Source organism: Agrobacterium sp. ST15.13.015, assembly GCF_027871645.1.
Taxonomy (GTDB): Bacteria; Pseudomonadota; Alphaproteobacteria; order Rhizobiales; family Rhizobiaceae; genus Agrobacterium; species Agrobacterium leguminum.
Map to the genome: position 1 here is coordinate 1 of NZ_JAQAHF010000020.1, position 55,522 is coordinate 55,522.

Consider the following 55,522-nt stretch of genomic DNA (forward strand, 5'->3'; position numbering starts at 1 on the left):
TACCGTCGCAACCATGCGAAAGCTTCTGACAATGCTCAACGCCATCATCAGAGACAACAAACCATGGCAAAACGCTTGACATCAAAGACAGTCGCTCATCCCGCTGCCGCGACCTTCTCCCCCTCGGGGAGAAGAAATATGCGGCGCTCGCCCGCTCCATATTCCCCCTGTGCTTCTAAGCCCGAATGGACGAACCATTTCCTCCCGTAACGACTGCAATTCTGTTTGATCGAAATCAATTCGCTTTCCAGGTGAACTGCTAATCTCCCTCGCATCGGGAATTGCCGGTCGAAGGATAATGCGATGAGCTCTTTTCAGATAGGCGTGCGGGAACACGAACATCCCCGGTTTCGTCTCGCTTCGGACAGCCCGGCAAAAGGTATGAGCGGGAGCCGGATGGACGTGAACAAGACCGTGAAGCTGAGCAACAGGGACAGGAACATTCTGCTGCGTGCACCCTTGATCGGGATAGCGGATGATGCGGCGGCATTGAAGCTGATGGAGGCGGCGACCATCACCAATGTGAACGCCCGCCATGTGCTCTTCAAGGAAGGCGAAGCGGCGCAGCATTTCTACTGCGTGCTCTCGGGTTACGTCAGGCTTTACCGGCTGGACCGGCACGGGCGCGAGGCGGATGTGCGCGTCAGCGGCCCCGGCGATACCTTCAACGAATGCCTGATTTTCGGCAGCGATACCTATCGCTACAGCGCGCAGGCGGCGGAAAGCTGCACCGTGGCGCGGTTCGAACTTGCGAGAATCCGCAGTCTGATCGATCAGGAGCCGGCCATCGCCAAGGCCGTCATGCGCTGCCTGTCCAACAGCCTGCTGGCCACGATGGATTGCATCGCGAACGACCGGCTGCAGACGGCGCCGCAACGTGTCGCCCATTACCTCATCAATCAGGGCCCGCGCGACGCGACATCCTTTTCGCTGCGGCTGCCATTCCAGAAAAGCCTGCTCGCCGGCAAGCTCGGCCTCGCGCCGGAAGCACTGTCGCGCGCCTTTTCGGCACTGAAAAAGGCTGGCGTCACCGTGCGCGGACGCATCGTGCAGGTCAATGACGTCGCCGCATTGAAGCAGATATGAAAATACCGGGAGAGGATGAAGGGCGGGATGCCATCAGGCATTCCGCCCTTCTGCATGTCCGAAATCGGAAAATCAGTCCGGCTGCGGCACAAAACGGAAGCTGTCGCCCTGCCGCTCGACACGGAAAAATCCGCCGAGATGACCGCCGGAAACCAGCCAGCCATGATCGGCTGCCTCGGCCAGCGCCTTGAGGCGTGTTTCATAAGCAAGCGCGGAATCGATATCGTAGACGAAACCGACGCCGGGATCTTTCACCTGCAACGCGCTCACATGCAGCACGTCGCCCCATAATAACAGCCGCTCATCGCCATTGCCGATCAGATAACCGGTTTGCCCCGGCGTATGGCCGGGCATGGCGACTGCCTCGATACCCTCGGCAACCACGCCCATGGGGATCGGCCGCAGCATCGGGCCACAAATGTCGAGCAGCCGCGCGGCAAGGTCGAACCCGCCCTGCCGGGCCGGCGGCAGGCTCTTGCGCGCCTCCGCGCTGCTGAAAAAGCCGAGATCGGCCTCGGGAACCCATATGTCAGCATCGGGAAAATAAGGCTGGTCACCGTCGATGAGGCCAAGCGCATGGTCGCCATGAATATGAGTGAGGATGATACGCGTCACATCGGCCGGCTGAATCCCGGCGGCAATCATCGCCGCGCGGGCATGGCCATAGGCCTCACCCCAGGCCGTGCCGCAACCGGCATCGATCAGCCAGACGCCCTCAGGCCCGGACAGCGCAAAGCAGTTGACGTCCATATCCACAGTTTCGCCCTGATGGCCGGCAAGAGCTGCAGCCAGCGCTTCGGCGCCCTGACGATGGATGAGATGGCCGACCGGCGCCTTGTAGACACCGTCGACAAAACGGGAAACCTCGTAAGCACCGAAACGGCGGGCGATAGCCATATTTCAGAGACCGCCCTGCTCTTTCAGAAAACCGACGATGCGATCCACGCCGTCGCCGCGTTTCATATCGGTGAAAACGAAGGGCATGGCGTTGCGCATGCGCGTCGCATCGCTGTCCATGACGGTGAGGTCAGCACCGACATAGGGCGCAAGGTCCTTCTTGTTGATGACCAGCAGGTCAGAGCGGGTGATGCCCGGCCCGCCCTTGCGCGGAATTTCCTCACCCTGGCAGACGGAGATCACATAGATGGTAATGTCGGCGAGGTCAGGCGAAAAGGTCGCGGCGAGATTGTCGCCGCCGGATTCGATGAAGACCACATCGAGATCGGGAAACCGCGCATTGAGCCCGGCAATCGCCTGCAGATTGATCGTCGCATCCTCACGAATGGCCGTATGCGGGCAACCGCCCGTCTCGACCCCGACGATACGCTCGGACGGCAGCGCCTGCATGCGCACCAGCGCCTCGGCATCTTCCTTGGTGTAGATATCGTTGGTGACGACCGCGACCGAATAATCGGCGCTCATCGCCTTGCAGAGCTTTTCCGTCAGCGCCGTCTTGCCAGAACCGACCGGCCCGCCAATGCCGACGCGCAGCGGCCCATTACCCGATTTCATCATTCTGTTCCCTTCGATATGCTTTGGTCTTGTTTCACCATAGTCCCTCAACGGGACGCTTCAATATATGCAAGGATCGTGCCGCCCTTTCAGGACCGGAAAAGCCGGGTGCCCTGCGTTTCATGGCGCATGGCTGCCGTATCGGCGATGATCGTCGCGCTGCCGAGATCGTCGAGCGTGGATTGCATCGCCCGCGCCGCCATCTCTGCGATGATCGCTTCGCTTGCGGCCAGAATGGCAACGCCATCCTTCTGTCCCGCGACCCCGAGGCGGATGCCCGCTGAAACGATCTGCGAGGCGCCGGCATGCAAAAAGGCGGCAACCGTTTCCCTGAGCGGCACCGCATGGCCGGCGGCGACCGCGCCGACGGCGATGGGATAAGGAACGTCTTTCGGCAACAACTCAAGAACCGCATGCGGCCATGCGCCGGCGGCGGCAACGAAGGCATCGCCCAGAAGCACCGTCTCGCGGTATCGCTCCGCCGAACCGGCCAGCGCCCGCGCCAGATCGGCCGTTTCGCTCAAGATGGCCGCATCCCTGGCGCTGCGCCAGGCATGCGCCAGAAACACCGCATCGTTCCACAGGCTGCCGTGGCGCAGCAGCGTTTCGAGCCAGTCGCGCAAGGCCGCCGCATCGCCGATGCGACGATCCTCCACCGCCTTTTCAAGCCCGCCGGAATAGGAAAAACCGCCGACGGGAAAGGCAGGCGACATCCAGGCCATGAGCCGCAGCAACGCGGCAACGCCGTGATCTTCACTCACGGCTCAGCCGTGATCGTGATGGTGGTGCCCGTGGTCATGCCCATGGGAATGGCCGCCATGGGCGTGGTAAGCGCCGCGCGCCGGCTGGAAGGGCTCTTCCACCTCACGCACGGTGGCGCCCAGACCTTCCAGCATGGCGCGAATGACATGGTCGCGCAGGATGAGAATACGCTCTTCCTCAATCTGCGCGGAAAGATGCCGGTTGCCCAGATGCCAGGCGAGCTCGATCAGGTGAAGGCGGTCCTTCGCCTTGATTTCGAACAGCTTTTCATCCGCCGCCCGGACCTCGATCAGGTCGCCGTTCTCCACCACCAGAAGATCGCCATGGGCAAACAGCACGGCTTCCTTCAGGTCCAGCATCACCATCTCATCATTTTGCAGATGCAGAAGCTTGCGGCGCAGATGCCGCTGGTCATGCGCCAGGGTGACATAACCGGAAGCTTCGTCGGCAGGGGTTCCGGCCGGATGATAGGAGGTGACGCGCAGCATGGGATGATCCGTTTCAGAAACAGTCTTGGGAGTCTGATTTTTGCCGGATAGGCGGGGTGATTTCAAGGTGGATACAATGCAAGGCGTGAAAAAGGCCGGCATTGCAGACAGAAAGACTTGAGGCGTCCGGCAACTTCTCCTCCGTCATGCCGGACTGGATCCGGCATCCAGCCACGGCGCGTCTGCGCCGTGAGAGGAGTCTTTCGCGATCAAGGACTTGATCGCGCTGGACCCCGGATCTAATCCGGGGTGACGGTGTGCGGATGATGCGGCACCGCGAAAGACAATCACGTCCCAGAAAACGAAAAAAGCCCGGCATTGCGGCCGGGCCTTCGCAAAAATCTTAAAACCGAAATCAGGCCGCAGCGCGTGCCTTGAGGTTTTCCAGAATGTTCTGCGGCGCGGAAACGCCGTAAGGGTCAGATTCGCAATTGTCCGAATAGCCCTCTTCCTCGAACCACTGCTCGACGACGCCATCGTTGACGACGGCGGCGTAACGCCAGGAGCGCATGCCGAAACCGAGATTGTCCTTGGCGACCAGCATGCCCATCTTGCGGGTGAACTCACCCGAACCATCCGGAATGACCTTGACGTTTTCGAGGTTCTGGCCCTTTGCCCAGGCATTCATGACAAAGGCGTCATTGACCGACAGGCAATAGATATCATCGACGCCGAGCGCGCGGAACTCGGGTGCCAGCTTTTCGAAATCGGGCAGCTGGTAGGTCGAGCATGTCGGCGTGAAGGCGCCGGGCAGCGAGAAGAGGACAACCTTCTTGCCCTTGAAATAGTCGTCGGAGGTCATGTCCTGCCAACGGAAAGGATTCGGGCCGCCGACGGCCTCATCGCGAACGCGCGTGCGGAAGGTTACGGCGGGCACTTTTTTGCCGAGCATGTCTTGTCTCCTGTTCTGGCGTTTTACGGGGATCACTTGGGATCGATCCGCGCGGAATTCTTTTGCCGTTTCCATAGCGCAAGACGCGCTGCGGTGCAGCATAAAAATCCCGATTTCAAAGGAGATTCAAACAGGCCCGATACTACCTGATACAACTATAAGGAACAGTTTACATAAATACACTTTTAAGTAATATTCCGCCACCCAACGGGAGACACTGAAATTGATTTTGAAAGATCGCGTACTCAATCATCTCGACAGTACCCTCAGAGCCTATTTCGACTATAGCGACGGCCCGCAATGCTCCAATTTGCGTGGCTTCGTCGCAGGGCTGGTCACGGATGTCTGCGAAAAGATGGATGGAGACTTGCTGCGGAAGGTCGCGGAAAAGGTAGACGGCAAGAGTTTCGCCGAATGGCGGTCATGGTACATCGATGAAGTCGTCACTCTGCAGGCCAGTGCGGTGGGCGCATTCGCCCATCGCATCATTGACGTGGAAACGCTCAGCGCCTCGGCGCGCAGCGGAAAAGTGCCCTGCGAGCTTGGCTACAGACACGCGGATGAATTCATCGCCTGCTGGGAGGAGACCTATGCAAAGCGGCAAGCGGAGAAGGAAAAGCTGCCTTCATCGAAAAAATTTCAGGACAAGCGCAACAGCCACACCGAGCCGCCGTACCTGATGAAAGATATCCTGGGGCTGTCCTGGTGGCGCAAGCGGTCCAAATGAACGACGGCAACAAGGAATCGACCAAGGAAATGCTGGCGGTTTTCCGCATCATCGCCAGCGCCGGGCTTTCGCTGATCCTCCTTCTGGCCACTTTCAAGAACAGGACGCCGGACCTTTCCAATTGGCTGGTTTACCCAGCCGCCCTGTTTTTCAGCGCCTCTTTGCTGTTCTGCCTCTACCTGTTTCTGCAAGCCATAACCCTGCTTGCGGGCGAAGCGGACGCAATCATCGATCAGCCGAGGATAAAGGTCCCCGCAATGGCGGCCATGGGGCTGTTCATGGCCGGCGTTGCAAGCCTGCTGACCGCGCTCATGTGCATCTGAGCGCGGAGCAGCCGTTCCTCAAAACAGGAAATAACGCTGCGCCATCGGCAGCACGGTTGCCGGTTCGCAGGTCAAAAGCTCGCCATCCGCCCGCACTTCGTAGGTTTCCGGATCGACCTCGATATGGGGGGTGAGCGAATTGTGGATCATCGACGCCTTGGAAATACCACCGCGCACATTCTTCACCGGCAACAGCTTCTTGGCGACCCCGAGGCGCCCCGCAAGCCCCGCATCCAGCGACGCCTGCGACACGAAAGTGACCGAGGAATTGGTGCGCAGCTTGCCATAGGCGGCGAACATCGGCCGGTAATGCATCGGCTGCGGTGTGGGAATGGAGGCGTTCGGATCGCCCATCGGGGCGGCGGCAATCGAGCCGCCAAGCAGCACCATCTCCGGCTTCACGCCGAAAAAGGCCGGGTTCCACAACACCAGATCGGCGCGCTTGCCGACTTCGATGGAGCCGATCTCGTGGCTGACACCCTGGGCGATGGCGGGATTGATGGTATATTTGGCGATGTAACGGCGGACACGGAAATTGTCGTTTTCGCCGGTCTCTTCCTTCAGGCGGCCGCGCTGGCGCTTCATCTTGTCGGCCGTCTGCCAGGTGCGGATCGCCACTTCGCCGACGCGGCCCATGGCCTGGCTGTCGGAAGAGATGATCGAAAACGCGCCGATATCATGGAGAATATCCTCCGCCGCGATGGTTTCCTTGCGGATGCGGCTTTCGGCAAAAGCGATATCTTCAGGGATCGACGGCGACAAATGGTGGCACACCATCAGCATGTCCAGATGTTCGGCGAGCGTATTGACGGTATAGGGCCGTGTCGGGTTGGTGGAAGACGGAATGACGTTGGGATTGCCGCAGACCTTGATGATATCAGGCGCGTGCCCGCCGCCCGCCCCTTCGGTGTGGAAGGCGTGGATGGTACGGCCACGGATGGCGGCGACCGTATCTTCCACGAAACCGCTTTCGTTCAGCGTGTCGGTGTGGATCATCACCTGCACATCGTATTGATCGGCCACCGTCAGGCAATTGTCAATGGCGGCCGGTGTCGTGCCCCAGTCCTCATGCAGCTTCAGCGACGACGCGCCGGCAAGGATCATCTCTTCCAGAGGGGCAGGCAGCGAGGCATTGCCCTTGCCGGCCAGCGCCAAATTCATCGGGAAGGCATCGAAGCTCTCGATCATCCGCTCGATATGCCATGCGCCGGTGCAGGTGGTGGCGAGCGTGCCATGCGCCGGACCGGAGCCGCCGCCCAACATGCAGGTCACACCGCTCATCAGCGCTTCTTCGATCTGCTGCGGGCAGATGTAGTGGATATGCGCGTCCATGCCGCCAGCCGTCAGAATTTTGCCTTCGCCGGCAATCGCCTCGGTCGACGGGCCGACGATGATCGTCACGCCGGGCTGCGTATCGGGATTGCCCGCCTTGCCGATAGCGTGGATGCGGCCGTTCTTCAGGCCCACATCCGCCTTGTAGATGCCGCTATGGTCAACGATCACCACATTGGTGATGACGGTATCAACCGCGCCTTCGGCCCGCGTCGCCTGGCTCTGGCCCATGCCGTCGCGAATGACCTTGCCGCCGCCGAATTTCACTTCCTCGCCATAGATCGTGTGGTCCTTCTCGATCTCGATGAAGAGTTCAGTATCGGCAAGACGCACCTTGTCGCCAACGGTCGGGCCGAACATGCCGGCATAGGCGGCGCGGGAAATCTTGTAGGGCATGGGCTCAGGCTCCTTCGGACGCGGAGAAAATCGATGTGGGAGAAATTCGTGTCAGCCGGCCCTCGCCCGCAAGGGCTTCGACCAGCTGTTGTTCGGCAGCAAAGGGATGGCCGCTCCAGCCCTGATGGCCGAAACCGGCAATCGCCACCTCGTCGCCATCGTCGCTCACGCTCTCAAGAACATGGGCGATGGCAAAAAGACCGGTGCTGGGGCAGACATAGGGCATGGGCGCATAGGCTTCGAGCGCGGCATCGAGCCTTTCATGCACACCGCGCGGAATGACGATATGACCCTTGCCGGTTTCCCGGGCGATGGCGGCAAAGCCTTCGGTGTAATCGGCGCAGAAATCGGTCAGTTCCGGCCAGCATGCGCGTATGTCCGGTTCCATTTCGGAAAATTTCGCGGGATCACGCACGGACCAGATGACGGCGGCCTGCCGCACACCGTCACTCTCGCGCCATTCGGTTCCCTCGGTCATCTCGAGACCCGGCCGCCCGGTGTTACACACCGCCACAACATCGGTGCGCGTGCCGCCCAGCCCCAGCGACCGGCAATCGTTGAAGCGGATGACGATGTCCGAACGGTCGATGAGCCGGGCTGCGCCCGGCGGCAGTTCCCCGTTTCCAACGATCGTGATGCGCCGCCCCATGCGTTCAGAAACCTTCCGACAACTGACGCAATTCTTCCGCCCGCTTGCCGCTCATCTCGGCGAGGCAGGAGGAAATCAGCATCGGTTCCATCGAGCCGCCACGGGCCTGAAAGCCTGAAAGCGCGCAATTGGCGTCACGAAACGCCACCCAGGCACGCTGGGCGGTCACCAGCGTGTCGGTCGCACCCTTGCCGTCTGCATCCGCCGTTTTATCGCGCTCGGTGAGCAGCTTGCGCAGCTTCTGATATTCGGCGTTCAACTGCTTGTCGGCCTTTTCGTAATCCTTGCCGGCGCAGATGGTCATGTCCGCCTGCGTCTGCGGGGCCTTGCAATCCGGATCGCCCTGTGCGGCGGCCGACATGGACAGGCCGGCGGTCGCGCAGAGAAGCACGGTCGCCAGAAGGACGTTTTTTCGGCTCATCTCCATCGCTCAGGCCGCCGCGCCATCGAAAGCCTGCGGCTTCAACGCCCGGGGATCGACACCATCGAGACAATTGGCATTGACCGCCACCATCGGCGTGCCATCCGGCCCATCGGCATAAGCAAAGCTCTCGATGCCGCAGGTGGAGCAGAAAAGGTGATGAATCTTGTGTTTGTTGAAGAGATATTCCGCCAGCTTGTCCTCGCCGGAAAGCAGCGTGAATTTCTCACGCGGCGCGAAGGCGAGCGTGGAACCGAGACGCTTGCAGCGCGAACAATTGCAGATGATGGTATGATCGAGATCGGCGTCGACCTCGAAGCTCACATCGCCGCACTGGCAGCTTCCATGATAATGCGCCGTCGCCATTTCATAACCTCCCCATGACCTGTTGACGGAAACCGTAAACCTCGCGCTTGCCGGAAAGCGGCACCAGCGTCACTTCCCGCTTCTGGCCGGGTTCGAAACGAACCGCCGTGCCGGCGGGAATATCAAGGCGCATGCCGCGCGCCTTGTCGCGGTCAAAGAGAAGACCCGCATTGGTCTCGAAGAAATGATAGTGGCTGCCCACCTGCACCGGCCGGTCGCCCGAATTGGCGACTTCGATGGTCACGGTCGGCTGGCCGGCATTGAGTTCGATGCTGCCCTCTGCGGCAATGATTTCGCCGGGTTTCATGGTATTTCCCCTTTTGTCTCAAGCAACTTTGGCCGCCGTGCAGCCTTCGGCCTTCAGGACGCGCCGTGTCGACGCGGGATTATTGACGAGTTTCGCCGCCGGGCGAACGGGCCTGCGAACCAGCTCACCGCCGCAATTCGGGCAGGCGCCGTGAAGCACATCCGTCACGCAATCGACGCAGAAGGTGCATTCGAACGAGCAGATCATCGCATCCCGGCTGTCGGGAGCAAGATCGCGGTCGCAGCATTCGCAATTGGGCCGAAGCTCCAGCGCCATATTCGCTCCCCTTACCGTATCGGTTCGTGAACGGTCACCAGCTTGGTGCCATCGGGAAACGTCGCTTCCACCTGCACATCGTGAATCATCTCGGCAATGCCATCCATCACCTGATCACGGGAGATGACATGCGCGCCCGCTTCCATAAGCTCCGCCACGGCACGGCCGTCGCGAGCGCCCTCGACCACGAAATCGGTAATCAGCGCAATCGCTTCGGGATAGTTCAGCTTCACGCCGCGTTCCAGCCGGCGGCGCGCCACCATGGCGGCCATGGAAATCAGCAGCTTGTCTTTTTCTCTTGGGCTAAGGTTCATCGTGGTCCCGCAGCTTGGAACCTGTTCCGCAAGCATGGTTGCGGCAAGCAGATCCGACATGTTGACAGACCCCGAAGGCCGCCGGTTGCCGACGATCCGAAGGGTTTACAGATTCCAGACTTTCGGCACTGGCGCGCCGTTTCGCAAGAGCGAAATGATCGGAAAAAGCAATTTTCTCAAGGAGAAACCATCGGCGGCAGAGACGCGAACGACAAGCTTGCCCTGCCATTCGCTGGCGCCGCCGCTTTCCCCGGCAATAGCCCGGATTTTAGGCAGAAGCGCCTCGGAGAGAGGCCCGATATAAAGCAGCGTCGCAAAGGCGACCTGACCGGCCAGAACCGCCGGTTTCGCGGTCAGCGCCGCTACCTCGCCTTGCAGCAGAAGCTCTTCGGCATGCACCAGCTTGCCGCCGTGGCGAATGCGCCAGCGGTCGCGGAAAAGACCATGCGCCATCGCCTCGCCCATGGCCTGGCGGCCGAGCAGCACGGCTTCGACAGCGATGAATTCGGAAGTTTGGTCGAGATCGGCTTCCAGCCGGCGGCTCAGCGACGCCCGGTCGAAAAGGATTGTTTCCTGCGGCAGCCAGTGCAATCTGGCGCCCGGCCCGGCGGAAACCCGGGCGGTAACGGTGGCTGTGCCGGAGGATGCCTTATAGACCTTCTCGCAGGCCTGCGTGGTTACCACCAGCGAGGTGCCGGCGCCGGCGACTGCCTGCCATTCAAGTTCGTCTCCGCCGGTCAGGCCGCCAGAAGAATTGATGAGAATGGCTTCGGCTTCGTTCGAAAACGTATCCGGCAGGCGGATTTTGGCGCAGCCTTCCTGGAACAGTTCCTCCAGCCGGCTGCGCCCTTCAACCGCTTTGGTTACAATGCGTCCTCTGCCACGGGCGCGCTGCTGCCGGACAGGTTGAGCGTCTTGGCGACCGGAAGGGCCGATGGCTTGCTGTTCTGGCTGCACGCGGTCTCCGAAGCGGTTGCGGAAGTGGACGAGGCCTTTGCGCCGCAATCCTTCTTGACGACGGCATCCACGACCAGCTGCCCTTCCGTATTGCGGAAGAAATCCCACATTCTTTCCGCCGCATCAACCGTGCGCGTCACTTCGCCTGTGGGCATCTTGCGCTCCAGGGCCGGTTCCGCCTTCGGCGTCTGTTCGCCGCCCGGCTTGCGGGTAACGACGGCGCTTGCGGCCAGCACTTCCGCCTTCATGGTGGCGCGCGGCCAGGCGTGGTCCCAGTCGTTGATGACATAGGACTGAATGCGTGCGCCGGCCTTGCAGACATCATAGGAATTGACGGTGAAACTTTCGCCCACCTTGCTTTTGGCAGCACCTTTGCAGCCGTCCATCTCGGCCCAGCGCTTCAGCGCCGTCTCGCCGCCATATTGCCAATAGGACTTGCCGCCGCCCTGATAGGGGTTGGCGGGATCCTTCAAGCCGGCAAAGGCGATGATGGACATCGGCCGCGCCGGCGTGCAGCTTGCCGCATCCGGTCCCCATTTGCCGTCGGTCTCCAGCGGATAACCCGCGCGCAGCGAGGCGACGAAACCGGCAGCGGTGAAATCCGCGCTGCCATTGCAGATGAATTGCGAGAGCATGCGCCCGCCGCCGGAATAACCGGAACCGTAAAAACGCTCCTCATCCACGCAGAACTTGCCCTTCACCATGGTGATGGCATCGCGGATGAAACCGACCTCGTCCAGCCCGCCCGGACGCTTGGTAACACCGGGAACATTCCAGGCATGGGTGCCGGGCAATTCGCCATTCAGGCTGCCGGCCAGCGCCACCACCACCAGACCGTCACGTTCGGCCAGCTTGTCCCAGCCGCTGCGGTTCAGCTGGCCATGGGGATTGCTGTTGGAGCCATGGAAATCGAACACCACGGGCAGCGGCTTTTTTCCGTCATAGGCCGAGGGAACAAAATAGACGCCGTCGCGTTTTTCACCGTTGGAGAGAATGGAAAAATCATGCCTGCCCGGCTCCATGCCGGGTCCGGGCAACTGACCGCAGGTCGATGCCGACGCTGCGACACCGGCGCTCGCGCACATCGCAACACCCAGAAAAAGGGTGCGGGCGGAGCGGAACAGCCGGGCGGCCCGGCCAATGGCAAAGTCTTGATTCATTGACACGCCTTTATTGGGCACGGTTTTCCCGACGATACGTCGGACGTGCGTGGAATGTAAGGGATCAACTGTCGCGGCGTGCGAATAGACTTTTCCTGTGTCTCGCATGCAGCATTTTCGCTGCCAATATCACAGGCTTTTATTCAATGAAATGCTAAAATTGCGCATGAAAGCCATGTCGAGACGCATAGGCTTTCAAAATATTAATCGGCCGTTTGCACGCCGTGATCGGCGTGCGGCATTTTTAGTCTCGATTTATACTGTCAGGTGACGCCGCGCTTCCGGCGTATCCAGCGTTTCGGCCAGCCCCTGATGCACGATTTCACCGCGGTCCATGATATAGACGTAATCGGCAAGCTCGCGGCAGAAATCCAGATATTGCTCGACCAGCAGGATCGCCATGCCGGTGGAATCGCGCAGATATTTGATCGCCCGGCCGATATCCTTGATGATCGACGGCTGAATACCCTCGGTCGGCTCGTCGAGCACGAGGATTTTTGGCCGCGTCACCAAAGCCCGGCCGATGGCGAGCTGCTGCTGCTGGCCGCCGGAGAGATCGCCGCCGCGTCTTCCCAGCATGGATTGCAGTACCGGAAACAGGCTGAAAATATCATCCGGGATAAACCGTTCCTTACGCGGCAGCGGCGCATAGCCGCTTTCGAGATTCTCCTGCACGCTGAGCAGCGGAAAAATCTCGCGCCCCTGCGGCACGTAGCCGACGCCGCGCTTGGCCCGGTGGTAAGGCGCCAGCCCATCAAGCGCCGTCCCTTCAAAGCTGATCGTCCCGGCACTGATGGCGTGCTGGCCGGTAACGGCCCGAAGCAGCGAGCTTTTGCCCACCCCGTTGCGGCCGAGGACACAGGTGATCTTGCCCATCTCCGCCGTCAGCGAAACGCCGCGGAGCGCTTGGGCTGCGCCGTAATGGAGGTTGATGTTTTCGACGTTCAGCATGATGAAACTCCATTGGCGGTATGGTGGGCGGCGTTACCCCCCTCTGCCCTGCCGGGCATCTCCCCCTCAAGGGGGGAGATCAGATGCCGCACCCGCCCGTTCCATGGGCAGAGTTTTCGCCGCTTGCCGATCTCCCCCCTTGAGGGGGAGATGCCCGGCAGGGCAGAGGGGGGTATGGCCAACGCAGACGCTTCCATCACCGCCCCAGATAATTCTCGATCACCTTCGGATCGCTGGACACAAAATCGATCGACCCTTCAGCCAGCACCGAGCCTTCGGCAAGGCACGTCACCTTCACCCCCAGCTCGCGGATGAAACCCATGTCGTGCTCCACCACCACAACCGAACGGGTCTTGGCGATTTCCTTCAAAAGCACGGCGGTTTCGGCCGTTTCCGCATCCGTCATGCCGGCCACCGGCTCATCCACCAGCAGCAGCTTCGGCTCCTGCGCCAGGAGCATGCCGATTTCCAGCCATTGTTTCTGGCCGTGCGAGAGGTTGGCGGCAAGATCGCCGCGGCGGTGGCTAAGGCGCACGGTGGCGAGGATTTCCTCGATGCGGGCTTTGTCTTGCTCCGTCAGCCGGTAAAACAGCGTCGCGAACACCCCGCGCTTGCGGTTGAGCGCCAGTTCCAGATTGTCCCAGACGGTATGGCTTTCAAACACCGTCGGCTTCTGGAACTTCCGCCCGATGCCGAGCTGGGCGATATCCGCCTCGTCCTTTTTGGTGAGGTCGATACTGTCTTCGAACAGCACCGTGCCCGTATCCGGCCTTGTCTTGCCGGTGATGATATCCATCATCGTCGTCTTGCCAGCCCCATTCGGGCCGATAATGGCGCGCAGCTCACCGGGTTCCACCACGAAGGAGAGGGAATTGAGCGCCCTGAAACCATCGAAGGACACCGAGACGCCGTCAAGATAAAGCAGGCTTTTGGTTCTGTTTTCGGAAATCGTGTTCATGTCCGCCTCACTCCGCCGCCTGTTGCGCCACTGTCGAGCCGCTGTCATTGCCCGGCTGGGCGTCGGCTGCCGCAAGCGCGACCCGCTTTTCGCGCCGCCGGGCCAGATAGTGTTGCAGCGTGCCGACGATGCCCTTGGGGAAGAACAGCGTCACCGCGATGAACAGCCCACCCAGCGCAAACAGCCAGAATTCCGGGAAAGCGCCGGTGAAATAGCTTTTCCCGCCGTTGACCAGCAGCGCCCCGATGATCGGCCCGATCAGCGTGCCGCGCCCGCCCACCGCCGTCCACACCACCACTTCGATGGAGTTGGCGGGCGAAAATTCGCCGGGATTGATGATGCCCACCTGCGGTACGAACAGCGCCCCGGCAATGCCCGCCATCATGGCCGACACGACGAAGGTGAAAAGCTTGATGTTTTCCACCCGGAAACCGAGGAAGCGCACCCGGCTTTCGGCATCCCGCACGCCCACCAGCACCTTGCCGAACTTGGAATTGACGATGCCGGACGCGATCAAAAGCGAGATCGCAAGCATTACCGCCGTCATGGCGAACAGCACGGCCCGCGTGCCATCCGCCTGCACGGAAAAGCCGAGAATATCCTTGAAATCGGTCAGGCCATTATTGCCGCCGAAACCCATGTCGTTGCGGAAGAAGGCGAGCAGCAGGGCGTAGGTCATGGCCTGGGTGATGATGGAGAGATATACGCCGTTGACGCGCGAGCGGAAGGCGAACCAGCCGAACACGAAGGCGAGCAGCCCCGGCACGACAAGCACCATGAGCGCCGCAAACCAGAACATGTCGAAGCCCTGCCAGAACCACGGCAGTTCCTTCCAGTTGAGGAACACCATGAAATCGGGCAGCACCGGATGGCCATAAACCCCGCGCGTGCCGATCTGCCGCATCAGATACATGCCCATGGCATAACCTCCGAGCGCGAAGAAGGCGGCGTGGCCAAGTGAGAGAATGCCGCAATAACCCCAGACGAGATCGAGCGCGAGCGCCAGCAGCGCATAGGCCAGATATTTGCCAAGCATCGACATGATATAGGTCGGAATGCGGAACGCGCTGTCGGCCGGCAGCAGCAGGTTGGAGGCTGGCACCAGCACGGCGATGGCCAGAATGATGCCGATGGCGATGGAAATGCGGCGGTCGAGCGCGCGCAGGAGGAAGCCGGTAATCATGCTTCGATCGCCCTTCCCTTGAGTGCGAAGAGACCGCGCGGCCGCTTCTGGATGAACAGGATGATGAGAACGAGCACGAGGATCTTGCCGAGCACGGCGCCCACCGTTGGCTCGAGGAACTTGTTGAGCACGCCGAGAGACAGGGCGCCAACCAGCGTTCCCCAGAGATTGCCGACACCGCCGAACACCACCACCATGAAACTGTCGATGATGTAGCTCTGGCCGAGATTGGGCGAGACGTTGTCGATCTGCGACAACGCCACGCCGGCGAGACCGGCAACGCCCGAACCAAGCGCGAAGGTAAAGGCATCCACCCAGGGGGTTCGGATGCCCATGGAAGAGGCCATGCGGCGGTTCTGCGTCACGGCGCGCATCTGCAACCCGAAGGCGGAGCGCTTCAGGAGAACCAGCAGCGCGAAGAATACCGACAGCGAGAAGCAGACGATCCACACCCGGTTCCAGGTGAAATTGAGATAACCGACGCTGAAGGAGCCGGACATCCAGCTCGGGCTGCCGACTTCCCGATTGGTGGGGCCGAAGATGGAGCGCACGCCCTGTTGCAGGATGAGCGAGATGCCCCAGGTGGCGAGAAGCGTTTCCAGCGGCCGCCCGTAAAGAAAGCGGATGACACCGCGCTCCATCACGAGGCCGACCAAGGCCGTCACCAGAAAGGCGGCGGGCAGAGCAATCGCCAGCGACCAGTCGAAAAGGCCGGGGAAATGCGTGCGGATCACCTCCTGCACCATGAAGGTGGAATAGGCGCCGATCATCACCATCTCGCCATGCGCCATGTTGATGATGCCCATGACGCCGAAGGTGATGGCAAGGCCGATGGCGGCGAGCAAAAGCACGGAACCGAGCGACAGGCCGTACCAGACATTCTGCGCATAGTCCCAGAAGGCAAGGGAGCTTTCGATGCTCGATATGGCGCTGTCGATATCCGGTTTCAGGCTCTGATCCACCGACGAGGAGGCCGCCATCAGAATGCCGATCGCATCGCGCCCGCCAAGGCTCTTGATGGTGGCGATTGCCTCTTTCTTCTGTTCGAGCGAACGTTCGGAGGAGAGCAGCGAGACAGCCCGCGCCTCCTCCATCCGGGTCCGCACCTCAGTATCGGCCTCCTTGGCGATGGCCGCTTCCAGCAATTCGAGATTTTCGGCGCTCGGCGCTTTCAGAACGGCGTCTGCCGCGGAAAGCCGCACGGATTTTTCCGGGCTGAGCAGGGTCAGGCCGCCAAGAGCGGCGCGGATGACGCGGCGCAGATTATTGTTGACCTTGATCTTGCTGACAGCCGCCTTCGGCGCTTCACCCGCACTTTCGCCCGTCAGCGGGTCGATCAGCGTAAAATTGGAACCTGCCGGCTTTGCCATGAACACCAGATTGTCGGCCTTGCGCACGTAAAGATCGCCCGCCGCAAAAGCCTCGAGCGCCGGCACGACACGCGCATCGCCCGTGGCGGCAATCTGCCCGATCAGCACTTCGGCCTGCTTGAAATCCGCCGTGCCGAGCTGGTCGATCAGCGCCTTGGGTTCGCTTTGCGCGACGGATTGGGCTGCGATCCCCAGGGTGAGCCAGAGGAAGATGGCTCCGAGAAAAGATCGGATCGTCATGTCGGGTTCCTTGGGCGGTTTGCGACGGGGCGTTTGAATTTGGCGCGACCTGAATATGCGGCTTCACCCCCCTCTGCCCTGCCGGGCATCTCCCCCTCAAGGGGGGAGATCGGCAAGACGCTTTCTCGCCACTTCATTCTCAAACATAGAGATGGGCGGGACCTCGCCGCAGGTCGATCTCCCCCCTTGAGGGGGAGATGCCCGGCAGGGCAGAGGGGGGTAATTCTTGTTCAGTTTCCAATGAGAAAACCGCCCCCCAACAAAGGGAGCGGCACCCACCTCGCTAATCAGCTACCCTTGCCGCCGCACTTGCCACTGGCCACATTGAAGTTGCCGCAGGACATCGGCTTCCTCCAATCCGAGATCAGATCCTTCGAGTCCGGCAGATAATCCGACCACTCGTCACCCACGACCTGCGGCGTCTGCTGCACGATTTCGAACTGGCCATCGGCCTGGATTTCGCCGATCAGCACCGGCTTGGTGATGTGGTGGTTCGGCATGACGGTGGAGTAACCGCCCGAAAGGTTCGGCACGGAAACGCCGATAATCGAGTCGAGAACCTTGTCCGTATCCGTCGTGCCGGCGGATTCGACGGCCTTTACCCAGGCGTTGAAGCCGATATAGGCGGCTTCCATCGGGTCGTTGGTCACGCGCTTGTCGTTCTTGGTAAAGGCATGCCAGGTCTTGATGAATTCGGCATTGACCGGCGCATCGACGGACTGGAAGTAGTTCCAGGCGGCAAGGTGGCCGACCAGCGGTGCGGTATCGAGACCGGCCAATTCTTCTTCGCCCACGGAGAAGGCAACGACGGGAATGTCTTCAGCCTTGATGCCCTGGTTCGCCAGTTCCTTGTAGAAGGGCACGTTGGCGTCACCATTGATGGTGGAGACAACGGCGGTCTTCTTGCCGGCCGAGCCGAATTTCTTGATGTCGGACACGATCGTCTGCCAGTCGGAATGACCGAACGGCGTGTAGTTGATCATGATGTCCTCTTCCTTGACGCCCTTCGACATCAGGTAGGCCTTCAGGATCTTGTTGGTGGTCTGCGGATAGACATAGTCCGTGCCGGCCAGAACCCAGCGCTCGACGCCTTCTGTATTGGCAAGGTAGTCTACGGCCGGAATGGCCTGCTGGTTGGGTGCTGCACCCGTATAGAAGATGTTGCGCGAGGATTCTTCACCCTCGTACTGAACCGGATAGAACAGGATCGAGTTCAGCTCTTCAAAGACCGGCAGAACCGACTTGCGCGAGGAAGACGTCCAGCAGCCGAAAACGGCGGCGACCTTGTCCTGCGAAATCAGCTGACGAGCTTTTTCGGCGAACAGTGGCCAGTCGGAGGCCGGATCGACCACCACGGCTTCAAGTTTCTTGCCGAGCACGCCGCCCTTCTTGTTCTGCTCGTCGATGAGCATCAGCATGGCGTCCTTCAGCGTGGTCTCTGAAATGGCCATGGTGCCGGACAGCGAATGCAGCACGCCGACCTTGATGGTGTCGTCAGCGGCAAAAGCGCCATGGAAGGCGGTGGTGGACAGGATCGCGCCAAGCAGCGCGGCACTAAGCGTCTTGCGGAATATCATCGGAAGAACCCCTCTCCTTGTTTGGCCTCTCGTGGAGGCTCAGCGGCATCTGCGGCCGCTGCTGGGAGGGACTATCGATCTCGTGAGAGCGAAACCGTATACGTCAATTGACGTAGGCGGGGTGGCGAAAGATGCACGAGGGGTTGAAGAGAGCTAAACCGCCAGGGCGCTCCTATGTGAAGCAGGAGGCTCCAACCTGTTTCTTCTCCCCGAGGGGAAGGCCCGCGGCAGCGGGATGAGGGGGCGAGCGCCGCGATATACGGAGGGGTTGCCCCTCATCCGACCCTTCGAGCCACCTTCTCCCCGGCGGGGAGAAGAAATGCACGGCACGGTCTCACATTAGGAATGCGGCTTGTCGTTCCGCTCTTCGTCGCGGATCGCCTCGTCGTGGTACCACGAGCCGAAATCCACATGCGGCTCGCGCGCCTCGCGCTCGAGGTCACTCAGCCCGCTGTTGCGGAATTTGGACACGCCCGCGCGCCCGCCAATCGGGAATTGATAGATCGTTGCCGTCTCACGATGAAAGCCAGTCGCCATTTCGGTCATCTCACTCTGTTTGCATCGAAGCACTTTGGTATCAGGAGCAAACCCGCAAAGGCCAGATTCGCTCCGTTTGATTAAAAAAAAATCACCTTGCGAAAAATATAGGCATTATTCGTCTCATCTACAAGAAAAACCATTCCGAAAGCGCCGGTTTTTGGGGCAAATGCCAATCCCTCGCGCGCAACCGAAATCATTGCACCGCAGCAGGGCATTCCTCCGGGAGACGCCGGCTATCTATCAGGATTCAATGATGAAACATGAGGGGTGAATTTGCCTTCCGCAGTGCAACAGAACCATCCGCGCGTGATTTCCAGGCTCCTGGGCGACAGGGCCCCTGAAAGATTTTTCGAAAAAATCGCCCGATATCGCCAATCTGGCACGCGGCATGCATCTAAGGGGTCAGCCCTTGAACGCGAATGCGCTTCGGTGGCCAAAGCCACGGGAGGCCTCAAGGCTTCGCATTGTTACCTATGAGAGGTTCGTAATGACTAAGTTCAAACTCGAGTACATCTGGCTGGACGGATACAAGCCGGTCCCCAACCTGCGCGGCAAGACCCAGATCAAGGAATTCGACGAATTCCCCACACTCGAGCAGCTGCCGCTTTGGGGCTTTGATGGCTCGTCCACGCAGCAGGCCGAAGGCCACTCGTCGGATTGCGTGCTGAAGCCCGTCGCGATCTATCCCGACCCGGCCCGCTCCAACGGTGCGCTCGTCATGTGCGAAGTCATGATGCCCGATGGCGTCACCCCGCATCCGTCGAACAGCCGCGCAACCATCCTCGACGACGAAGATGCATGGTTCGGTTTCGAGCAGGAATACTTCTTCTACCAGGACGGCCGCCCGCTCGGCTTCCCGGAACAGGGTTACCCGGCTCCGCAGGGTCCTTATTACACCGGCGTCGGCTTCAAGAATGTCGGTTCGGTTGCCCGCGAAATCGTTGAAGAGCACCTCGATCTCTGCCTCGAAGCCGGCATCAACCACGAAGGCATCAATGCCGAAGTGGCCAAGGGCCAGTGGGAATTCCAGGTATTCGGCAAGGGCTCCAAGCGCGCCGCCGACCAGATCTGGATCGCCCGTTACCTGCTGCTGCGCCTTTGCGAACAGTACGGCATCGACGTCGAATTCCATTGCAAGCCGCTCGGCGACACCGACTGGAACGGTTCGGGCATGCATTGCAACTTCTCCACCAAGTTCATGCGCGAAGTTGGCGGCAAGGAATATTTCGAAGCCCTCATGGCCGCTTTTGCCAAGAACTGGAAAGAGCACATCGACGTTTACGGCCCGGACAACCACCTGCGTCTGACCGGCAAGCACGAAACCGCTCCGTGGAACAAGTTCTCCTACGGCGTTGCCGACCGTGGCGCGTCGATCCGCGTTCCGCATTCCTTCGTCAACAACGGTTACAAGGGTTACCTCGAAGACCGTCGTCCGAACTCTCAAGGCTGCCCTTACCAGATCGCTTCCATCGTTCTGAAGACGATCGCAGAAGTGCCGCTCGCAAAGTCGGCTGCTGCCTGATATCGAACTGATGGCGTCGCCCAAACCGGGCGACGCCATTTTTCTGTCCACCGAACAGCCGGGCCGGACGGGCGACCTTTCGCTCTCTTCCCCACGCGGCATATTCTTCCTTCGCGAACTCCAAGTTTCGGCACGTCAAGCAAGAAGGTGAGCGATGGGCATTCTCCAGAAATTCTCTCTCGAAAACCGCACCGCCGTCATCACCGGCAGCGGCCGCGGCCTTGGCTTCGAAATCGCCAGCGCCTTCGCCGAAGCGGGCGCTCATGTGTGGCTGACCGGCCGCAATACCGAAACGCTGGAACAGGCGGTCGAAACGTTGCGCAAGGCCGGCGGCAAAGCCGATTACGCCGCTTTCGATATCGCCGATACCGCAGCTGGCAGCGCCCTTGTTCGCCATATCATGGACGAGTTCGGCCACCTCGATATCCTCGTCAACAATGTCGGCGCGCGCGACCGCCGCCCGCTTGCTGAATTCAGCGACGAGGACGTGCTGGAACTGATCCGCACCGATCTCACTTCCTCCATCTCGCTATCGCGCGATGCGGCGGAGGCCATGAACGCCAATGGTTACGGCCGTATCATCACCATCACCTCGATTCTCGGCCATATCGTCCGGCCGGGGGATGCCATCTATCCCGTCGCCAAACAGGGGCTGACCGGCCTGATGCGGGCGATTGCCGTGGAATATGGCGCACGCGGCATTACCAGCAACGCCATCGCACCCGGCATGTTCGCCACCGAAACCAATGCCGCCCTTGCCGAAAATCCTGAGATGGTGGCCTTCGCCAAACTGCGGGTGCCGCTGGAGCGCTGGGGCCGGCCGGATGAGATTGCCGGCGCGGCGCTGTTTCTGGCGAGCGACGCGGCCTCCTTCGTCAACGGCCATGTGCTGACGGTGGATGGCGGCATGTCGGTGCGGCTGTGAGAGGCCCGTTGCGGAAAGGCGCTCAATAGGTATGGCGGCACGGCAACGCATCATCCCCGTCAGGCGCGAATATAACCGCTGGGTCGCCAACCAGACGCTGGAAGATTATGCGCTGCGTTTTACCGCCAAAAGCGCCCGGCAATTTTCCTCCAACCGCATTTCCCACACCGCCATCGGCGCGATTTCCTTTCTGGCGCTGGAAGCCATCGGTGGCGCGATCACGCTCTCCTACGGCACCACCAACGCCTTTTACGCCATTCTCGTCGCCGCCATCGCCATGCTGGCCGTCGGCCTGCCGATCAGCCGTTACGCCATCCGCCACGGCGTCGATATCGATCTGCTGACACGCGGCGCAAGCTTCGGTTACATCGGCTCCACCATAACCTCGCTGATCTACGCCGCCTTCACTTTCATGCTCTTCGCCATCGAGGCGTCGATCATGTCAGGCGCGCTGGAACTGGCGCTCGGCATACCCTTGTGGATCGGCTACATCATCTCGGCCGTCATGGTCATTCCGCTCGTCACCCATGGCGTGCGGCTCATCAGCCGTTTCCAGATCATCACCCAGCCCTTCTGGATCGTGCTGAATATTCTGCCCTTCGTCTTCATTGCCCTGATGGACTGGGAAAAATACGATCTGTGGCGGGCCTTTGCCGGCATACACCACGCCTCGGGGCCGCCCGGCACGGTGGCAGATTTCAATCTGGTGGAATTCGGCGCGGCCTCCGCCGTCATCCTGGCGCTGATGTCGCAGATCGGCGAACAGGTGGACTTCCTGCGCTTCCTGCCGGCCGAGGGGCAAAGCCGCCTGCGTCACCGCATTGCGGTTTTCCTGGCGGGCTCGGGCTGGGTCGTCGTCGGCGTGCCGAAGCTGCTCGCCGGTTCCTTCCTCGTGGTGCTCACCTTCAGTTCCGGCGTCTCGGTGGATCGCGCCGCCGATCCGGCGCAAATGTATCTCACCGCCTTCGGTTACATGATCCCCAACGAGACGGCGGCCATGCTGCTGATGGTCGCCTTCGTGGTCGTCTCGCAGCTGAAGATCAACGTCATGAACGCCTATGCGGGTTCGCTCGCCTGGTCGAACTTCTTCTCGCGGCTCACCCACAGCCACCCCGGCCGCGTCGTCTGGCTGGTCTTCAACGTGGCGATCGCGCTGCTTCTAATGGAACTCGGCATTTACCGGCTGCTGGAAGAAACGCTCGGCATCTTTTCCATCATCGCCATGGCGTGGCTCTGCACCATTTCCGCCGATCTCTTCATCAACAAGCCGCTCGGCCTTGCTCCGCCCGGCATCGAATTCAAGCGCGCCCATCTCTACGACATCAATCCCGTCGGTGTCGGCTCCATGGCGCTTTCAGCCACCATTGCGCTGATGGCGCATTTCGGGGCCTTCGGACCGCTCGCCGCATCGCTCGCGCCCTATCTGACACTGATCGTCGCTTTCATCGCCTCGCCGCTGATTGCCTGGGGCACGAAGGGCAAATTTTATCTCGCCCGCAAACCGCGCCAGAAATGGCGTGAGGAAAGCAGCATCACCTGCTCGATCTGCGAGCACCCTTTCGAGCCGGAAGACATGGCCTGGTGCCCGGCCTATGCCGCACCGATCTGTTCGCTCTGCTGCTCGCTGGACAGCCGCTGCCATGACATGTGCAAGCCGAAGGCGAAGCTGAACTATCAGGTCGCCACCGTCGCGAAATCATTCCTGCCGGATCAGCTGGTGGCCAAACTCGCCACCCGGCTCGGACGCTACGGCATGGCCGCGGCGATTGCCGTCACCGCCATTGGCGGCATATTGGCGATGATCGCCCATCAGGTCGGCACCGCCTCGCCGGAAACGGCCGATGTGGTGAACCGCACCATCCTCATCGTGTTTTTCGTCTTCGCCGTCATTGCCGGCATCGTCTGCTGGTTCCTCGTGCTTGCCCATGACAGCCGGGTGGTGGCGGAAGAAGAATCCTCGCGCCAGAACACATTGCTGCTGAAGGAAATCGCCGCCCACAAGAAGACCGATGCCGCCCTTCAGGACGCCAAGGAAACGGCTGAGGCCGCCAACCGCGCCAAGAGCCGTTACGTGGTGGGCCTCAGCCATGAACTCCGCACCCCGCTCAACGCCGTCCTGGGTTATGCCCAGATTCTCGAGCGCGACGACACCATCCCCCCGCCCCGGCAATCGGCAATCAAGGTCATCCGCCGCTCGGCCGATCACCTGTCCGGCCTGATCGACGGGCTTCTCGATATTTCCAAGATCGAGGCGGGGCGCCTGCAGGTCTATTCCAACGAGATCAATATTCAGGATTTCCTCGACCAGATCGTCGATATGTTCCGCCCGCAGGCGCAGGCCAAGGGGCTGGAGTTCCGCCACGACCGGTCGCGGGCCCTGCCGCAATATGTCCGCACCGACGAAAAGCGGCTGCGCCAGATCCTCGTCAACCTCATCTCCAACGCCATCAAATTCACCGATGAGGGCGCCGTCACCTTCGATGTCGGTTATCGCAGCCAGGTGGCGAGTTTCACCGTTTCCGATACCGGCCGCGGCATTGCCGAAAAAGACCTCGCCCGCATCTACGAGCCCTTCCAGCGGGGCGAGGCAGACAGCGTGCGCCCCATGCCGGGCCTCGGCCTCGGCCTGACCATCACAAGGCTCCTCACCAATACGCTTGGCGGCGAAATTTCCGTTTCCAGCACAAAGGATGAGGGTTCCACCTTCCGCGTGCGCCTCATGCTCTCTGCCGTGCACCGGCCAAGCACGGCGCCGGCGGCGGAAAAGACCATCCGCTCCTATTCCGGGCCGCGCCGCACCATCGTCGTGGTCGATGACAATGAGGATCATCGCGAGCTGATGCGGCAGGTGCTGGTGCCGCTCGATTTCGTGGTGCTGACCGCCCAGAGCGGGCCGGAATGCCTGACGCTCATCGAAGGCGTGAAGCCCGATCTCTTCCTCATCGATATTTCCATGCCCGGCATGACCGGCTGGCAGCTTGTGACGAAACTGCGTGAAGCCGGGCAGACCGCCCCGCTCATCATGCTCTCGGCCAATATCGGCGACGGAACCGTGGCGGGCGCGGGCGAGGACAACCACAATGACGCCATCGCCAAGCCCGTCGATATCCGTCATCTCTGCGACAGGCTTGCCGTGCATCTCGGCCTGAAATGGATCTACGAGGCGGATATGCCGCCCCCGCCATCGCCGCCGCCCGTAGCGCAGATCGTCCATCCCGGCGCAATTCACATTCAGGATTTGCAGCGGCTCGGCGAAATAGGCTACATACGCGGCATCGAGGCGAAACTCGCCGATCTTGCCCGCAATACGGAAAACCTGCCCTTCACGCAGGAGCTCGGCACCTATGTGCAGGCCTTCGATCTGGCCGGTTACGCGCATTTTCTCAAACGGTTTGCGGATAGTGACACGGGAGACGGCAAGGCATGAGCGGTCAGGCGGCGGCAGCCCCGAGAGACATCGTATTGCTGGTGGATGACAGCCCGGAAGCACTCGGGTTCCTCACCGATGCGCTGGAACAATCAGGCTTTTCCGCCCTCATCGCCACCTCCGGCCAGGCCGCGCTCAACATCGCCGAACGCATCACGCCCGATATCATCCTGCTCGACGCCGTCATGCCGGCCATGGACGGTTTCGAGACCTGCCGCCGCCTGAAGGCCAATGCGGCGGTGGCGCAGGTGCCCGTCATCTTCATGACCGGGCTGACGGAGACCGAACATGTGGTGCGGGCGCTCGAATCCGGCGGCGTCGATTATCTGACCAAGCCGATCAACATCGACGAGCTGCGCGCCCGCATCCGCGTGCACCTTTCCAATGCCCGCTCGGCGCAAAGCGCCCGCGTCGCGCTCGATGCCGCCGGCCGCCACCTGCTTGCCGTGCGCGCCAATGGCGCCATCCACTGGTCAACGCCGCAGGCGACGCGGCTCGTCAACGCCGCCACGGGCCGCGACGACGGCATGGAAATCGTCACCAGCCATATCGGCCGCTGGCTCGCAGAACGGGCGGCGGCGGAAACCGGCCGCGACGTGCCTTTGACGATCACCGAGGCCGGGCGGCCCGCCCTGCAACTGTCCTTCCTCGGCGCCATGGGGCCGGATGAATTCCTTTTCCGCCTCACCGCCGCCAATGAGAAATCCGGCGACCACCTGCTGCGCGAGCATTTTTCCCTCACTGCCCGGGAATCGGAAGTGCTGCTGTGGATCGCGAAGGGCAAATCCAATCGCGATATCGGCGATATCCTCGGCCTTTCCGCGAGAACCGTGAACAAGCATCTGGAGCAGATCTATGTGAAGCTCGGGGTGGAAAACCGGGCATCGGCGGCCGTGAAGGCGGCGCATATATTGCATCAGGGGTGACGATTGCCGTTAATATGCTAAGGTTCGTCCAGCATATATTGTCCGCTTGAGTACACACCACCCGCTTATTGGCCGGGCGGTTGCGGCTTGTTTCTTCTCCCCGAGTGGGAGAAGTCCGCGGCAGCGGGATGAGGGGGCAAGCTCTCCGAAATCCGGCAACGTTGCCCCCTTATCCGACCCTCCGGGCCACCTTCTCCCCCTTCGGGGAGAAGAAACAAGTGGCAACCCCCCACCCAAAAATCACCGCTCGAACCACCTGAACCCTGTCACACGATAGAAATCCAATGGACCGTTTCATCATCCTTTCCGGCTGCTCCGGCGGCGGAAAATCGACGCTTCTTGCCGAGCTTGCCCGGCGCGGTTTCGCCACCGTGGAAGAGCCAGGCCGCCGCATCGTCATCGAAGAAACCCGCAATGGCGGCGCGGCCCTGCCGTGGATCGACATCGAAGCCTTTGCCCGCCGCGCCATCGCCATGGCGCTCGAAGACCGGCAAAAGGCCCCGCCGGAAGGCCCGGTCTTCTTCGATCGCGGCCTGATCGACGCCGCCTCGGCGCTTCGTCATATAAATGGCGATGCCTTCATCGAGACGCTGGGGGTTGCACACCGCTATAACCGTCTGGTCTTCCTCACCCCGCCATGGCCGGAAATCTACAGGGGCGACAGCGAGCGCAAGCATGGCTTCGATGCGGCGGTCGCGGAATATGAGCGTTTGCTCCGCGACTATGACGAGCTTGGTTACGATATTTCCGTGCTTCCGAAATCCGGCATAGGGGAACGCGCGGACTTTATTCTGACGCGGATCGACTGAGGCGCTCTGGCAAGAGAATGAGCTTCAGCGGTTTTCGAGCAGTTGCGAGACGGTGACAAACTCAAACCCGCGTCGAGACCGCAAACAAAAAGCCCGGCATCGCTGCCGGGCTTCGATAGGGTGTCGCAGAAGGGCTTAGCTGCCCTGCTGGATGTAGGTGAACTTGCCGTCCGGACCCTTCTTCCATTCGTACATGACGTAGCCGGGAAGCTTCGGGTCGCCCTTCTCGTCGAAGGAGATGTCGCCGAGCGCGGTCGGGAAGGTGCCGGACTTCAGGGCCTCGGCAACCTTTTCCGGCTCCACGGAACCGGCGGCCTTCGCCGCACCGGCAATCGCCTGCATCGCGGCATAGGAGTAGAGCGTGTAGGCTTCCGGGTTGAAGCCGGCGGCCTTGAACTTCTCTACCAGTTCCTTGTTTTCCGGGCGCAGCGTCGGATCGGGGCCGAAGGTGTTGAGCGTGCCTTCGACGGCGTCGCCGGCGATGGAAGCAAGTTCGTTCGAGACGATACCGTCGCCCGAAACGAGCTTGGCCTTCAGGCCCTGGTCAGCCGCCTGGCGGATGATGAGGCCGGCTTCGGTGTGCAGGCCGCCCCAGTAAATGATGGAAACGCCGGCTTCCTTCATCTTGGAGATCAGCGCGGAGAAGTCCTTGTCGCCGACGTTGACGCCTTCATACATGACTTCCGTCACGCCGGCCGCATTGGCAGCCTTCTTGGTTTCATCGGCAAGGCCCTGACCGTAAGGCGTCTTGTCGTGAATGATGGCGACCTTGGCGTCCTTGAAATGATCGGCCAGGTACTTGCCGGCAATGCCGCCCTGCTGGTCGTCACGGCCGCAGGTACGGAACGTGTTCCACAGGCCGCGCTCGGTAAAGACCGGGTTGGTTGCGGCGGGTGTGATTTCGAGAATGCCGTTTTCGGCGTAAACTTCAGAAGCCGGAATGGAAACGCCGGAGTTGAAGTGACCGACAACGAATTTCACGCCGTCAGCGACGAACTTGTTGGCAACCGAAATACCCTGCTTGGGGTCGGATACGTCGTCGCCCAGCACGATCTTGATCTGCTCGCCATTGATACCGCCGGCGGCATTGATGTCTTTCGCGGCCTGTTCGGCACCCTTCTGGATCTGAGCGCCGAAAGCAGCGTTCGGGCCGGTCAGCGGTGCGCCGACAGCGATCACGACATCGGCCCAGGCCGAACCGCCAAACGCGACCATGGCGGTCAGCGCAACAGCGGAAAGAAGAGACTTCTTCATTACTTTACTCCCAGTTCCTTTGGATGGGTTGATTGCAAGGACCTGTTCAGTACCCACCTTCACTGAACAGGAAACTGTTCCACTCTGACGAGCATTGTGCAGCCGGAAAAATCCGCCTGTCAATCTTTCTTCTTGTAGGAAAATGCCGATGTCCGGTCGTAAAGCCAATAGTAGTTATTGACCATCTGGCTTGTCCGGCGCGTGCGGAAACCGACGCTGGAAAAAACCAGAAGAAGAACGACGTCAAACACGTAATAGAAGCCGTTGATGAACGGCCCGTTGAACAGCGCGTGATGCAGAAACCGCATCACCACACCCAGAGCGAGCGTATAGATAACCACCCGCGTATAACCGCCCCAGCCATCGGCCACGGACTTGCCCGTGCGCCATGCCGTCCAGAAACCCAGAAGAACAACCAGCGCGCGCAGAACATACCGCACGCCGTTATCCGTTTCGAAAAAAAGGCCCTGCATCTCTTTCCCCATCAGTGCCGGGCAGAAACGCCCTGACCCTGCCTTGTCTGTCGTCCCGTCGTTTTCCCGCCGGGCATTTTATTGTTTGCACCCCGCCATGGATCCTTAAGGTTTTGCCGAAAGGACGACAGGCCGCCGTTTGCAGTCTTGCGCCGCAAAATTTCCGGCGCAAGTAAAATCTTTCAGTGTCGTCCGCCTTCGAGATAGGCGGCGCGCACCTGCGGATCGGCGAGCAGTTCCCTGCCCGAACCGCTCATCGTCACCTTGCCGTTGACCATCACATAAGCGCGGTCGGAAAGCTTGAGCGCGGCAAAGGCGTTCTGCTCCACGAGGAACACGGTCAGCCCCTCTTCCTGGTTGAGTTTCTTGATTGCCTCGAAAATGCCCTTGACGATCAAGGGTGCGAGACCGAGCGACGGCTCGTCCAGCAGCAGGAGCTTCGGCCGTGCCATCAGCGCGCGGCCGATGGATAGCATCTGCTGCTCACCGCCGGAAAGCGTGCCGCCCCGCTGGCTCTGGCGCTCCTTCAGGCGCGGGAACATCACGAAGATCTTCTCGACGTCTTCCTTGAAATATTTCAGGTTATCGAGATTGGCGCCCATCTGCAGGTTTTCCAGCACCGTCATGCGCGGGAAAATCCGGCGGCCTTCGGGCGACTGGGCAATGCGTTTGCGGGCGATCAGATGGGTCGGCAGCTGGGTAATATCCTCGCCGTCGAAGATCACCTGGCCGGCGCGCGCCTGCGGGCTGCCGCAGATGGTCATCATCAGCGTTGACTTGCCGGCGCCGTTGGCGCCGATCAGGCTGACGATCTCACCCTTTTTGACCTCGACATCGACACCGGCCAGAGCACGGATATTGCCATAATAGGTTTCGACACCCTGGACTTTCAGAAGCGGTTCACCGGACATCAGGCCGCTCCTCCGTCGAGTTCTTCCGCAATCACGTCTTCCACTTCATCATCCTCGACACCCAGATAGGCGGCGATGACCTTCGGGTCGTTCTTCACATGGTCCGGCGTGCCGTCGGAAATCTTCTGGCCATATTCCAGAACCACCACATGGTCGGAAATCTGCATCACCACGGACATGTCGTGCTCGATGAGGAGCAGCGACGTGCCCTCGTCGCGAATGCCGCGCAGGAGCGCGTTGAGCGCCAGCGATTCCTTCGGGTTAAGGCCGGCGGCCGGCTCGTCGAGGCACAGAAGCTCCGGCCCCGTGCACATGGCGCGGGCGATTTCCAGACGGCGCTGCGCACCATAGGGAAGGTCGCCGGCCGGATCGTCGGCGCGGTCGATCAGATCGGCCTTTTCAAGCCAGTATTTGGCCTTTTCGATAGAGGCATCCACCGCCCGGCGGTAAGCGGGCAGGCCGAGAAGACCGAGGATCGTGTAACCCGAGGCCTTCATCAGCGCATTGTGCTGCGCCACCAGCAGGTTTTCCAGAACCGTCAGCCCCGAAAACAGGCGGATGTTCTGGAAGGTGCGCGCCACCTTGGCCTTCTTGGTGATTTCGAAATCCGGCAGGCGCTCGAGAAGATGCGCCTCGCCGCTTTGCTGGCGCATGGTGATCATGCCCATGGTCGGCTTGTAGAAGCCGGTGATGCAGTTGAAGACCGTGGTCTTGCCCGCACCGTTGGGGCCGATCAGCGCCGTGATCTCGCCGCGCTTCGCCTCGAAGGAGAAGTCGTTGATGGCCATCAGGCCGCCGAAGCGCATCGAGAGATGTTCGACCTTGAGGATCGTATCGCCAGTCGTATTGGGTGTCATTGTTGCCGTTCCGGAAGCCATCAACCGTGACCTTCCTTGGTAAAGCTGCCGGAGACGGCCTTGCGTTCCTTTAGGAAGGCCGTGGGTTCGCGCGAGCCGACGAAGCCGCGCGGCTTGAACAGCATGACGATGACCATGGCAAGGCCGAAGAGCAGCATACGGTAAAGTTCAGGCGTGAAGTCGGGCCCGAAGACATGCTTCAGGAACTCCATTTCACGCAGAAGCTCGGTGCCGCCGACCATGACCAGCGCCGCAATGGCGATACCCGTCAGCGAGCCCATGCCGCCGAGAACGACGATGGCGAGAATGACGGCGGATTCGAGGAACACGAAGCTTTCCGGCGACACGAAACCCTGACGCGCGGCGAAGAAGGAGCCGGCAAAACCGCCGAACATCGCGCCCGTCGCAAAGGCGGTGAGCTTGGTGATGACGGTATCGATGCCGAGCGAACGGCAGGCGATCTCGTCCTCGCGCAGCGCTTCCCAGGCACGGCCGATCGGCATGCGGCGCAGGCGGATGGTCACATAGGCCGTCAGCATGCAAAGCAGCAGGATCACGTAGAACAGGAAGATCTTGTAATAGGCCGACGACATCGACAGGCCGAAGGCCTTGGCGAAATTATTCGACGCGCCGACATCGAAGGACCAGATGCCGAAGACGGACGCCTTGGCGATGCCCGAAATACCGAAGGTGCCCTTGGTCACATCCGTCCAGTTCAAAAGCACGAGGCGGATGATTTCACCGAAGGCGAGCGTCACGATTGCCAGATAGTCGCCGCGAAGACGAAGAACCGGGAAACCGAGGATGATGCCCCAGAAGCCCGCGAGAATGCCGGCGACCGGCAGGAGCACCCAGAAGGACAGGCCGAAATGGCTGGAGAGCAGCGCATAGGAATAGGCGCCGACCGCATAAAAGGCCACGTAACCGAGATCGAGCAGGCCGGCCAGCCCGACGACGATGTTGAGGCCCCAGGCCAGCATCACATAGATCAGGATCTGGATGCCGAAATTGTCGACGAATTTCAGCGAACCCTGAAAGCCGAACAATTGCACGGCGATAACGGGATAAAGCAGCAGCAGGACCAGCGCCAGCTTCAGGAAGTGTTTGTGGAAAAAGCCCTTCTCTTCGGAAATCTCCAGCACGCCGCTCTTGGCCTTGGCCAGCTTGCGACGGTCCAGCGACGGCTTGATGAAGCCGACGACGAGAAAGCGGCCGACAGCGGCAATGCCGACGAAGACCGCCAGAAGCCCCCAGCGGGTGCCCCAGATCAGCTGGTTGTTGATATCCTGATAGGTGACGATGCCCACATAAAGAATGAACATGCCGAACGAGATGAGGCCCGCAATCAGGCCCTCCTTCACAGCCGCCGCCATCAGGCTCGGGCTGGAAGCAGCGTTGTCGGAAGCGATATTGGTCATGGGATCACACCTTCTCGACTTCCGGACGACCGAGAATGCCGGTCGGCTTGAAGATCAGCACGAAAGCCAGGATGCCGAATGCCGCGACATCCTTGTAGGCGATGGAGAAATAGGCCGACCACAGCGATTCGATGAGGCCGATCAGCAGACCGCCGAGAACAGCGCCCGGAAGCGAGCCGATGCCGCCGAGAACGGCCGCCGTAAACGCCTTGACGCCGGGAATGAAGCCATCGCTGAAGGAGGCAACGCCGTAATACATGAGATACATGGTGCCCGCGACAGCGGCGAGCGCCGCACCCATGATGAAGGTGATGGAGATCGTCTTGTCGACATCGACGCCAAGCAGTGCGGCCATCTTGCGATCCTGTTCGGTGGCGCGCTGCGCCCGGCCGAGCGGGGTCTTGTTGACGATATACCAGAAGGCGAAGAGCAGCACCGAGGTAACGACCATGATGATGAGCTGCTTCAGCGACACGGTAATGGCGCCGAAATGATAGCTTTCCGTCACCATCGACGGGATCGGCTTGTTGCGCGGACCCTGCGTCACCTGGATGAAGTTGGACAGCGCGATCGACATGCCGATGGCCGTGATCAGCGGTGCAAGACGGAAGGAGCCTCTGAGCGGGCGATAGGCGACGCGTTCGATCACCCAGTTCCACAGGCCGGTCATCAGCATGGCGACGACCATCATCAGAAGCAGAAGAAGCGCCACCGGAATGCCGGCGACAAAGGATGTCACGATCAGGAAAACGATCAGCGCGGCGAAGCCGCCGAGCATGAAAATATCGCCGTGGGCGAAGTTGATCATGCCGATGATGCCGTAAACCATCGTATAGCCGATAGCGATGAGGCCGTAGATCGATCCAAGAGTCAGCCCGTTGATGAGCTGCTGGATAAAATACTCCATGTCTTTCCCCCGGGCACGACCTCGAATGGGCCACGCCTCGTTATGTTAATTATAGGGGCGCCCTTGCAGGCAGACCCCCACCCTCAAAATGCATATCGTGTTCGTTAAAAATGTGAAGTCAAAAACGGGCTATCCTGCACAAAATTTGGAATTTCCACACCAGCTGCCGCTTTCCCGGTCAAAAGAGCCATGATTTTGGCAGGAAGTGCTGAAAAAATGACGGCCGGATGCTTATTTCAGCATTGTCCGACGCCATTATTTGACGGGCAGCGGGCAAAGGAGTAGCGAAGATCGGAACGGCGATATCCCGCAGACGGGATCAATTGGCAAAGAGATGATCGACATATTGACGAAAGCGGCGCTGGACGCCGGGCAGGCCATCATGGCGGTCCACCGTGCCGGCCCGCATGTGTCGTATAAGGACGACTGCTCGCCGGTGACCGAGGCCGATCAGCGCGCCGAGGCGATCATTCTTGCGGCGCTGGCCGCCCATTTTCCCGACATCCCCGTGGTTGCCGAAGAGGCGGTATCGAGCGGCATCCTGCCGGAAACCGGTGCGGAATTCTTCCTCGTCGACCCGCTGGATGGCACCAAGGAATTCATTTCGGGCAAGGACGATTTCACCGTCAACATCGCGCTCATCCGCAACGGCGTTCCGGTGGCCGGCGTGGTTTACGCCCCCTGCCGCGGACAGGCTTGGACGGGCGAGGACAATGCCGCCGAAAAGCTCGCCATTTCCGGCGAAGGCGCCATCCTGTCGCGCCACCCCATCCGCGCGCGCCAGCGCGGCGCTTCCCCCGTGGCGCTGATCAGCCGCTCGCATTGCACGGCGAAAACGGAAGCCTTCGTGGCCGAACACGGCCTGAAGGACTGCATTTCCGTCGGCTCCTCGCTGAAATTCTGCATGCTGGCCGAGGGCGCCGCCGACATCTACCCCCGCTTCAGCCGCACCATGATGTGGGACACGGCCGCCGGCGACGCCGTGCTGCGCGCTGCCGGCGGCAGGACGCTCGATTGCGAGGGCAGGCCGCTTGCATATGCGGTGAGAGGTGACGGCGAGGATGCGCTGGCCAATCCGGATTTCATTGCCGAAGGGGCGATGGCGGTGGAACGCGCGGGGTAACGCCGCTTTCCGTCTTCTGCGGCTACTGCAACGGGTGGATCGGATTTCTGCCTTGGTGAGCTTCGGCGTATGCCGCCTCACCCCCCTCTGCCCTGCCGGGCATCTCCCCCTCAAGGGGGGAGATCGGCAGGAGGCGCTACCACCGCTTCATTCGCAAACGTCGTGATAGGCGAGACCTATCCACGAGTCGATCTCCCCCCTTGAGGGGGAGATGCCCGGCAGGGCAGAGGGGGGTGAAGCGGCATACGCCAAGCCCCCCAAAAAATAATCCATCCCCGCTCATCCCCACCCCACGCCCCCGCCCCACAATGCCCCGCAACGAAACACCGCAGCGCGGAAGGCACATCATGACGGAACAGACGGCGAGACTTCGGCTTCCCTATATCCTCCCCTCGCAGGCACAGAAACACGTCACCCATAACGAAGCCCTGCAAAGGCTGGACGCAATTGTGCAACTGGTCATCAAGGCCGTCATCACCACACCGCCCGATAATGCAGCGGAAGGGGATTGTTTCCTCCTCTCCGCCGATGCTGCGGGCGACTGGGCCGGCAAGGGCGGCAGGCTCGCCTTCCGGCAGGATGGCGCCTGGCTCTCGATCACGCCGCAGCCGGGCTGGACGGCGTGGTTTGCGGACGAGAGCAGATATCGCATCCTGCGCGACGGCAACTGGCGCGACATGCCGCTGCCGGCCGCGGGTCGGCTGGAAAGGCTGGGCATCGGCACCGAGGCCGACGCCACCAATCGGCTGGCGCTCACCTCCCCCGCCAGCCTCTTCACCCACACCGAAGAAGGCGGCAGCCACCGCATGACGATCAACAAGGCGGGCAAGGGCGATACCGCCTCGTTGCTGTTCCAGTCCGGCTGGAGCGGCCGGGCGGAAATGGGACTTGCCGGCACTGACGGGTTTTCGATCAAGACCAGCAAGGATGGCGCCTCATGGCACACCGCACTTCTGTGCAGCGGCGATGGCCGGGTCTCGATGCCGAACCGCCCGCTCACTGTTGCCGGCCTGCCGGCGGGCACGACGAAACCCGCCAATGGCGCGGCGGCAGGTTTTTCCGTGCTCTCCATCGCCGAGGGCGGCTTTGCGCTCGGCGATGCGGTGAGCGGCGGCGGGCGTGAACTCGTGGTGCCGGCAAAGGGCCCTTATCTGGCGGCCCTGATGCTCGCCGTGGTCTCCTCTTCCGGCCACCGGGTAACGCTTTTCATCAATGGCGCGGCGGCCAGCTTCGGCATCGCCGGCGATGCATCGACATCAGGCACATCGCAGTCGGCAACCTCCATCCTTTCCCTCGATGCCGGCGACCGCCTGCGGCTGCAGCATGAGGGAACGGCGGAATTTACCCAGGGCAGCGGGAAAACGTGCCTTTCGCTTGCGGCACTCTGACGGAAACAACCGGTGAGAGAGAAAAATTGCGATTTTTGGAAAAATTTTTTCCCGGCAAAATAAGGCGACTCGAACAAATCAGGCGAAACCGTTCAAATTCTTAATAAATTGTCACGAGCTGCTTAGGCAATTTTTAAAGGTACCGGGATAGAGTTCCCGTCATATGGTCTTGAGTTTGTATAGAGTGTCCAATGACCGAAATGATACGCCCACGAGTTAAATATGTCATCGGCCCCGATGGCAGCCCTCTGACGATCGCGGATCTTCCGCCTGCCAATACCCGTCGCTGGGTCATTCGCAGAAAGGCGGAGGTGGTTGCAGCGGTACGCGGTGGACTGTTGAGCCTCGAGGAAGCCTGCGAGCGTTATACGCTCACCGTCGAAGAATTCCTGTCCTGGCAGTCCTCGATTGCCGATCATGGCCTTGCCGGCCTGCGCACCACGCGCATTCAGCAATATCGCCACTAAAACAGTGCGCCGGCGCGATAACGCGCCCAGACCGAGTTTACAGAACGCCCCGCCGGATTATCGACGGGGTTTTCGGTTTGATTTCGGATTTCCCCCTGAGAACTGCCCCACAAAGCCGGCGATTGTCGCCGGTTTGTGTCCGCTGCGTTCGCTATCCCGCTGTTTCAATTCGGATGCAAGCCGGTACAGTGGCGACAACCAACAGCAATGCGGAAAGCGCTCATCATGGACATCAAGACAACCGAAACCGGATCGCACGGCGAATATTCGGCGACCATCGACGGCCACAAGGCGGAGATGACCTATTCGCGCACCTCCCCTTCCCTCATCATCATCGACCATACCGGCGTGCCCGATGCGCTGCGCGGTAAAGGCGTCGGCCAAGCGCTTGCCGCCCACGCGATCGATGAAGCCCGCAAGGGCGGCTGGAAAATCATTCCGCTCTGCCCGTTCTTCAAGGCCCAGACATTGCGCCATGCCGAATGGGCGGATGTTATTCAGGGGTAAGGGCGATTTATCCTCTGTCTGAGGGCAGAATAATCGCAAGCGTCGCGGCGTATTTCTTCTCCCCGCCGGGGAGAAGGTGGCCCGAAGGGTCGGATGAGGGGGCGACGTTGGCGATAAATCGAGAACTTGCCCCCTCATCCCGCTGCCGCGACCTTCTCCCCGACGGGGAGAAGAAACAAGCGGCTTACGCTTAATCCCTCACAACCGTTCCAAATATCGCGGTATTCACACAAAAGAGCGTCGATCCGCCGCGTCACGCCACCTTCAACGGCGGCGTCCCGGCATGCATGCTTCGGCGGACTTCTTCACGGAATTCAAGCGTATCCTTTGCGCCGTGCACGGCCACGGCGTGTTGCACGGCCGCTTCCATAAGCTCCTCCGGAGAATCGGCGGAGATGGCGACGGTGCATCTGCTGTCACTGGGGAATTCGCGGCAATCGATATATTGGCGGGCCATTTTTTCCTCCCTGCAAGTGCCGCCCGCACCCGCACGGGGCGCGTGCGCGTAAAAGCCTCCGGCTCACGGTCGGAACCCCCGTAAAATACGCCTTTCCCCACCTCCGGACAATCGAAATCAGGCCTGACCGTCCCGGCGGGAAACACCGGCGACGCGGCAAAACAAAAGGCCGCCCTTAAGGAGCGGCCTTTCGAAAAAATGCATGGCGTCCCGTCATTGAAAGCCGCCTCCTGATCCACCGGCAGCCGTCAATGAGGACGATCTTCGTAATTTCCTGCGCCTATAGGGTCAGGCGCGGGCGCGGATGGCTCCGTCGCGGTTTTCCAGTGCGGCGGCCTTTTCATATTCGGCCTGCACTTCCTCCAGCGAAGCTTCGGCCGCTTCCTGCTGGGCCTTCAGCTCACGGATCGAGACCTGAAGATTATCCGCCCGCTGGCGCGCGGCCTTGGCGAAGGTCGGATAGGCGAAATGCGTCGGATCGGTAATGCCCGACTTGCTTTCTTCCAGAGATATCTGATGCACCAGTTCCTTTGCCATCCGCTCGAACTCGGACATCATCTGCTGCAGCTGGCTAAGCTGCCGGCGTTTTTCATTGACCTGAAATTCCTTCAGGCGAACCAGGCTGTCACGCGACTTCATACGCAATACTCCATGGATAGCGAGACCCGGATCAAAAAGGCACTATGCCACCCTGATCGGCCCGTTTAACCCGCCCGTTTTTCCGCAAGGGTTGCCCCCTGTCCCGGAATGATTCCCAAAAGTTACCCGACGTTAATAAAAAACCGCCGTCGTTAACCTTTCGTTTACGGGCATCGTTAATGATAACGACGATCATTTAAGGGTCGGTAAATGCCAGGTCCAAAAAAATGGACCCGACGATGTAAGAGTCGATTGAATCACTTAACGGGATTTCCTCACGTTAAGCTTCAATTTTGGCGATGGTGGATTCACGTGCAAAAACAGCGAAATGCCTACTTTGCTTAATAAATTCGATACACCTTGCCAAAGGCAATTAGAATTTGTTAACCATTTGGTGGCAGCCTGCAAATCAGGCAACGTCTGGATCCGCATCGCGCGAGGCAATGATTTACCGGTTCGCGGGCGGCAAAGGGGATAATTATGCGGGTTCTACTTATTGAAGACGACAGCGCGACAGCGCAGAGCATTGAACTGATGCTCAAGTCGGAGAGCTTTAACGTCTACACGACCGACCTCGGTGAGGAAGGCGTGGACCTCGGCAAGCTCTATGATTACGACATTATTCTTCTCGACCTCAACCTGCCCGACATGTCGGGTTACGAGGTTCTGAGAACGCTTCGCCTCTCCAAGGTCAAGACGCCGATCCTCATCCTGTCCGGCATGGCCGGCATCGAGGACAAGGTTCGCGGCCTGGGCTTCGGCGCAGACGATTACATGACCAAGCCGTTCCACAAGGACGAGCTTGTTGCCCGCATTCACGCTATCGTCCGCCGTTCCAAGGGCCATGCACAGTCGGTCATCGCCACCGGCGAGCTGATCGTCAATCTCGATGCCAAGACGGTTGAAGTGGGTGGCCAGCGCGTTCACCTGACCGGCAAGGAATATCAGATGCTCGAGCTGCTTTCGCTGCGCAAGGGCACGACGCTGACCAAGGAAATGTTCCTGAACCACCTCTATGGCGGCATGGACGAGCCGGAACTGAAGATCATCGACGTCTTCATCTGCAAGCTGCGCAAGAAGCTCGCAAACGCCGCCGGCGGCGCAAACTACATCGAAACCGTCTGGGGCCGCGGCTATGTTCTGCGCGAGCCGGATGGCGCGACGGAATTCCTCGAAACCGCCTGATCCATTCCGGAACAGGACAGTTTTTAAAAGACCCGCTGGAAACGGCGGGTTTTTTGTTGCGATTTGAAGATTTATTCTCCCTCATTTCTGTGCTTGTCACAGGAATGAGGGAAGAAAACCTGGCTACGCACCGCCAAGGGACAACGGCAGATGAACCACCCTATCCCCACCCTCAGGACCGAACGCCTGACGCTGCGCCCGCTGATGATCCCAGACTTTCCCGCCTATCGGGACTTCATGGCGTCGCCACGCTCCATCGGTGTCGGCGGTCCTTACGACCTGCCCTCGACATGGGGCGTGTTCTGCCACGATCAGGCCAACTGGTACTTTTTCGGCCATGGCGCACTGATGATCGAGCTTGGCGAAACGGGACAATGCGTCGGCCAGGTCGGCATCAATCACGGCCCGCTGTTTCCGGAAAAGGAACTGGGCTGGCTGCTTTACGAAGGCCATGAAGGGCGCGGTTATGCGGCGGAAGCCGCCTCGGCGCTGCGCGACTGGGCCTTCAAGACCCTGAACCTGCCCACGCTTGTCAGCTACGTCTCGCCGCAGAACCGCAGATCCGCGGCCGTCGCCGAACGAATCGGCGGCCGTCTCGACCCGGCGGCACCCCGTTCCGATCCCGAAGACCTCGTTTATCGGCACCATCCGGCCGCGAGGCTTCCGGAAAACCCGACCTAGCGCATCTCCGCTTTCAGAAAACCGAGGATTGCCTGCGCGATCTGCGCATGGATGGCCGCGCGGTCCCTGCCGCCGCCATCCCGGCAGACGAAACCTTCGCCCGGTGAAAGCTCCTCCACGATCTTTTCGCCGTTCGGCCTGCAAATCTGCATGAAGCTGAAATGGCTGGCATCCGGTATCTCCCGATAAACGGTCGTCGCCTTTGGCAGATGCCCGGCGATATAGTCGGAATCGGCCTTGATGGCGGCGATCTCCGGTGTTTCCACACCCGCGGCCAGAATGAGAACCGGCACGCCGACGGCTTGCAGCGTCTCCGGCAGGAAACCGGCGGCCGGCCCGAGATCCAGCGCGATGACGGCGCGGATGCGGGTATCCTTCAAATCCATCGAAAGCCGCGGATCGGCCCTGCCGTCACCGACTACCCCGACTTTGGCGAGCAGCCGCGGAGCCTTGCATTGCGGCGGACGTTTTTCTCCTTTGCAGTCCTTCAGGGCAAGATCGGCGCTGTATCGCGCGCCAACCAGCTCCATTGCGGTCCAGCCGCCAAGGGAATGGCCGATTACGGCGATGCGCGTCGCGTCGATCCTGCCGGCGAATCGGTCATTTCCGAGCAATGCGGTCAGCGTTCTGCTGATGTCGCGCGGCCGTTCCCACAATGGAACGATCTCGGTCGCATTTTCTTCGGTGAACGATTCGCCGCCGTGATCCGGGGCGGCCACGACATAACCTTCCCGAACAAGCTCACCGGCAATCCAGTTCAGATTGCGCCAGCTTCCGCCGAAACCGTGCGACAGCAATATGAGAGGACGTGAACCGTCAGGAAGGGAAGCGCCCGGTTGAACCTCAAGGCCGTAAAAGGCGGCATTTTCGCCGACGATCTCGCTTTTGCTCGACGGCGCGGCCGGGTACCACAATGAAACGGCTAGCGTTCTCGAACCGGCCTCATCCGGCAATTCGATCTGTTTAAAACCGATGCCGCTTTCCGCCGCTGAGGACTGGACAGTGGAAAAAATGACGATGACCGCCGCAAGAAGATAGCGCATGGGATGCTCCGGAGTTGATATGGACCAACTCCTGGTTCAATCCGCCGCCCGCCGAGACCTCGAACAGGTTTCAGGTCGTCCTGAAACGCGATTGGAGACAGCAACACCGTGTGCTTGAGAAAGCCGCGTTGAGAAATGCTCTAGATATCCGCGATCCGCTCGAAAAGCCGAACGGGACTGTCGCGGAACGTCGTATCGCGAAATGGCCGGAAACCGAATCGGGCGGCTATGGCCAGCGACGGGCTGTTGAGCGGATTGATCATGCAGACGGTCCGCTGGGAAATCCCGCGACCATCGAACCATCGCAGCGCCGCCTCCACCGCCTCTGTCGCGACACCCTTGCCCACCAGCGCCCCGTCGATTTTCCACATCGCCTCGGGCACGCCGTCGAAATCCTCACCGTTGCCACGGCGCATATGGGCAAAGCCCACCTCGCCCACGATGCGCCCCGTGGCAAGCTCTTCCACCACGAAAGGGCCGAAGCCGAAAGCGGACCAATGGCCCAGAAAACGCAAAAGCCGGGCGAAGGTGAGTTCCGGGTCCAGCGGCGCAATCGATACGACCCCTTCGATCTGCGGAACATCCGCGCCCCAGAAGGCGCGATAGAGCGCTTCATCCGCGATGGCATGCGGCCGCAGGACAAGGCGAGCGGTTGTCAGACGTGTCATGAACATGCTCCCCAAACGAAAAAGGCCGGCGCGTCGGCAGACGCTGTCCCGGCCCTTCACAAATTCAGATCGGCGATTGAACGGTCACTCGGCAACCGTCTTGGCGGTAAACACGATGCGGTCGTCATGCACCTTGTATTCCACCGCCATATTGGCCTCCTCGGCCAGAAGCAGCGTGTAATAGGGCTGAACGGAATGGGCGTCGACCGCCTCTTCCAGCCTGCCCTCGTAAATTTCCACGAACTTGGCCGGCACGCGCATCATCCGGCCCTTGACGGTGATTTCGAACCTGGCGTCGCCGTCGGGGCTTTCCAGCAGCACATCCACATTGCCGCCGCGCGGAATGGCGCCATAAGCCACGAGGAAGAGATTGAGCAGAAGTTTGACACGATTCTTCGCAACGATGGCGCGCGGGCCGTTCCAGCTCACCTCCGCCTTCTTTTCAGCAGCGGCGAAATCCTGGGCGGCTTTTTCGGCCTCGCCGGTGTCGATGGACGCGCCGGCGGAGCCGGAAGCGCCGAAAGCAAGGCGGGCGAACTTCAGCCGCACGGATGCGTTAAGGGCTGACGTGCGGATGAGATCGAGCGCGTCGTCATCCGTGCCGCCCTCGTCCAGGAGTTCGAGGCCGTTATTGATGGCGCCGACAGGAGAAATCACATCATGGCACACACGGCTGCACAGAAGAGCCGCCAGATCGGGACCGGACAGCGTGATATTGAGTTTGCTGGTCATAAAATTCTCTCCTGCGCAAGGGAGGCGCGGACGGTGTGGAAATTGTTAAGCCATAATGACACCATATTTGGTAAACCGATTGTTAATAGGATGGTTTCAAAATGCCAAATGCCTTAACAGGCCACACTGGAGCCCCGTGTATCCGCAAGGATGCGCGAAACATGCTGTAGAACTTTGACTCTGGGCATCGGCCCTTTCGAAAACCGATTCGGATTTTCGAACCGATGCGCTAACGAAACAGACGGACGGACATGACGATGCGCCTTACGAAAACCCGCACCATTGCACGCCTCGGACTGGGAAAGATTGTCGCGCTCCTTGCGAGCCTCCTGATATGGGTCGCACCGGCCGCGGCCCAGAACAGCGATCAATATTCTTTCCAGGAAGTCGTGGATGCAGGCCACGGATTCTTCGGTGAAACCACCGGCGGCCTTGCCAAGGTGGTGGAGCGCGCCTTCCAGCAATACGGTCTTCCAAACGGTTACATTCTGGGCCAGGAAGGCTCCGGCGCCTTCGTCGCGGGCCTCACTTATGGCGAAGGCACGCTTTACACCAAGAATGCCGGCCAGCACCCCGTCTTCTGGCAGGGCCCCTCCCTTGGCCTCGATTATGGCGGCCAGGGCACCCGCGCCATGATGCTGGTCTACAACCTGCCGTCCGTCGATGCGCTTTACCGCCGTTACGGCGGTGTGAGCGGCTCCGCCTTCATCGTCGCCGGCGTCGGCATGACCTATCTGAAGAGCAGCGACGTAACGCTTGCCCCCATCCGCACCGGCATCGGCGCGCGCCTCGGCATCAATGTCGGTTACCTGAAGCTCACCCAGCAGCCGACCTGGAACCCCTTCTGATAAGACGGGACGGTGCGGCATCTTTCTTCTCCCCGCCGGGGAGAAGGTGGCCCGAAGGGTCGGATGAGGGGGCAACGTTGCCGAATATCTCTACCCTTGCCCCCTCATCCCGCTGCCGCGGACTTCTCCCCCGCGGGGAGAAGAAACAAGTGGCGCCGACACCGCCTGTGCAATTGCCGGGAGCCCCCTCCCCACGGTTGCAATAATAGCGTAACGTGCTTTCGCGCCCCTCTTTCCGAATGCGCGCGTATCTGAGTTTCGGAGACTGTCCCGCGTGATCGAATATGCCATTCTCTTCGGATTGGGTTTTCTCACCGCAACCCTGCTGGCTCTGCTGATCGCACCCGCGATCCACCGCCGCATCGTCGCCTATACGGAAAACCGCATACGCGCGACGATGCCCATCAGCCCGCAGGAAGTGCGCGCCCAGAAGGACATGGCGCGTGCGCTCTACGCCGCCGAAAACGCCAAGGTTCGCCAGGAACTGGATACCGAACGGGAAAAGAACACCTCGCTGCGCCTCGCGAACGAAGCGGCCTCCAGCGACGCCTACCGCCTTGGCGAACAGAACCGCAGCTTCGCCCTGAAAATCGAGGAGCTGACGCTGGAGATCGGCGAATTGCGTGCAGCGCTTGATGCCGCCGAAGAACACGCCGGCATCATACAGGCAAACCTCGCACAGCAGGAGCAGGCCGCCAACGAGCGCGCCAGCCAGATGTCCGATCTCACCGCCCGCCTCACCAACCTGACGCGCGAGCTGGATGATTCGAAAATCCTCGCCGCCACCCGCGATCTGGAAGCCGAGCAGGCCAAGCAGAGCGCCACGCGTTTCCGCAAGGAAGGCGAGACCGCCACCCGCGAATTGCAGGATGTGGCCGCCCGCAACAAGGAAGCGATGACGGCGGTTGCGCGCGAAAGCCGCAAGGTCACCCGGCTGGAGGAACAGGTCGCTACGCTCATGGCGAAAAATGCCGATCTCGACACGATGCTGACGCTGCGCAACCAGGAAGTCGCCCGCCTCAAGGAACAGCTTGCCGCAACCGGCGGCCGCGCCAACGACATGATCATTCGCCTGCCGAACCCGGCCGTGCCGGTCGAGAAAACGACTAGCCCATCGCAACCGCCGGCACCTGCCCCCGCCGCCGCGCTTGAAACCGCACCCGCCGCCGAAGAAGAGGCGGCACCGGCGATGGCCGCAGCGGAGCCAGCCCCCCCGGTCGTGACGGAGCCAGCGGCGTCGCAAGGTCTGGAGCAGGAAATCGAGGATATCCGCAATCAGGGCACCGCTCTCACTGAACGCCTGCTGAACGTGCGCGGCACCGGCAATGACGAACCCATCCGCCGCGAAATCGCAAGGATCGCCGCCGAGATGATCGCGCTCACCGCCGCGCAGGAGGGCGAGAAATCGCCCATTCCGGGGCTGCTCGCCAAGGCCTCCGGCTCATCGGGGCGGGAGAGCCTTGCGAAGCGGGCGAAGGTGGTGATGGAGAAGCGGGAACATTAGGTCCGCGGTGGGTGTGGTTGTACCCCGCGTTGAGTGTGTGGCTTACCCCCCTCTGCCCTGCCGGGCATCTCCCCCTCAAGGGGGGAGATCGATATGCGGCACTCTTCAGCCCAACTCTAACGTTGCGAATGAGCGAGCGTTAGCTCCCAGCTGATCTCCCCCCTTGAGGGGGAGATGTCCGGCAGGACAGAGGGGGGTGAAGCCGCATACGCCTCGGCATCACACCCGCCCCATAACCCCCGCCATCTGATAAAGCGCCAGCCCCGAAGCCGTCCCCGCGTTCAAGCTATCCAGCTGCGGCGATTGCGCAATCCGTGCGGTATGAAACCGCGACAGCACCGATTGCGGCAGCCCCTCGCCTTCCGTGCCGATCACCAGCGCCATGCGCTCGGACCGGGGAATATCGCGTATCTCCGTCTCCCCACCCGGCGAAAGGCTCCAGATAGCAAAACCGGCCTCGGAAAGCCGCTCCAGCATCTCCACCGCCCCGCCGCCGCGATGCCAGGGAACCGAAAGCACCGAGCCAACGGAAACGCGCAGCGCCTTGCGATAAAGCGGATCGCATGAGGTCTCGTCCAGCAGCACCGCATCGGCATAAAACGCCGCCGCATTGCGAAACATCGCCCCGAGATTGTCGTGATTGGAAATACCGCAGCCAACGAGCACCAGAGACGACGCAGGAAGTGCTGCCGTCATCTTTTCCAGTCCGCGATCCTGAACCCGCCGCCCGAGCGCCAGAATGCCGCGATGCAGGTGGAACCCGACGATGCCATCCAGCACCGGCGCTTCCGCTACATAAACCGGCACATCCGGCGGGAAATCGGCAAGGATATCCGCGACGCCCGAAAGCCGGTTTCTGAGGATGAGGATGCTCTCGGCCGCAAAAGCGCCGCCCGCTTTATGCGCGGCGGCCAGCATGCGCAGCACCACCGTTCCTTCGGCAATGAAGCGGCCCTGCCGCCCGGTCAGGTCGCGCTCGCGAATATCGCGAAAGGCGGCGATGCGCGGATCGGCCGGATCTTCGACCGGGATCAGCGCCCGCCCATCCAATAGGCTATTGGCCTCACTGGCCATCGACCGTCACATCGGCGAGGAACCGGCCGGCCGCGACGTTGAAGACCAGCGCCTTGCGGGTGCCGTTCGCGAGCCGCCCGTAAAACAGCATGTCGCCGCCGGAATAACTGACATTATCGATGACGAAGCCCTGCGGCAGGCTGGCGGTGACGGCAAGCGGTCCGTTGCCGGTGGGAACGGCGAGGTTCGGCGCTTCGCTCTGCGTCTGGACGGCCTTCGACGGCCCCATCGCCTTGTAGACAACCGCACCGAAGACAGCCATAAGGCTGATAAACATCACGGAGCCCGACACGATCTGCAAACGGATCATCTTGCGGCGAACTTTTTCCATGGCCGGATCAAGCGGCTTGTCTTCCTGTTCGTCTTGCTCGATCTGCGTCATCGGGTTCCCTGAAATGCTGATGGATCGGAAAAATAAGAATGAACGACCCCTTTAAACAAGGCGGAGACGCAAGGAAAGTCCTGATTGCCGGGGAAAACGCCGAAGGCCGCCTCGATTCCTGGCTGGCAGGCGAAGTGGGCGGCGACTTCTCCCGCAGCCGCTTGAAAGCGCTGATCGAGCAGGGCGCGGTCTCCATCAACGGCCAGCCGGTGACGGAGCCGAAAAAGAAGGTGCATCCGAAGGATCGCATCGAAATCGTCATGCCCGAGCCGGAAGACCCGGAACCCAAGGGCGAGGACATTCCGCTCGACGTGGAATATGAGGATGAAGACCTGATCGTGCTCATCAAGCCCGCCGGTCTCGTCGTGCATCCGGGCGCCGGCAACTGGACCGGCACGCTGGTCAACGCCCTCATCCACCATTGCGGCGACAGCCTCTCCGGCATTGGCGGCGTCAGGCGGCCGGGCATCGTGCACCGGCTGGACAAGGAAACCTCCGGCGTCATGGTCGTTGCGAAGAACGACAATGCCCACCGCCATCTCGCCGCACAATTTGCCGACCATGGCCGCACCGGCCCGCTGGAGCGCGCCTACAAGGCCGTCGTCTGGGGCCGCCCGCGCACCCTGCGCGGCACCATCGACGCAGCACTGGGCCGCAGCGCCGACCGCACCAAACGCGCCGTCAAGCACGAGGATTCGGACGATGCCCGCGAGGCGATCACCCATTACGAGGTGATGGAGCGTTACCATGAGCGGCCGGACGCCACCTGCCTCGCCTCCATGGTGGAATGCCGGCTGGAAACCGGCCGCACCCACCAGATCCGCGTTCACATGGCCCATATCGGCCATCCGCTGATCGGCGATCCCGAATATGGCGCGGCCTTCCGCACCAAGGCGAACCTTCTCGAAGAACCGGCAAAAAGCACCGTCCGCGGCTTTCCGCGCCAGGCCCTGCATGCCTATCTGCTCGCTTTCGAACATCCGCGCACCGGCGAGGTGATGGAATTCGAAACCGACCTGCCGGATGACATGGAAGCGCTGACCGCCGCATTGCGTGGCTGAAAACCTGCATGGCGCGGTCAAAAAACTGCGCCATGCATTTCGCCGGAAGCCCCGGATAATAAAAAAAGATTAGCGGATAGCGATATTCCACAGTCGGTCCTTTTTATAGACCGCCCCAATTTCGCTTCAATCGTCACACCTCCTCGGCCCCGCAAAGCCTGAAATCGCCGCCGTTAACCGTGGCGATTTCAAGCCTGCCAAATAAAGCCGCAGGGACGCCATTCGTTCGATCCGCCCCCGAACGGAACCGGCATGATGACGGGATCTATCGCATGAATATCGAAGACCGCCGGTTTATCTTTCAGGAGTTGCGCAGCGTCGAAGGCTATATCGACCCGCCCGATGCGCTTGTTTTCAAGGCGCTGTTGCAGGCCCAGACGAAAAGCGGCCTCCATGGCGGCATGGCGGAAATCGGCGTTTATTACGGCCGCTCCTATTTCCTGCTGCGTAAATTCGCCGGGAAGCAGGAAAAGGTGCTGGGCGTCGATCTCTTCGATCTCGATCCGCCCGAAGATGGCAGCCTCGACCAATATGAACGGCTGATGGAAAACGGCCGCCGGCTGGGTTTCGCCATGGATGAAGACCTGATCATCAGGGGCGACAGCACGCGGCTGGCGCCCGCCGACATCACCTCCCGCATCGGCCCCGCCCGCTTCTTCAGCATCGATGGCGGCCACAACCTGCACCACGTTCTGGCCGATGCGAAACTGGCGATGGAGGTGATCGCGCCGCATGGCGTCATCGTCTTCGACGACACCTTCAACCCCGCCTGGCCGGAAGTGACGGTGGGCGTCGCCGATTTCCTGCGCACCCATGGCCACAGCCTCGTCTGCTTCGGCATGACGAAATACAAAACCTATGTCTGCCGCCGGGAATTTCACGCGACCTATGCGGGCGCGATTGCCGCCGATCCCGATCTGCAGGCGCTTGCCCATGTGGAGACGCAGTTCCTCGGCTCCAAGGTTGTGCGCCTGCACAATCCCATGCGCCGGCGGGTGATGTATGAGCTGATGGTGCGCTCCGGCCTTGGCGGTTTTTCGGAACGAATCTACCGTTCGAAAGTTAAACAGGTCAAAGAAGGTGTCACTGGAACATAACGCATGTGTGAACGCAGCGTTCGCTTGAAACGCGGCGGGCGCGTACATATCTGTCACATGGGTTCGTGCGGGGTCGGTAACGACCCGCAGCTTACGGTGTGCCTCCGGCGGGTCAGTCGCCGATCAAAGAGGGTGCCGTTCCAGACCATAGATAAGGGGGTGCTTTATGGCCCGCAATAGTTTGCCTACGATTACAGCCGGCGAAGCCGGTCTCAATAGATATCTCGACGAAATCCGCAAATTTCCGATGCTGGAGCCGCAGGAAGAATACATGCTTGGCAAGCGTTATGCCGAGCATGGCGACCGCGACGCCGCGCATAAACTCGTCACCAGCCACCTGCGTCTCGTCGCCAAGATCGCCATGGGTTACCGCGGTTACGGCCTGCCGATCGGCGAAGTCGTCTCCGAAGGCAATGTCGGCCTGATGCAGGCGGTGAAGAAGTTCGATCCGGAGCGCGGTTTCCGCCTGGCCACCTATGCCATGTGGTGGATCAAGGCCTCGATCCAGGAATATATCCTGCGCTCGTGGTCGCTGGTGAAGATGGGCACGACCGCCAACCAGAAGCGTCTGTTCTTCAACCTGCGCAGGCTGAAAGGCCGCATCCAGGCTATCGACGATGGCGATCTGAAGCCGGAACACGTCAAGGAAATCGCGACGAAGCTTCAGGTGTCGGAAGAAGAAGTCATCTCGATGAACCGCCGCCTGCATGGCGACGCCTCGCTGAATGCGCCGATCAAGGCGTCGGAAGGCGAGTCCGGCCAGTGGCAGGACTGGCTGGTGGACGACCACGACAGCCAGGAAGACGTGCTGATCGAACAGGACGAACTGGAAACCCGCCGCCGCATGCTGGCGAAAGCCATGGGCGTGCTGAACGACCGCGAACGCCGCATCTTCGAAGCCCGCCGGCTTGCCGAAGACCCGGTGACGCTGGAGGAACTTTCCTCCGAGTTCGACATCAGCCGTGAACGCGTGCGCCAGATCGAGGTTCGCGCCTTCGAGAAGGTGCAGGAAGCGGTGCAGAAGGAAGCGCTGGAAGCTGCGCGTGCGCTGCGCGTGGTGGATGCTTAAGGCGACACGCGCCTGACGCCAATGCGCTGACCACGAATCATCCTCGGCCTTTGGCCGGGGATTTTTTGTTTGTAAAAGGCGGGCGATGGCAAATGGCCTGTCTCTGAGACCCGCGATTGTTCTGGAGGAAAAACGTTAGGGCGAATATCCGCGCTTCGGAGTACGCCGCTTATCCCCCTCTGCCCTGCCAGGCATCTCCCCCACAAGGAGGGAGATTGGCAAGACGCTCTACCGCCGCTTCATCCTTGACCGTTGAGTTGGACGCGACCTCGCGGCATATCGATCTCCCCACCTGTGGGGGAGATGCCCGGCAGGGCAGAGGGGGGTAAGCCACACCCACCAGCACCAACTAACCCACCCATCACCCGCCAACGCAAAAACACCGCCGCAGCCATATAACGAAAAGGGCGGCCTGAGCCGCCCTTAAATCATCACTGACCGGTCGCTGGCGTTGCTGCCGCCCATTCGCTGAGCGCCTTGTCGAAGGCGGCGATGCCGTCATTGCCCTTTTGCAGGGTCAGCAGCGCACGCCGGCCGTTGCGGTAGGAAACCGGAATGTCGATCCAGTTGCGGCTCTTCAGAAGCTCCAGATTGGTCTTCATCGCATCCGGGAAGTCGTTGAGCGCGATCATGTGGAAATCGTCGGTGATCTTGGCCGGAACCGCGATCAGCGCGTTGCCGCGATCCTGCTCGGTGCTCTTCATCGCGATGCGCTGGACGCTGTCGATAGCGCCGCCTTCGAAGCCGGGCGAAACCGAGAAGACGATCTCGATCAGATGGCTGGCCGGCAGCGACGGATCGGTATTGCGCTTGAAGGTGATCAGCGCGCTGAGGCCACGGCCGGGAACGGTGATCTGGCCCTGCACGGTCGGAGAAGGCTTGCCTTCACCGTCATTTTCCTGCTGCAACGACCAGGAAACACTGCCCTGAATGGCGGTCGGCACCGTCTGGCCCAGCACTTCCTCATAAAGGAACATGCGGTCGCCGGCAGCGGCGGCAGGCTGCTGCGCCGGCGGCGTGCCAGCAGGTGTTCCAGCGGGCGCACCGGCATTGTTGGCCGGAGCCTCGCCCGCAGGCGGCGGCGCGACATTCTGCTCATAGACCGACTGGCCTTCGGCGGTGACCGGCTGGCCGTTCGCACCGGCGGCAGGTCCCTCGTCACGCTCGGTGCCGTCGGCCAGAAGCCGCTGGGTGAACTTGGTGCCGGTGACGGAGCCGTCATCGCCATGGGTCGGGGCCTGATGGTTGGTCGGGGTTGTCGGCTGCTGCCCCGTGGCGGGCGGCTGCTGGGTCGCCGGCGGTGTCGAAGTCTGCGCCTCACCCGTGCCGTTCGAAGCAGTCTGGCTGGTGCCGCCGTTCTGTGCGGAACTGACCAGCCCGCCGACCATATCGTTCAGCGCATCGCGGTTCATCCACACGGCATAACCGCCGCCGGCAAGCAGCGCCACGCCGACAACGGCCAGAACCAGCGACGCATAATTGCGGCGCGGCTTCTTCTTGACCATATAGGCGGGCGTTGCGGCGGCAGCGCCCACGCCATTCGTTTCGCCCGAAGCCTGACGGGTGGAGGACGACGCGCCGTCATAACCGATCAGCTCGTCCAGATCGTCCCAGGGCGTGCGTTCCTTGTTGTCCTTTGCCGCTGCCTGATCGCCGAAGAGATCGTTATCCGCGCGCGGCAGCGCCGGCGCGTCCTTGGCGGGAATGGCAATATCCGCATCCTGGAAATAGGACGAGAAATCCTCGACCACGGCCGCCTTTTTCGGAGCCTGCTCTTCCGGCTGGCGATGGTCGTCAAAATCGTGCCGGCCGCCAAACGCCGGAGCATGCTCCACGGCGGCGGGGCCGAAATGGTCGTCCGCCTCGCGCCGCTCATCCTTTTCGTAAGGGGCGGGCTCGAAACTTACTTCCGGCTCCTGGTAATGCTGGGCGGCATAACCGGCAACGAGCGGACGTTCGTCGGTCTCGTTGCGAACCTCTTCATATTCCTCGGCGACCGGACGCACATCGTCGTCCTGCCCTTCATCGAGCTTGCGCCAGTCATCCTCATCCACCGGCTGCGCCCAATGGGAAGGAACGGAATCATCGGCAGCGCCGAGCGCCGTTTCAGGCTCCGGCTGGTGAGCCGGCTCTTCATCCGCCCGTGTGAAATAGGTGCCGACGACTTCGTCGGAACCGTGTGCCGGGGCGGGAGCGGCATGAACCGTTTCCGGCGCATCATAAAGCTCTTCCGGCGCGCGGTCGCCGTGATGCTGCTCCTCATCGGCAGCGGTGTCAGCGTGCCGGGGCTCTTCCTCTTCGGCCGCTTCTTCGTAAGCCGGCTCCGATTGCGCGGGTTCAGCGGATGCCGGCTCTTCGTAGGCCGGCTCGTGCCGCGCCTCTTCCCGGTCGGCATCCTCTGCCGGCTCGGCGGCGCGTGCCTCGTCTTCGTCGGCAGCATCCTGCTGGTAATAGGATGCCGCCGTCTCTTCCGCGGCGGGAGAGACAGCGTCATCATCCTCCAGCGCCGGAAGCGCCTCGGCATATTCGCTGTCCACCTCGGCTATGGCGGCGTCCAGCTTGGCGATCTGCCGGCGCAACAATTCTTCCGGCGGACGTGGCTTCATATTCTCGAGTTGGCGCACAACCGCACTGCGCGCCTTGTCGTAAACCTTCGCCCGGTTTTCGGGAGTATTGTTCGCCAAGCCATCCACGGCCTTGCGAATGACTGCTACAAAATCCGCCATAAGCACTTTCTCGTCGTGACCGGCGACGTACCGGCCCGATATGGTTTATGAATCTAGATCGCCGAGGACATTAATCCTCAAACGGATCAGTCACAAGTATGGTGTCGTCACGCTCCGGACTTGTCGACAGAAGTGCGACAGGCGCCCCGATCAATTCCTCGACCTGACGGACATATTTGATTGCCTGAGCAGGCAAATCCGCCCATTTTCGGGCACCGACGGTAGATTCCTTCCAGCCTTCCAGCGTGATGTAGATCGGCTCGACGCGCGCCTGCGCGCCCTGGCTGGCCGGAAGATGATCGATTTCCTGCCCGTCAAGCTTGTAGCCGACGCAGATTTTCAGCTCGTCGAGACCATCAAGCACGTCAAGCTTGGTGAGCGCGATGCCGGTAATACCATTGGTGGCGACCGACTGGCGCACCAGTGCGGCGTCGAACCAGCCGCAGCGGCGCTTGCGGCCGGTGACGGTGCCAAATTCATGGCCCTTTTCGCCGAGGAACTGGCCGATCTCGTCGTTCAGCTCCGTCGGGAACGGACCTTCGCCGACACGGGTGGTGTAAGCCTTGGTGATGCCGAGGATATAACCCAGCGAACCCGGACCCATGCCCGAACCAGCGGCGGCCTGGCCGGCAACCGTGTTGGAAGAGGTCACATAGGGGTATGTGCCATGGTCGATATCGAGCAGCGAGCCCTGAGCGCCTTCGAACAGGATGCGCGCGCCGGCGCGGCGCTTCTTGTCGAGCAGCAGCCACACGGTTTCGCTGAACGGCAGGATGCGCTCGGCAATCGAGCCCAGCTCTTCCATGATCGTCTCATGCGAGACTTCGGTTGCACCGAAACCGCGGCGAAGCGCATTGTGATGCGTGAGGATACGGTCAACCTTGGCGGAAAGCGCCTCCATGTCGGCGAGATCCATGACGCGGATGGCGCGGCGGCCAACCTTGTCTTCATAGGCCGGGCCGATACCGCGGCGGGTGGTGCCGATCTTGGTGCCGCTGTTGGAGGCCGCGTCTTCGCGCATGCCGTCCAGCTCGCGGTGCAGCGAAAGAATGAGGGTGGCATTGTCGGCGATACGCAGGTTTTCCGGGGTAACCTTCACGCCCTGCGCTTCCAGACGGCCGATTTCGGCGATCAGCGCATGCGGATCGACCACGACGCCATTGCCGATGACGGCGAGCTTGCCGGGACGCACGACGCCGGACGGCAGAAGCGAAAGCTTGTAGCTGATGCCATCGATGACAAGCGTATGGCCGGCATTATGGCCGCCCTGATACCGCACGACGACATCTGCCCGCTCGGACAGCCAGTCGACAATCTTGCCTTTGCCTTCGTCGCCCCACTGCGAGCCGACCACCACAACATTCGTCATTTCTTGCTTTCCTGCTCATGGCGCTTGCGCGCCCGATAACCCGATGGGAAACCCAAACCCGCGAATGTATACTGTGTTGTTTTACGGAAAGCGACCCTGTTTCTTATGGAGAATTTTGCTTTTTCCGTGACAAGGCGCGGATTTCCCGCATTATCTCGCCCCGTGGGGGCCAAGCGCGGGCGCAAGACCGCCATTCACCCCTTAGCCGTTTTCCCGCCCCGTGAAGAAGCGAAACATCAGCGTGCCCTCCAAAGCCTATATCGCCCTCATCATCGCCACGCTCTGCTGGGGCGGCAACACCGTTGCCGGCAAGCTGGCGGTCGGCCACATCAGCCCCATGGCCTTCACCTTCCTGCGCTGGGTCTTCGCCGTCGCCATCATCTTCGCCATTTCCGTGCCGCAGCTCATCAAGGACTGGCCGGTGGTGAAAAAACGCCTGCCCTATTTCCTCGTGCTCGGCAGCGTCGGTTATACCGCCTTCAACGTGTTTCTCTACACGGCCCTGCAACACACCTCGGCCATCAATGCCGCCGTCATCCAGGCCGGCATTCCCATGGTCATCTTCGTCTTGAACTTCATCCTGTTCCGCACCCGTGTGCTGTTCGGCCAGATCGCCGGCTTCTGCCTCACCATCGCTGGCGTCGCGCTTCTCGCCTCGCATGGCGATCCGGTCTCGCTGCTGCAACTGGAAATGAATGTCGGCGACGCGATCATGCTGCTGGCCGTGCTGGTCTATGCCATCTACACCGTCATCCTGCGCTGGAAACCGGCGGTCGACTGGCGCACGCTGATGGCCATTCCCGCCTTCTTCGCCCTCCTCACCTCGGTGCCGCTGATCTTCTGGGAAATCTCACGCGAGAGCGTCGTCTGGCCGGATCAGAAGGGCTGGGTGCTGGTGGTCTATGCCGCCATTTTTGCGTCGCTGATCGCGCAGATCCTCTATATCAAAGGCGTTGAACAGATCGGCGCCAACCGCGCCGGCCTCTTTATCAACCTCGTGCCCGTCTTCGGCACCCTGCTGTCGGTTATCGTGCTCAGCGAGACGCTGCACACCTATCAGATCGTCGCTCTCATCATGGCGCTAGCGGGCATTGCCGTTGCGGAACGAAAAAAATCGCCGGCTTCCTGATCCAACAGGGTCAGGAAAACCGGCGTAGTCTGGCAGGCATGAAAGAATGGAGCATCGGATCGCAAATCTTTCCGATGCTCGAACGAAAGGTCAGAGCGCGGTTTCGCGCTCAGCCGGAGAAAGGACGGCGTTGCCAAGGACGATATCGCCCTTGTCGGTGGTGACGATCAGCACTTTTTCGAGCGATCCGTCATTGTTCAGCGAAAAGGCAAGGCGCAGCGCGCTGGAGGACCAGCCGGCGCCGGCAAGGGCCGTGCGCTTGATGGCGGCGCAGTCACCGCAATCGCCAAGGCTCAACGACGGCGTTGCCGGAACATCGGTTGCAAAACCGGAGAAATAATCATCGAGCGCGCCCATGGTGGCGTTTACATCGCGGTTGACGCGCAGCAGTTCCTCACGGCGCTCGACCGTCAGCGGCGCGGCGATGGTGGAGACGCATTGGCCGGCGGAAAGAACGCAGCCATCGAAACCGCCCCGCGCGGAAACACCGATCTGCGTCACCGCAGACTTTTCGACGGCGGCGAAACCGCGGGCAAAACCGGCAGCGCCAGCCGCGTCGGCATGATTGGACATGGAAGCAACGGCAATTCCGCAGATGGCGGCAGCAATAATCTTCTTCAGCATTTCATACCCCGTTTGCGATCCGCCGGCTTGTGCCGGTCTCGATTTCTGTTGTGTGGAGCGTCTCTCTAAAAGGCCGCTCCCCGTCTGTGATCCCACAATGGCACAGCACTGTTTTCAGCTGCTTTAAGCCGATTGCTACAATTTTATCGGTTTTCATTTTTGTACAGCGGACAGCTTTTTTTACAGTTTTACCGCCCTGAAACACCGAAAAAACGGCGGGCAAAAGCCCGCCGTTTAGCGATATGCACATGGCTGAATCTCCTGAAAAAGAAGAATCAAATAAGCCTTATGAAATCACGCGAGGGATAACTTCTGTTGTTCTGACGGGCCTCATCGCCATCCACGCCGCCCTCCCCGCCTGTATTGCCCTCAATGGTGTCGAAACTCGTCGGCCCGATGGACAGAACAAAACCGACATGGGTCCAGTCCTTCGCATCTTTACGGATGACGAAAAGATAACCCGGCCGCAGCCTGGATGCGCGAAGAAGTGTGGTGTTTACTTCGCTTTCAGCAATAAACCGCCCGCTCGTCTTCGCGTCCGCAACCAGCGCATCGACGCCGGCCTGGCGCTTAAGCGGCACCTTGATACCCATGTCCCGCGCCGCCTGTTCGAAGATGAGCGAGACAAAACCGGCGCACCAGAGTTGATCCGCCCCATCCGCTCCGCGCATATAGGCACGCACCCATGGACCGCAATTGTTGCCGCCGGCCTCCTTCGGCCGCTCAGCAATATGCTGCCGAGCAACCTTCAGCACGGTCTCCTCAAAAGACGCACCGGGAACGACCTTCGCCACTGCACGGCGAAGCGGAGCGGTCAGGACTGCCCACAACTCCTCGTCCAGCATCGTCGCACCGCTTCGCCCCTGCGCCTTTCCGAAACGGTCCAGCATCGTCTCGGTGGAGGCGCCGAAATCGCCATCGACACTGGTGTAATAGCCGTTCAGATGCAGCCATTCCTGCAAGCGCTTGACACCCGCACCGGAGGAGCCAAGCTTCAACGCGCCGGGAAAGGCGAGTTCCTGCTCGATGGATTTGAACGCGGCTCCGGGCAAATCGTGAGACAGAAGCGACAAATTCTCCGTCGCCGCCAGGGGATTGGCTTTGAGCACATTCGTGGCGCCGAGCGATACAGCCCCCATTTCGATCAGCGTCTTCAGGATGATGGCAGCGCCGACCTGTTTGGATGGCACCTCTGGATCGAAATAACGGTCGCGGGTGTATTTACCCTTGTCGTAGTGATAGCAACCGCTCCACAAATAAGGCGTGGGAATTTTCCGCCGCTGATATTCGTTTTTGACACCATTATAGCGGTGCCATCGGTTCAAGACGTTGGGCAGGGACCAGTCGGTTATCTTGTCCAGCTCTTCATAGGTCATCGCATATCGCGCTGCCGTCTCCCAGTCATAGGGTGGCGACCCGAACGGCGGCTGGTTCGCAGGCACCCGCACCGTGCGCCCGCTCAAGGGGTCGCCGTTCAGCAGATGACGATCGAACTTGAACCCGCATTCCATGCAATGGACAATCGCCACGAAC

58 protein-coding genes (1 of these 58 cut by a window edge) are annotated in these 55,522 nt (G+C 60.9%); 20 read left to right on the top strand and 38 right to left on the bottom strand.

The window, feature by feature from the left end:
* Positions 1-396: 396 nt before the first annotated feature.
* Positions 397-1,086, top strand: a complete 690-nt coding sequence (locus tag PIB16_RS23265; protein ID WP_078051694.1) for a Crp/Fnr family transcriptional regulator — start codon at positions 397-399, stop codon at positions 1,084-1,086.
* A 72-nt stretch (positions 1,087-1,158) separates the two neighbouring features.
* Here the strand turns inward: PIB16_RS23265 and aidB are convergent, their stop codons facing one another.
* The 5 genes from aidB to PIB16_RS23290 all read right to left on the bottom strand — a co-directional run bounded on the left by aidB (position 1,159) and on the right by PIB16_RS23290 (position 4,740).
* Positions 1,159-1,983, bottom strand: a complete 825-nt coding sequence (aidB, locus tag PIB16_RS23270; protein ID WP_271046415.1) for an AidB family quorum-quenching N-acyl homoserine lactonase — start codon at positions 1,981-1,983, stop codon at positions 1,159-1,161.
* Positions 1,984-1,986: 3 nt separating this feature from the next.
* Entirely contained in the window at positions 1,987-2,598 is a 612-nt protein-coding gene (gene ureG, locus PIB16_RS23275; protein ID WP_003520595.1) for an urease accessory protein UreG, read from the bottom strand.
* An 89-nt stretch (positions 2,599-2,687) separates the two neighbouring features.
* Positions 2,688-3,359, bottom strand: coding sequence for an urease accessory protein UreF (locus PIB16_RS23280; RefSeq protein WP_271046416.1), 672 nt, complete (start codon positions 3,357-3,359; stop codon positions 2,688-2,690).
* A 3-nt stretch (positions 3,360-3,362) separates the two neighbouring features.
* Positions 3,363-3,848, bottom strand: coding sequence for an urease accessory protein UreE (ureE, locus tag PIB16_RS23285; protein WP_003520598.1), 486 nt, complete (start codon positions 3,846-3,848; stop codon positions 3,363-3,365).
* A gap of 355 nt (positions 3,849-4,203) precedes the next feature.
* On the bottom strand, positions 4,204-4,740 hold the full coding sequence (locus tag PIB16_RS23290; RefSeq protein WP_271046417.1) for a peroxiredoxin: 537 nt from the start codon (positions 4,738-4,740) through the stop codon (positions 4,204-4,206).
* A gap of 223 nt (positions 4,741-4,963) precedes the next feature.
* Here PIB16_RS23290 and PIB16_RS23295 point away from each other — a divergent pair, with 223 nt between their 5' ends.
* Together PIB16_RS23295 and PIB16_RS23300 are read left to right on the top strand one after the other, a co-directional pair.
* A complete protein-coding gene (locus PIB16_RS23295) occupies positions 4,964-5,467 on the top strand; it encodes a hypothetical protein (RefSeq protein ID WP_065655118.1) in 504 nt (167 codons plus the stop codon).
* Positions 5,464-5,790, top strand: coding sequence for a hypothetical protein (locus PIB16_RS23300; RefSeq protein ID WP_078051692.1), 327 nt, complete (start codon positions 5,464-5,466; stop codon positions 5,788-5,790). Before PIB16_RS23295 ends, PIB16_RS23300 begins: the two co-directional genes overlap by 4 nt.
* An 18-nt stretch (positions 5,791-5,808) precedes the next feature.
* Here PIB16_RS23300 and ureC read toward each other — a convergent pair whose 3' ends face one another.
* The 15 genes from ureC to PIB16_RS23380 all read right to left on the bottom strand — a co-directional run bounded on the left by ureC (position 5,809) and on the right by PIB16_RS23380 (position 18,793).
* The gene (gene ureC / locus PIB16_RS23305; RefSeq protein WP_065655120.1) at positions 5,809-7,518 is read right to left on the bottom strand and encodes an urease subunit alpha; all 1,710 of its coding nucleotides are present in this window, start codon (positions 7,516-7,518) and stop codon (positions 5,809-5,811) included.
* 4 nt (positions 7,519-7,522) lie between these two features.
* Complete coding sequence (locus tag PIB16_RS23310; protein ID WP_271046418.1) at positions 7,523-8,167, bottom strand: Urease operon accessory protein; 645 nt, start codon at positions 8,165-8,167, stop codon at positions 7,523-7,525.
* A gap of 4 nt (positions 8,168-8,171) precedes the next feature.
* On the bottom strand, positions 8,172-8,588 hold the full coding sequence (locus PIB16_RS23315; protein ID WP_442866794.1) for a lysozyme inhibitor LprI family protein: 417 nt from the start codon (positions 8,586-8,588) through the stop codon (positions 8,172-8,174).
* Between the two features lie 9 nt (positions 8,589-8,597).
* Positions 8,598-8,954 carry a GFA family protein gene (locus tag PIB16_RS23320; protein WP_080856706.1) on the bottom strand — a complete coding sequence of 119 codons (357 nt, stop codon included), beginning with the start codon at positions 8,952-8,954 and terminating at the stop codon, positions 8,598-8,600.
* Position 8,955: 1 nt separating this feature from the next.
* Positions 8,956-9,261: an urease subunit beta gene (locus PIB16_RS23325; protein ID WP_020808767.1), complete on the bottom strand. Its 306-nt coding sequence runs from the start codon at positions 9,259-9,261 to the stop codon at positions 8,956-8,958.
* Positions 9,262-9,279: 18 nt separating this feature from the next.
* A complete protein-coding gene (locus tag PIB16_RS23330) occupies positions 9,280-9,537 on the bottom strand; it encodes a DUF1272 domain-containing protein (protein ID WP_078051690.1) in 258 nt (85 codons plus the stop codon).
* Positions 9,538-9,548: 11 nt separating this feature from the next.
* Positions 9,549-9,851 (bottom strand): urease subunit gamma, encoded by a 303-nt coding sequence (locus PIB16_RS23335; RefSeq protein ID WP_003520609.1) that lies wholly within the window; start codon positions 9,849-9,851, stop codon positions 9,549-9,551.
* Positions 9,852-9,956: 105 nt separating this feature from the next.
* Positions 9,957-10,808 carry an urease accessory protein UreD gene (locus PIB16_RS23340; RefSeq protein WP_271046420.1) on the bottom strand — a complete coding sequence of 284 codons (852 nt, stop codon included), beginning with the start codon at positions 10,806-10,808 and terminating at the stop codon, positions 9,957-9,959.
* On the bottom strand, positions 10,715-11,968 hold the full coding sequence (locus tag PIB16_RS23345; protein WP_271046421.1) for an alpha/beta hydrolase family esterase: 1,254 nt from the start codon (positions 11,966-11,968) through the stop codon (positions 10,715-10,717). The genes PIB16_RS23340 and PIB16_RS23345 overlap by 94 nt, the downstream gene beginning before the upstream one ends.
* 255 nt (positions 11,969-12,223) lie before the next feature.
* The gene (urtE, locus tag PIB16_RS23350; RefSeq protein ID WP_078051688.1) at positions 12,224-12,919 is read right to left on the bottom strand and encodes an urea ABC transporter ATP-binding subunit UrtE; all 696 of its coding nucleotides are present in this window, start codon (positions 12,917-12,919) and stop codon (positions 12,224-12,226) included.
* 196 nt (positions 12,920-13,115) lie between these two features.
* The gene (gene urtD / locus PIB16_RS23360; protein WP_271046422.1) at positions 13,116-13,877 is read right to left on the bottom strand and encodes an urea ABC transporter ATP-binding protein UrtD; all 762 of its coding nucleotides are present in this window, start codon (positions 13,875-13,877) and stop codon (positions 13,116-13,118) included.
* Positions 13,878-13,884: 7 nt separating this feature from the next.
* On the bottom strand, positions 13,885-15,060 hold the full coding sequence (gene urtC / locus PIB16_RS23365) for an urea ABC transporter permease subunit UrtC (RefSeq protein WP_080856711.1): 1,176 nt from the start codon (positions 15,058-15,060) through the stop codon (positions 13,885-13,887).
* Complete coding sequence (urtB, locus tag PIB16_RS23370; RefSeq protein ID WP_271046423.1) at positions 15,057-16,670, bottom strand: urea ABC transporter permease subunit UrtB; 1,614 nt, start codon at positions 16,668-16,670, stop codon at positions 15,057-15,059. The genes urtC and urtB overlap by 4 nt, the downstream gene beginning before the upstream one ends.
* Before the next feature lie 287 nt (positions 16,671-16,957).
* The gene (gene urtA / locus PIB16_RS23375) at positions 16,958-18,247 is read right to left on the bottom strand and encodes an urea ABC transporter substrate-binding protein (protein WP_035219970.1); all 1,290 of its coding nucleotides are present in this window, start codon (positions 18,245-18,247) and stop codon (positions 16,958-16,960) included.
* A gap of 339 nt (positions 18,248-18,586) precedes the next feature.
* Positions 18,587-18,793 carry a DUF2735 domain-containing protein gene (locus PIB16_RS23380; RefSeq protein ID WP_065656767.1) on the bottom strand — a complete coding sequence of 69 codons (207 nt, stop codon included), beginning with the start codon at positions 18,791-18,793 and terminating at the stop codon, positions 18,587-18,589.
* 481 nt (positions 18,794-19,274) lie between these two features.
* On the opposite strand from PIB16_RS23380, the gene PIB16_RS23385 reads away from it, so the two are divergent.
* The 5 genes from PIB16_RS23385 (at position 19,275) to PIB16_RS23405 (ending at position 26,396) form a co-directional block, all read left to right on the top strand.
* Complete coding sequence (locus tag PIB16_RS23385) at positions 19,275-20,309, top strand: glutamine synthetase beta-grasp domain-containing protein (RefSeq protein ID WP_271046424.1); 1,035 nt, start codon at positions 19,275-19,277, stop codon at positions 20,307-20,309.
* A 154-nt stretch (positions 20,310-20,463) separates the two neighbouring features.
* Positions 20,464-21,234: an SDR family oxidoreductase gene (locus tag PIB16_RS23390; protein WP_271046425.1), complete on the top strand. Its 771-nt coding sequence runs from the start codon at positions 20,464-20,466 to the stop codon at positions 21,232-21,234.
* A 31-nt stretch (positions 21,235-21,265) separates the two neighbouring features.
* Entirely contained in the window at positions 21,266-24,661 is a 3,396-nt protein-coding gene (locus PIB16_RS23395; RefSeq protein WP_271046426.1) for a hybrid sensor histidine kinase/response regulator, read from the top strand.
* The gene (locus PIB16_RS23400) at positions 24,658-25,587 is read left to right on the top strand and encodes a response regulator (RefSeq protein WP_065656763.1); all 930 of its coding nucleotides are present in this window, start codon (positions 24,658-24,660) and stop codon (positions 25,585-25,587) included. Before PIB16_RS23395 ends, PIB16_RS23400 begins: the two co-directional genes overlap by 4 nt.
* Positions 25,588-25,871: 284 nt before the next feature.
* Positions 25,872-26,396, top strand: a complete 525-nt coding sequence (locus PIB16_RS23405) for an AAA family ATPase (protein WP_271046427.1) — start codon at positions 25,872-25,874, stop codon at positions 26,394-26,396.
* Between the two features lie 135 nt (positions 26,397-26,531).
* On the opposite strand, the gene PIB16_RS23410 is transcribed toward PIB16_RS23405, so the two are convergent.
* From PIB16_RS23410 to PIB16_RS23435, 6 genes are all read right to left on the bottom strand, one after another.
* The gene (locus PIB16_RS23410) at positions 26,532-27,650 is read right to left on the bottom strand and encodes a branched-chain amino acid ABC transporter substrate-binding protein (RefSeq protein WP_004430064.1); all 1,119 of its coding nucleotides are present in this window, start codon (positions 27,648-27,650) and stop codon (positions 26,532-26,534) included.
* Between the two features lie 119 nt (positions 27,651-27,769).
* Positions 27,770-28,123 carry a DUF6867 family protein gene (locus tag PIB16_RS23415; RefSeq protein WP_003522917.1) on the bottom strand — a complete coding sequence of 118 codons (354 nt, stop codon included), beginning with the start codon at positions 28,121-28,123 and terminating at the stop codon, positions 27,770-27,772.
* Between the two features lie 182 nt (positions 28,124-28,305).
* Positions 28,306-29,034 (bottom strand): ABC transporter ATP-binding protein, encoded by a 729-nt coding sequence (locus PIB16_RS23420; protein ID WP_125145471.1) that lies wholly within the window; start codon positions 29,032-29,034, stop codon positions 28,306-28,308.
* The gene (locus PIB16_RS23425; protein ID WP_003522919.1) at positions 29,034-29,912 is read right to left on the bottom strand and encodes an ABC transporter ATP-binding protein; all 879 of its coding nucleotides are present in this window, start codon (positions 29,910-29,912) and stop codon (positions 29,034-29,036) included. The genes PIB16_RS23420 and PIB16_RS23425 overlap by 1 nt, the downstream gene beginning before the upstream one ends.
* Positions 29,912-31,264, bottom strand: coding sequence for a high-affinity branched-chain amino acid ABC transporter permease LivM (gene livM, locus PIB16_RS23430; RefSeq protein ID WP_371259707.1), 1,353 nt, complete (start codon positions 31,262-31,264; stop codon positions 29,912-29,914). The genes PIB16_RS23425 and livM overlap by 1 nt, the downstream gene beginning before the upstream one ends.
* A gap of 49 nt (positions 31,265-31,313) precedes the next feature.
* Positions 31,314-32,216, bottom strand: a complete 903-nt coding sequence (locus PIB16_RS23435; protein WP_004430050.1) for a branched-chain amino acid ABC transporter permease — start codon at positions 32,214-32,216, stop codon at positions 31,314-31,316.
* A 334-nt stretch (positions 32,217-32,550) separates the two neighbouring features.
* On the opposite strand from PIB16_RS23435, the gene cysQ reads away from it, so the two are divergent.
* From cysQ to PIB16_RS23455, 4 genes are all read left to right on the top strand, one after another.
* Positions 32,551-33,339 (top strand): 3'(2'),5'-bisphosphate nucleotidase CysQ, encoded by a 789-nt coding sequence (gene cysQ / locus PIB16_RS23440; RefSeq protein WP_080856717.1) that lies wholly within the window; start codon positions 32,551-32,553, stop codon positions 33,337-33,339.
* Between the two features lie 347 nt (positions 33,340-33,686).
* Entirely contained in the window at positions 33,687-34,727 is a 1,041-nt protein-coding gene (locus PIB16_RS23445) for a DUF2793 domain-containing protein (RefSeq protein WP_271046428.1), read from the top strand.
* 191 nt (positions 34,728-34,918) lie between these two features.
* Entirely contained in the window at positions 34,919-35,194 is a 276-nt protein-coding gene (gene sciP / locus PIB16_RS23450; RefSeq protein ID WP_003491799.1) for a CtrA inhibitor SciP, read from the top strand.
* 225 nt (positions 35,195-35,419) lie between these two features.
* Positions 35,420-35,701: a GNAT family N-acetyltransferase gene (locus PIB16_RS23455; protein ID WP_003522924.1), complete on the top strand. Its 282-nt coding sequence runs from the start codon at positions 35,420-35,422 to the stop codon at positions 35,699-35,701.
* 253 nt (positions 35,702-35,954) lie between these two features.
* On the opposite strand, the gene PIB16_RS23460 is transcribed toward PIB16_RS23455, so the two are convergent.
* Positions 35,955-36,158 (bottom strand): DUF1059 domain-containing protein, encoded by a 204-nt coding sequence (locus PIB16_RS23460; RefSeq protein ID WP_003522925.1) that lies wholly within the window; start codon positions 36,156-36,158, stop codon positions 35,955-35,957.
* Positions 36,159-36,446: 288 nt separating this feature from the next.
* Entirely contained in the window at positions 36,447-36,797 is a 351-nt protein-coding gene (locus PIB16_RS23465) for a flagellar export protein FliJ (protein ID WP_080824430.1), read from the bottom strand.
* A gap of 480 nt (positions 36,798-37,277) precedes the next feature.
* On the opposite strand from PIB16_RS23465, the gene ctrA reads away from it, so the two are divergent.
* Together ctrA and PIB16_RS23475 are read left to right on the top strand one after the other, a co-directional pair.
* Positions 37,278-37,982, top strand: a complete 705-nt coding sequence (gene ctrA, locus PIB16_RS23470) for a response regulator transcription factor CtrA (protein WP_003522926.1) — start codon at positions 37,278-37,280, stop codon at positions 37,980-37,982.
* Between the two features lie 150 nt (positions 37,983-38,132).
* Complete coding sequence (locus PIB16_RS23475) at positions 38,133-38,663, top strand: GNAT family N-acetyltransferase (RefSeq protein WP_271046429.1); 531 nt, start codon at positions 38,133-38,135, stop codon at positions 38,661-38,663.
* Here the strand turns inward: PIB16_RS23475 and PIB16_RS23480 are convergent.
* The 3 genes from PIB16_RS23480 to chpT all read right to left on the bottom strand — a co-directional run bounded on the left by PIB16_RS23480 (position 38,660) and on the right by chpT (position 41,106).
* Positions 38,660-39,706: an alpha/beta hydrolase family protein gene (locus PIB16_RS23480; RefSeq protein WP_271046430.1), complete on the bottom strand. Its 1,047-nt coding sequence runs from the start codon at positions 39,704-39,706 to the stop codon at positions 38,660-38,662. The genes PIB16_RS23475 and PIB16_RS23480 overlap by 4 nt on opposite strands.
* Positions 39,707-39,846: 140 nt before the next feature.
* Positions 39,847-40,374 carry a GNAT family N-acetyltransferase gene (locus PIB16_RS23485; protein ID WP_065655532.1) on the bottom strand — a complete coding sequence of 176 codons (528 nt, stop codon included), beginning with the start codon at positions 40,372-40,374 and terminating at the stop codon, positions 39,847-39,849.
* 84 nt (positions 40,375-40,458) lie between these two features.
* Complete coding sequence (chpT, locus tag PIB16_RS23490; RefSeq protein ID WP_003522930.1) at positions 40,459-41,106, bottom strand: histidine phosphotransferase ChpT; 648 nt, start codon at positions 41,104-41,106, stop codon at positions 40,459-40,461.
* Between the two features lie 251 nt (positions 41,107-41,357).
* On the opposite strand from chpT, the gene PIB16_RS23495 reads away from it, so the two are divergent.
* Positions 41,358-41,954, top strand: coding sequence for a DUF1134 domain-containing protein (locus tag PIB16_RS23495; RefSeq protein ID WP_003522931.1), 597 nt, complete (start codon positions 41,358-41,360; stop codon positions 41,952-41,954).
* Between the two features lie 274 nt (positions 41,955-42,228).
* Positions 42,229-43,458 carry a hypothetical protein gene (locus PIB16_RS23500; RefSeq protein ID WP_271046431.1) on the top strand — a complete coding sequence of 410 codons (1,230 nt, stop codon included), beginning with the start codon at positions 42,229-42,231 and terminating at the stop codon, positions 43,456-43,458.
* Between the two features lie 219 nt (positions 43,459-43,677).
* On the opposite strand, the gene PIB16_RS23505 is transcribed toward PIB16_RS23500, so the two are convergent.
* Together PIB16_RS23505 and PIB16_RS23510 are read right to left on the bottom strand one after the other, a co-directional pair.
* Positions 43,678-44,532, bottom strand: coding sequence for a TrmH family RNA methyltransferase (locus PIB16_RS23505; RefSeq protein ID WP_174039616.1), 855 nt, complete (start codon positions 44,530-44,532; stop codon positions 43,678-43,680).
* Entirely contained in the window at positions 44,522-44,914 is a 393-nt protein-coding gene (locus tag PIB16_RS23510) for a hypothetical protein (RefSeq protein ID WP_059754555.1), read from the bottom strand. Before PIB16_RS23510 ends, PIB16_RS23505 begins: the two co-directional genes overlap by 11 nt.
* Before the next feature lie 38 nt (positions 44,915-44,952).
* Between PIB16_RS23510 and PIB16_RS23515 the strand changes: the two genes are divergently transcribed.
* The 3 genes from PIB16_RS23515 to rpoH all read left to right on the top strand — a co-directional run bounded on the left by PIB16_RS23515 (position 44,953) and on the right by rpoH (position 48,141).
* Positions 44,953-45,975 carry an RluA family pseudouridine synthase gene (locus tag PIB16_RS23515; protein WP_035259711.1) on the top strand — a complete coding sequence of 341 codons (1,023 nt, stop codon included), beginning with the start codon at positions 44,953-44,955 and terminating at the stop codon, positions 45,973-45,975.
* 272 nt (positions 45,976-46,247) lie between these two features.
* Entirely contained in the window at positions 46,248-47,072 is an 825-nt protein-coding gene (locus tag PIB16_RS23520) for a class I SAM-dependent methyltransferase (protein WP_065655537.1), read from the top strand.
* A gap of 166 nt (positions 47,073-47,238) precedes the next feature.
* Positions 47,239-48,141: an RNA polymerase sigma factor RpoH gene (rpoH, locus tag PIB16_RS23525; protein WP_003522581.1), complete on the top strand. Its 903-nt coding sequence runs from the start codon at positions 47,239-47,241 to the stop codon at positions 48,139-48,141.
* A 431-nt stretch (positions 48,142-48,572) separates the two neighbouring features.
* Here the strand turns inward: rpoH and PIB16_RS23530 are convergent, their stop codons facing one another.
* Both PIB16_RS23530 and PIB16_RS23535 read right to left on the bottom strand, forming a co-directional pair.
* Entirely contained in the window at positions 48,573-50,867 is a 2,295-nt protein-coding gene (locus PIB16_RS23530) for a hypothetical protein (RefSeq protein ID WP_271046432.1), read from the bottom strand.
* A 70-nt stretch (positions 50,868-50,937) separates the two neighbouring features.
* Positions 50,938-52,236, bottom strand: coding sequence for an adenylosuccinate synthase (locus PIB16_RS23535; RefSeq protein ID WP_046801505.1), 1,299 nt, complete (start codon positions 52,234-52,236; stop codon positions 50,938-50,940).
* A 241-nt stretch (positions 52,237-52,477) separates the two neighbouring features.
* Between PIB16_RS23535 and PIB16_RS23540 the strand changes: the two genes are divergently transcribed.
* Complete coding sequence (locus PIB16_RS23540; RefSeq protein WP_162934119.1) at positions 52,478-53,365, top strand: DMT family transporter; 888 nt, start codon at positions 52,478-52,480, stop codon at positions 53,363-53,365.
* A gap of 90 nt (positions 53,366-53,455) precedes the next feature.
* Here the strand turns inward: PIB16_RS23540 and PIB16_RS23545 are convergent, their stop codons facing one another.
* The 3 genes in view from PIB16_RS23545 to PIB16_RS23555 are tightly spaced (at most 25 nt apart) and all read right to left on the bottom strand, a layout consistent with a single transcriptional unit that may run on beyond the window.
* Entirely contained in the window at positions 53,456-53,989 is a 534-nt protein-coding gene (locus tag PIB16_RS23545) for a transglutaminase-like cysteine peptidase (protein WP_125145466.1), read from the bottom strand.
* A gap of 1 nt (position 53,990) precedes the next feature.
* On the bottom strand, positions 53,991-54,239 hold the full coding sequence (locus PIB16_RS23550; RefSeq protein WP_271046433.1) for a hypothetical protein: 249 nt from the start codon (positions 54,237-54,239) through the stop codon (positions 53,991-53,993).
* Positions 54,240-54,264: 25 nt separating this feature from the next.
* Positions 54,265-55,522: the 3' portion of a peptidoglycan-binding protein gene (locus tag PIB16_RS23555; protein WP_142779684.1), read on the bottom strand. It continues 518 nt past the right edge of the window; the window shows 1,258 of its 1,776 coding nt (coding positions 519-1,776); the start codon falls outside the window, past its right edge; the stop codon is at positions 54,265-54,267.

Excerpts from the sequence above, each read along its gene's own strand:
- PIB16_RS23265 (WP_078051694.1), top strand. The coding sequence starts at position 397 with ATGGACGTGAACAAGACCGTGAAGCTGAGCAACAGGGACAGGAACATT.
- aidB (WP_271046415.1), bottom strand. The coding sequence starts at position 1,983 with ATGGCTATCGCCCGCCGTTTCGGTGCTTACGAGGTTTCCCGTTTTGTC.
- ureG (WP_003520595.1), bottom strand. The coding sequence starts at position 2,598 with ATGAAATCGGGTAATGGGCCGCTGCGCGTCGGCATTGGCGGGCCGGTC.
- ureE (WP_003520598.1), bottom strand. The coding sequence starts at position 3,848 with ATGCTGCGCGTCACCTCCTATCATCCGGCCGGAACCCCTGCCGACGAA.
- PIB16_RS23290 (WP_271046417.1), bottom strand. The coding sequence starts at position 4,740 with ATGCTCGGCAAAAAAGTGCCCGCCGTAACCTTCCGCACGCGCGTTCGC.
- PIB16_RS23300 (WP_078051692.1), top strand. The coding sequence starts at position 5,464 with ATGAACGACGGCAACAAGGAATCGACCAAGGAAATGCTGGCGGTTTTC.
- ureC (WP_065655120.1), bottom strand. The coding sequence starts at position 7,518 with ATGCCCTACAAGATTTCCCGCGCCGCCTATGCCGGCATGTTCGGCCCG.
- PIB16_RS23310 (WP_271046418.1), bottom strand. The coding sequence starts at position 8,167 with ATGGGGCGGCGCATCACGATCGTTGGAAACGGGGAACTGCCGCCGGGC.
- PIB16_RS23315 (WP_442866794.1), bottom strand. The coding sequence starts at position 8,588 with ATGAGCCGAAAAAACGTCCTTCTGGCGACCGTGCTTCTCTGCGCGACC.
- PIB16_RS23320 (WP_080856706.1), bottom strand. The coding sequence starts at position 8,954 with ATGGCGACGGCGCATTATCATGGAAGCTGCCAGTGCGGCGATGTGAGC.
- PIB16_RS23325 (WP_020808767.1), bottom strand. The coding sequence starts at position 9,261 with ATGAAACCCGGCGAAATCATTGCCGCAGAGGGCAGCATCGAACTCAAT.
- PIB16_RS23330 (WP_078051690.1), bottom strand. The coding sequence starts at position 9,537 with ATGGCGCTGGAGCTTCGGCCCAATTGCGAATGCTGCGACCGCGATCTT.
- PIB16_RS23335 (WP_003520609.1), bottom strand. The coding sequence starts at position 9,851 with ATGAACCTTAGCCCAAGAGAAAAAGACAAGCTGCTGATTTCCATGGCC.
- PIB16_RS23345 (WP_271046421.1), bottom strand. The coding sequence starts at position 11,968 with ATGAATCAAGACTTTGCCATTGGCCGGGCCGCCCGGCTGTTCCGCTCC.
- urtE (WP_078051688.1), bottom strand. The coding sequence starts at position 12,919 with ATGCTGAACGTCGAAAACATCAACCTCCATTACGGCGCAGCCCAAGCG.
- urtD (WP_271046422.1), bottom strand. The coding sequence starts at position 13,877 with ATGAACACGATTTCCGAAAACAGAACCAAAAGCCTGCTTTATCTTGAC.
- urtC (WP_080856711.1), bottom strand. The coding sequence starts at position 15,060 with ATGATTACCGGCTTCCTCCTGCGCGCGCTCGACCGCCGCATTTCCATC.
- urtB (WP_271046423.1), bottom strand. The coding sequence starts at position 16,670 with ATGACGATCCGATCTTTTCTCGGAGCCATCTTCCTCTGGCTCACCCTG.
- urtA (WP_035219970.1), bottom strand. The coding sequence starts at position 18,247 with ATGATATTCCGCAAGACGCTTAGTGCCGCGCTGCTTGGCGCGATCCTG.
- PIB16_RS23380 (WP_065656767.1), bottom strand. The coding sequence starts at position 18,793 with ATGACCGAAATGGCGACTGGCTTTCATCGTGAGACGGCAACGATCTAT.
- PIB16_RS23385 (WP_271046424.1), top strand. The coding sequence starts at position 19,275 with ATGACTAAGTTCAAACTCGAGTACATCTGGCTGGACGGATACAAGCCG.
- PIB16_RS23390 (WP_271046425.1), top strand. The coding sequence starts at position 20,464 with ATGGGCATTCTCCAGAAATTCTCTCTCGAAAACCGCACCGCCGTCATC.
- PIB16_RS23395 (WP_271046426.1), top strand. The coding sequence starts at position 21,266 with ATGGCGGCACGGCAACGCATCATCCCCGTCAGGCGCGAATATAACCGC.
- PIB16_RS23400 (WP_065656763.1), top strand. The coding sequence starts at position 24,658 with ATGAGCGGTCAGGCGGCGGCAGCCCCGAGAGACATCGTATTGCTGGTG.
- PIB16_RS23405 (WP_271046427.1), top strand. The coding sequence starts at position 25,872 with ATGGACCGTTTCATCATCCTTTCCGGCTGCTCCGGCGGCGGAAAATCG.
- PIB16_RS23410 (WP_004430064.1), bottom strand. The coding sequence starts at position 27,650 with ATGAAGAAGTCTCTTCTTTCCGCTGTTGCGCTGACCGCCATGGTCGCG.
- PIB16_RS23415 (WP_003522917.1), bottom strand. The coding sequence starts at position 28,123 with ATGCAGGGCCTTTTTTTCGAAACGGATAACGGCGTGCGGTATGTTCTG.
- PIB16_RS23420 (WP_125145471.1), bottom strand. The coding sequence starts at position 29,034 with ATGTCCGGTGAACCGCTTCTGAAAGTCCAGGGTGTCGAAACCTATTAT.
- PIB16_RS23425 (WP_003522919.1), bottom strand. The coding sequence starts at position 29,912 with ATGGCTTCCGGAACGGCAACAATGACACCCAATACGACTGGCGATACG.
- livM (WP_371259707.1), bottom strand. The coding sequence starts at position 31,264 with ATGGCGGCGGCTGTGAAGGAGGGCCTGATTGCGGGCCTCATCTCGTTC.
- PIB16_RS23435 (WP_004430050.1), bottom strand. The coding sequence starts at position 32,216 with ATGGAGTATTTTATCCAGCAGCTCATCAACGGGCTGACTCTTGGATCG.
- cysQ (WP_080856717.1), top strand. The coding sequence starts at position 32,551 with ATGATCGACATATTGACGAAAGCGGCGCTGGACGCCGGGCAGGCCATC.
- PIB16_RS23445 (WP_271046428.1), top strand. The coding sequence starts at position 33,687 with ATGACGGAACAGACGGCGAGACTTCGGCTTCCCTATATCCTCCCCTCG.
- sciP (WP_003491799.1), top strand. The coding sequence starts at position 34,919 with ATGACCGAAATGATACGCCCACGAGTTAAATATGTCATCGGCCCCGAT.
- PIB16_RS23455 (WP_003522924.1), top strand. The coding sequence starts at position 35,420 with ATGGACATCAAGACAACCGAAACCGGATCGCACGGCGAATATTCGGCG.
- PIB16_RS23460 (WP_003522925.1), bottom strand. The coding sequence starts at position 36,158 with ATGGCCCGCCAATATATCGATTGCCGCGAATTCCCCAGTGACAGCAGA.
- PIB16_RS23465 (WP_080824430.1), bottom strand. The coding sequence starts at position 36,797 with ATGAAGTCGCGTGACAGCCTGGTTCGCCTGAAGGAATTTCAGGTCAAT.
- ctrA (WP_003522926.1), top strand. The coding sequence starts at position 37,278 with ATGCGGGTTCTACTTATTGAAGACGACAGCGCGACAGCGCAGAGCATT.
- PIB16_RS23475 (WP_271046429.1), top strand. The coding sequence starts at position 38,133 with ATGAACCACCCTATCCCCACCCTCAGGACCGAACGCCTGACGCTGCGC.
- PIB16_RS23480 (WP_271046430.1), bottom strand. The coding sequence starts at position 39,706 with ATGCGCTATCTTCTTGCGGCGGTCATCGTCATTTTTTCCACTGTCCAG.
- PIB16_RS23485 (WP_065655532.1), bottom strand. The coding sequence starts at position 40,374 with ATGACACGTCTGACAACCGCTCGCCTTGTCCTGCGGCCGCATGCCATC.
- chpT (WP_003522930.1), bottom strand. The coding sequence starts at position 41,106 with ATGACCAGCAAACTCAATATCACGCTGTCCGGTCCCGATCTGGCGGCT.
- PIB16_RS23495 (WP_003522931.1), top strand. The coding sequence starts at position 41,358 with ATGACGATGCGCCTTACGAAAACCCGCACCATTGCACGCCTCGGACTG.
- PIB16_RS23505 (WP_174039616.1), bottom strand. The coding sequence starts at position 44,532 with ATGGCCAGTGAGGCCAATAGCCTATTGGATGGGCGGGCGCTGATCCCG.
- PIB16_RS23510 (WP_059754555.1), bottom strand. The coding sequence starts at position 44,914 with ATGACGCAGATCGAGCAAGACGAACAGGAAGACAAGCCGCTTGATCCG.
- PIB16_RS23515 (WP_035259711.1), top strand. The coding sequence starts at position 44,953 with ATGAACGACCCCTTTAAACAAGGCGGAGACGCAAGGAAAGTCCTGATT.
- PIB16_RS23520 (WP_065655537.1), top strand. The coding sequence starts at position 46,248 with ATGAATATCGAAGACCGCCGGTTTATCTTTCAGGAGTTGCGCAGCGTC.
- rpoH (WP_003522581.1), top strand. The coding sequence starts at position 47,239 with ATGGCCCGCAATAGTTTGCCTACGATTACAGCCGGCGAAGCCGGTCTC.
- PIB16_RS23530 (WP_271046432.1), bottom strand. The coding sequence starts at position 50,867 with ATGGCGGATTTTGTAGCAGTCATTCGCAAGGCCGTGGATGGCTTGGCG.
- PIB16_RS23535 (WP_046801505.1), bottom strand. The coding sequence starts at position 52,236 with ATGACGAATGTTGTGGTGGTCGGCTCGCAGTGGGGCGACGAAGGCAAA.
- PIB16_RS23545 (WP_125145466.1), bottom strand. The coding sequence starts at position 53,989 with ATGCTGAAGAAGATTATTGCTGCCGCCATCTGCGGAATTGCCGTTGCT.
- PIB16_RS23550 (WP_271046433.1), bottom strand. The coding sequence starts at position 54,239 with ATGTGCATATCGCTAAACGGCGGGCTTTTGCCCGCCGTTTTTTCGGTG.